General features: G+C 30.3%; 56 protein-coding genes (1 of these 56 only partly in view). 20 read left to right on the top strand and 36 right to left on the bottom strand.

Annotation, left to right across the window (positions count from 1 at the left end; all coding sequences use genetic code 11):
* Positions 1-36: 36 nt before the first annotated feature.
* Entirely contained in the window at positions 37-447 is a 411-nt protein-coding gene (locus tag ACTS9J_RS01365; protein ID WP_038336154.1) for a BrxA/BrxB family bacilliredoxin, read from the bottom strand.
* 112 nt (positions 448-559) lie between these two features.
* On the opposite strand from ACTS9J_RS01365, the gene rnpA reads away from it, so the two are divergent.
* Complete coding sequence (gene rnpA / locus ACTS9J_RS01360; RefSeq protein WP_125350577.1) at positions 560-940, top strand: ribonuclease P protein component; 381 nt, start codon at positions 560-562, stop codon at positions 938-940.
* Positions 941-984: 44 nt separating this feature from the next.
* On the opposite strand, the gene ACTS9J_RS01355 is transcribed toward rnpA, so the two are convergent.
* From ACTS9J_RS01355 to ACTS9J_RS01295, 13 genes are all read right to left on the bottom strand, one after another.
* Positions 985-1,185, bottom strand: a complete 201-nt coding sequence (locus ACTS9J_RS01355) for a hypothetical protein (protein ID WP_125350576.1) — start codon at positions 1,183-1,185, stop codon at positions 985-987.
* 14 nt (positions 1,186-1,199) lie between these two features.
* A complete protein-coding gene (locus ACTS9J_RS01350; RefSeq protein WP_125350575.1) occupies positions 1,200-1,814 on the bottom strand; it encodes a MarC family protein in 615 nt (204 codons plus the stop codon).
* An 84-nt stretch (positions 1,815-1,898) separates the two neighbouring features.
* Positions 1,899-2,651: a LytR/AlgR family response regulator transcription factor gene (locus ACTS9J_RS01345; RefSeq protein WP_219034073.1), complete on the bottom strand. Its 753-nt coding sequence runs from the start codon at positions 2,649-2,651 to the stop codon at positions 1,899-1,901.
* 8 nt (positions 2,652-2,659) lie between these two features.
* The gene (locus ACTS9J_RS01340; RefSeq protein ID WP_260509601.1) at positions 2,660-3,382 is read right to left on the bottom strand and encodes a CPBP family intramembrane glutamic endopeptidase; all 723 of its coding nucleotides are present in this window, start codon (positions 3,380-3,382) and stop codon (positions 2,660-2,662) included.
* Positions 3,383-4,915, bottom strand: coding sequence for a histidine kinase (locus tag ACTS9J_RS01335; RefSeq protein ID WP_448352742.1), 1,533 nt, complete (start codon positions 4,913-4,915; stop codon positions 3,383-3,385). It abuts the gene before it with no gap.
* A 66-nt stretch (positions 4,916-4,981) separates the two neighbouring features.
* Positions 4,982-5,608 carry a hypothetical protein gene (locus tag ACTS9J_RS01330; protein WP_286495653.1) on the bottom strand — a complete coding sequence of 209 codons (627 nt, stop codon included), beginning with the start codon at positions 5,606-5,608 and terminating at the stop codon, positions 4,982-4,984.
* A 165-nt stretch (positions 5,609-5,773) separates the two neighbouring features.
* Positions 5,774-7,567: a BatD family protein gene (locus tag ACTS9J_RS01325; RefSeq protein ID WP_291047418.1), complete on the bottom strand. Its 1,794-nt coding sequence runs from the start codon at positions 7,565-7,567 to the stop codon at positions 5,774-5,776.
* Positions 7,567-8,430 (bottom strand): tetratricopeptide repeat protein, encoded by an 864-nt coding sequence (locus ACTS9J_RS01320; protein WP_114998633.1) that lies wholly within the window; start codon positions 8,428-8,430, stop codon positions 7,567-7,569. The genes ACTS9J_RS01325 and ACTS9J_RS01320 overlap by 1 nt, the downstream gene beginning before the upstream one ends.
* Positions 8,431-8,447: 17 nt before the next feature.
* On the bottom strand, positions 8,448-9,458 hold the full coding sequence (locus tag ACTS9J_RS01315) for a vWA domain-containing protein (RefSeq protein WP_125350569.1): 1,011 nt from the start codon (positions 9,456-9,458) through the stop codon (positions 8,448-8,450).
* A complete protein-coding gene (locus ACTS9J_RS01310) occupies positions 9,458-10,474 on the bottom strand; it encodes a vWA domain-containing protein (protein WP_291047415.1) in 1,017 nt (338 codons plus the stop codon). Before ACTS9J_RS01310 ends, ACTS9J_RS01315 begins: the two co-directional genes overlap by 1 nt.
* A 2-nt stretch (positions 10,475-10,476) precedes the next feature.
* A complete protein-coding gene (locus ACTS9J_RS01305; RefSeq protein WP_448352741.1) occupies positions 10,477-11,442 on the bottom strand; it encodes a BatD family protein in 966 nt (321 codons plus the stop codon).
* Entirely contained in the window at positions 11,442-12,314 is an 873-nt protein-coding gene (locus ACTS9J_RS01300; protein ID WP_286478586.1) for a DUF58 domain-containing protein, read from the bottom strand. The genes ACTS9J_RS01305 and ACTS9J_RS01300 overlap by 1 nt, the downstream gene beginning before the upstream one ends.
* A gap of 25 nt (positions 12,315-12,339) precedes the next feature.
* A complete protein-coding gene (locus ACTS9J_RS01295; RefSeq protein WP_407932366.1) occupies positions 12,340-13,341 on the bottom strand; it encodes an AAA family ATPase in 1,002 nt (333 codons plus the stop codon).
* Between the two features lie 261 nt (positions 13,342-13,602).
* Between ACTS9J_RS01295 and ACTS9J_RS01290 the strand changes: the two genes are divergently transcribed.
* Together ACTS9J_RS01290 and ACTS9J_RS01285 are read left to right on the top strand one after the other, a co-directional pair.
* On the top strand, positions 13,603-14,208 hold the full coding sequence (locus ACTS9J_RS01290) for a hypothetical protein (RefSeq protein WP_038336180.1): 606 nt from the start codon (positions 13,603-13,605) through the stop codon (positions 14,206-14,208).
* 225 nt (positions 14,209-14,433) lie between these two features.
* Positions 14,434-14,874 carry a hypothetical protein gene (locus ACTS9J_RS01285; protein WP_291091787.1) on the top strand — a complete coding sequence of 147 codons (441 nt, stop codon included), beginning with the start codon at positions 14,434-14,436 and terminating at the stop codon, positions 14,872-14,874.
* Between the two features lie 222 nt (positions 14,875-15,096).
* Here the strand turns inward: ACTS9J_RS01285 and ACTS9J_RS01280 are convergent, their stop codons facing one another.
* The 3 genes from ACTS9J_RS01280 to ACTS9J_RS01270 form a co-directional block, all read right to left on the bottom strand.
* Entirely contained in the window at positions 15,097-16,842 is a 1,746-nt protein-coding gene (locus ACTS9J_RS01280) for a hypothetical protein (RefSeq protein ID WP_448352740.1), read from the bottom strand.
* Positions 16,843-16,854: 12 nt separating this feature from the next.
* The gene (locus ACTS9J_RS01275; RefSeq protein WP_219034082.1) at positions 16,855-18,006 is read right to left on the bottom strand and encodes an ABC transporter ATP-binding protein; all 1,152 of its coding nucleotides are present in this window, start codon (positions 18,004-18,006) and stop codon (positions 16,855-16,857) included.
* Between the two features lie 562 nt (positions 18,007-18,568).
* Positions 18,569-19,759: a phosphoglycerate kinase gene (locus tag ACTS9J_RS01270; protein ID WP_448352739.1), complete on the bottom strand. Its 1,191-nt coding sequence runs from the start codon at positions 19,757-19,759 to the stop codon at positions 18,569-18,571.
* A gap of 542 nt (positions 19,760-20,301) precedes the next feature.
* Here ACTS9J_RS01270 and rpiB point away from each other — a divergent pair.
* Both rpiB and asnA read left to right on the top strand, forming a co-directional pair.
* The gene (gene rpiB / locus ACTS9J_RS01265) at positions 20,302-20,742 is read left to right on the top strand and encodes a ribose 5-phosphate isomerase B (RefSeq protein WP_286495664.1); all 441 of its coding nucleotides are present in this window, start codon (positions 20,302-20,304) and stop codon (positions 20,740-20,742) included.
* Between the two features lie 233 nt (positions 20,743-20,975).
* Positions 20,976-21,980 carry an aspartate--ammonia ligase gene (gene asnA, locus ACTS9J_RS01260; RefSeq protein ID WP_038336194.1) on the top strand — a complete coding sequence of 335 codons (1,005 nt, stop codon included), beginning with the start codon at positions 20,976-20,978 and terminating at the stop codon, positions 21,978-21,980.
* Positions 21,981-22,113: 133 nt separating this feature from the next.
* Here the strand turns inward: asnA and ACTS9J_RS01255 are convergent, their stop codons facing one another.
* A complete protein-coding gene (locus ACTS9J_RS01255; RefSeq protein ID WP_286495666.1) occupies positions 22,114-22,911 on the bottom strand; it encodes a glycosyltransferase family 25 protein in 798 nt (265 codons plus the stop codon).
* 278 nt (positions 22,912-23,189) lie between these two features.
* Between ACTS9J_RS01255 and rnr the strand changes: the two genes are divergently transcribed.
* Positions 23,190-25,349 (top strand): ribonuclease R, encoded by a 2,160-nt coding sequence (rnr, locus tag ACTS9J_RS01250; RefSeq protein WP_448352738.1) that lies wholly within the window; start codon positions 23,190-23,192, stop codon positions 25,347-25,349.
* Between the two features lie 41 nt (positions 25,350-25,390).
* On the top strand, positions 25,391-26,074 hold the full coding sequence (locus ACTS9J_RS01245; RefSeq protein ID WP_448352737.1) for a LysE family translocator: 684 nt from the start codon (positions 25,391-25,393) through the stop codon (positions 26,072-26,074).
* A gap of 153 nt (positions 26,075-26,227) precedes the next feature.
* Here the strand turns inward: ACTS9J_RS01245 and ACTS9J_RS01240 are convergent, their stop codons facing one another.
* The 5 genes from ACTS9J_RS01240 to ACTS9J_RS01220 form a co-directional block, all read right to left on the bottom strand.
* Positions 26,228-26,527 carry a hypothetical protein gene (locus tag ACTS9J_RS01240; RefSeq protein ID WP_219034088.1) on the bottom strand — a complete coding sequence of 100 codons (300 nt, stop codon included), beginning with the start codon at positions 26,525-26,527 and terminating at the stop codon, positions 26,228-26,230.
* A gap of 123 nt (positions 26,528-26,650) precedes the next feature.
* Positions 26,651-27,703, bottom strand: coding sequence for an alkaline phosphatase family protein (locus tag ACTS9J_RS01235; protein WP_219034089.1), 1,053 nt, complete (start codon positions 27,701-27,703; stop codon positions 26,651-26,653).
* 57 nt (positions 27,704-27,760) lie between these two features.
* Positions 27,761-28,765: a glycosyltransferase family 9 protein gene (locus ACTS9J_RS01230; RefSeq protein WP_219034136.1), complete on the bottom strand. Its 1,005-nt coding sequence runs from the start codon at positions 28,763-28,765 to the stop codon at positions 27,761-27,763.
* A complete protein-coding gene (locus ACTS9J_RS01225) occupies positions 28,746-30,596 on the bottom strand; it encodes a monovalent cation:proton antiporter-2 (CPA2) family protein (RefSeq protein ID WP_219034090.1) in 1,851 nt (616 codons plus the stop codon). The genes ACTS9J_RS01230 and ACTS9J_RS01225 overlap by 20 nt, the downstream gene beginning before the upstream one ends.
* Before the next feature lie 29 nt (positions 30,597-30,625).
* A complete protein-coding gene (locus tag ACTS9J_RS01220; protein WP_219034091.1) occupies positions 30,626-31,054 on the bottom strand; it encodes a SufE family protein in 429 nt (142 codons plus the stop codon).
* Positions 31,055-31,165: 111 nt separating this feature from the next.
* On the opposite strand from ACTS9J_RS01220, the gene ACTS9J_RS01215 reads away from it, so the two are divergent.
* The 4 genes from ACTS9J_RS01215 (at position 31,166) to ACTS9J_RS01200 (ending at position 35,445) form a co-directional block, all read left to right on the top strand.
* Positions 31,166-32,038 (top strand): diacylglycerol/lipid kinase family protein, encoded by an 873-nt coding sequence (locus ACTS9J_RS01215; RefSeq protein WP_286495672.1) that lies wholly within the window; start codon positions 31,166-31,168, stop codon positions 32,036-32,038.
* A gap of 155 nt (positions 32,039-32,193) precedes the next feature.
* Entirely contained in the window at positions 32,194-33,147 is a 954-nt protein-coding gene (locus ACTS9J_RS01210) for a 2-hydroxyacid dehydrogenase (protein ID WP_286495673.1), read from the top strand.
* A 338-nt stretch (positions 33,148-33,485) separates the two neighbouring features.
* Positions 33,486-34,199, top strand: a complete 714-nt coding sequence (locus ACTS9J_RS01205; protein ID WP_114998600.1) for a pirin family protein — start codon at positions 33,486-33,488, stop codon at positions 34,197-34,199.
* Positions 34,200-34,353: 154 nt separating this feature from the next.
* Positions 34,354-35,445: a hypothetical protein gene (locus ACTS9J_RS01200; protein WP_221854014.1), complete on the top strand. Its 1,092-nt coding sequence runs from the start codon at positions 34,354-34,356 to the stop codon at positions 35,443-35,445.
* A 70-nt stretch (positions 35,446-35,515) separates the two neighbouring features.
* Here the strand turns inward: ACTS9J_RS01200 and ACTS9J_RS01195 are convergent, their stop codons facing one another.
* The 9 genes from ACTS9J_RS01195 to ACTS9J_RS01155 all read right to left on the bottom strand — a co-directional run bounded on the left by ACTS9J_RS01195 (position 35,516) and on the right by ACTS9J_RS01155 (position 45,788).
* Positions 35,516-36,217: an OmpA family protein gene (locus ACTS9J_RS01195; protein WP_221854015.1), complete on the bottom strand. Its 702-nt coding sequence runs from the start codon at positions 36,215-36,217 to the stop codon at positions 35,516-35,518.
* A gap of 26 nt (positions 36,218-36,243) precedes the next feature.
* On the bottom strand, positions 36,244-36,759 hold the full coding sequence (locus ACTS9J_RS01190; protein WP_286495675.1) for a lipocalin family protein: 516 nt from the start codon (positions 36,757-36,759) through the stop codon (positions 36,244-36,246).
* Between the two features lie 126 nt (positions 36,760-36,885).
* Entirely contained in the window at positions 36,886-37,779 is an 894-nt protein-coding gene (locus tag ACTS9J_RS01185; protein WP_125349119.1) for a class I SAM-dependent methyltransferase, read from the bottom strand.
* A gap of 1 nt (position 37,780) precedes the next feature.
* Positions 37,781-39,652 carry a tRNA uridine-5-carboxymethylaminomethyl(34) synthesis enzyme MnmG gene (gene mnmG / locus ACTS9J_RS01180; protein WP_286495677.1) on the bottom strand — a complete coding sequence of 624 codons (1,872 nt, stop codon included), beginning with the start codon at positions 39,650-39,652 and terminating at the stop codon, positions 37,781-37,783.
* Positions 39,653-39,706: 54 nt separating this feature from the next.
* Positions 39,707-40,132 (bottom strand): rRNA maturation RNase YbeY, encoded by a 426-nt coding sequence (gene ybeY, locus ACTS9J_RS01175; RefSeq protein ID WP_219034096.1) that lies wholly within the window; start codon positions 40,130-40,132, stop codon positions 39,707-39,709.
* Positions 40,133-40,136: 4 nt separating this feature from the next.
* Positions 40,137-42,341: a patatin-like phospholipase family protein gene (locus ACTS9J_RS01170; RefSeq protein ID WP_291096738.1), complete on the bottom strand. Its 2,205-nt coding sequence runs from the start codon at positions 42,339-42,341 to the stop codon at positions 40,137-40,139.
* A 62-nt stretch (positions 42,342-42,403) separates the two neighbouring features.
* Positions 42,404-42,682 (bottom strand): DUF7683 domain-containing protein, encoded by a 279-nt coding sequence (locus ACTS9J_RS01165; RefSeq protein WP_448352736.1) that lies wholly within the window; start codon positions 42,680-42,682, stop codon positions 42,404-42,406.
* Between the two features lie 57 nt (positions 42,683-42,739).
* Positions 42,740-45,205: a bifunctional UDP-N-acetylmuramoyl-tripeptide:D-alanyl-D-alanine ligase/alanine racemase gene (locus tag ACTS9J_RS01160; protein ID WP_313304699.1), complete on the bottom strand. Its 2,466-nt coding sequence runs from the start codon at positions 45,203-45,205 to the stop codon at positions 42,740-42,742.
* Positions 45,192-45,788 carry a thymidine kinase gene (locus ACTS9J_RS01155; protein ID WP_219034099.1) on the bottom strand — a complete coding sequence of 199 codons (597 nt, stop codon included), beginning with the start codon at positions 45,786-45,788 and terminating at the stop codon, positions 45,192-45,194. The genes ACTS9J_RS01160 and ACTS9J_RS01155 overlap by 14 nt, the downstream gene beginning before the upstream one ends.
* Before the next feature lie 202 nt (positions 45,789-45,990).
* On the opposite strand from ACTS9J_RS01155, the gene ACTS9J_RS01150 reads away from it, so the two are divergent.
* Genes ACTS9J_RS01150 through ACTS9J_RS01125 form a run of 6 tightly spaced genes read left to right on the top strand, consistent with a single transcriptional unit; the run spans position 45,991 to position 52,019 of the window.
* Positions 45,991-46,917, top strand: coding sequence for a hypothetical protein (locus ACTS9J_RS01150; protein ID WP_286502022.1), 927 nt, complete (start codon positions 45,991-45,993; stop codon positions 46,915-46,917).
* Positions 46,898-48,217 (top strand): oligosaccharide flippase family protein, encoded by a 1,320-nt coding sequence (locus tag ACTS9J_RS01145; RefSeq protein WP_291066149.1) that lies wholly within the window; start codon positions 46,898-46,900, stop codon positions 48,215-48,217. Before ACTS9J_RS01150 ends, ACTS9J_RS01145 begins: the two co-directional genes overlap by 20 nt.
* A complete protein-coding gene (locus ACTS9J_RS01140) occupies positions 48,214-48,951 on the top strand; it encodes a glycosyltransferase family 32 protein (RefSeq protein WP_291066151.1) in 738 nt (245 codons plus the stop codon). Before ACTS9J_RS01145 ends, ACTS9J_RS01140 begins: the two co-directional genes overlap by 4 nt.
* The gene (locus ACTS9J_RS01135; protein WP_291066153.1) at positions 48,944-49,993 is read left to right on the top strand and encodes a hypothetical protein; all 1,050 of its coding nucleotides are present in this window, start codon (positions 48,944-48,946) and stop codon (positions 49,991-49,993) included. Before ACTS9J_RS01140 ends, ACTS9J_RS01135 begins: the two co-directional genes overlap by 8 nt.
* The gene (locus ACTS9J_RS01130; protein ID WP_448352735.1) at positions 49,968-51,257 is read left to right on the top strand and encodes an O-antigen ligase family protein; all 1,290 of its coding nucleotides are present in this window, start codon (positions 49,968-49,970) and stop codon (positions 51,255-51,257) included. The genes ACTS9J_RS01135 and ACTS9J_RS01130 overlap by 26 nt, the downstream gene beginning before the upstream one ends.
* A 27-nt stretch (positions 51,258-51,284) precedes the next feature.
* Entirely contained in the window at positions 51,285-52,019 is a 735-nt protein-coding gene (locus tag ACTS9J_RS01125) for a class I SAM-dependent methyltransferase (RefSeq protein WP_313304693.1), read from the top strand.
* A gap of 17 nt (positions 52,020-52,036) precedes the next feature.
* Here the strand turns inward: ACTS9J_RS01125 and ACTS9J_RS01120 are convergent, their stop codons facing one another.
* Positions 52,037-53,113, bottom strand: coding sequence for a glycosyltransferase (locus ACTS9J_RS01120; RefSeq protein ID WP_313304692.1), 1,077 nt, complete (start codon positions 53,111-53,113; stop codon positions 52,037-52,039).
* A gap of 154 nt (positions 53,114-53,267) precedes the next feature.
* Between ACTS9J_RS01120 and ACTS9J_RS01115 the strand changes: the two genes are divergently transcribed.
* A complete protein-coding gene (locus ACTS9J_RS01115) occupies positions 53,268-54,656 on the top strand; it encodes an exopolysaccharide biosynthesis polyprenyl glycosylphosphotransferase (protein WP_313304691.1) in 1,389 nt (462 codons plus the stop codon).
* 81 nt (positions 54,657-54,737) lie between these two features.
* Here the strand turns inward: ACTS9J_RS01115 and ACTS9J_RS01110 are convergent, their stop codons facing one another.
* Entirely contained in the window at positions 54,738-54,926 is a 189-nt protein-coding gene (locus ACTS9J_RS01110; protein ID WP_125349128.1) for a hypothetical protein, read from the bottom strand.
* A 39-nt stretch (positions 54,927-54,965) separates the two neighbouring features.
* Between ACTS9J_RS01110 and ACTS9J_RS01105 the strand changes: the two genes are divergently transcribed.
* Positions 54,966-55,910 (top strand): DUF6427 family protein, encoded by a 945-nt coding sequence (locus ACTS9J_RS01105; protein ID WP_448352734.1) that lies wholly within the window; start codon positions 54,966-54,968, stop codon positions 55,908-55,910.
* Here the strand turns inward: ACTS9J_RS01105 and ACTS9J_RS01100 are convergent.
* Both ACTS9J_RS01100 and queD read right to left on the bottom strand, forming a co-directional pair.
* The gene (locus ACTS9J_RS01100; RefSeq protein WP_448352733.1) at positions 55,845-56,672 is read right to left on the bottom strand and encodes a UDP-2,3-diacylglucosamine diphosphatase; all 828 of its coding nucleotides are present in this window, start codon (positions 56,670-56,672) and stop codon (positions 55,845-55,847) included. The two genes, ACTS9J_RS01105 and ACTS9J_RS01100, sit on opposite strands and share 66 nt — an antisense overlap.
* On the bottom strand, positions 56,648-57,100 hold the full coding sequence (gene queD / locus ACTS9J_RS01095; protein WP_312149231.1) for a 6-carboxytetrahydropterin synthase QueD: 453 nt from the start codon (positions 57,098-57,100) through the stop codon (positions 56,648-56,650). The genes ACTS9J_RS01100 and queD overlap by 25 nt, the downstream gene beginning before the upstream one ends.
* A gap of 34 nt (positions 57,101-57,134) precedes the next feature.
* On the opposite strand from queD, the gene ACTS9J_RS01090 reads away from it, so the two are divergent.
* A protein-coding gene (locus ACTS9J_RS01090) for a ComF family protein (RefSeq protein WP_280035031.1) crosses the window boundary here: on the top strand, positions 57,135-57,671 show its 5' portion. It continues 129 nt past the right edge of the window; only the first 537 of its 666 coding nucleotides appear in the window; it begins with the start codon at positions 57,135-57,137; its stop codon lies beyond the right edge, outside the window.

The raw sequence follows: 57,671 nt of genomic DNA, 5'->3' as shown, positions 1-57,671 counted from the left end.
TTTAAAATATTTTTGAAATAACCTTCAAATTTAGTCTTAAGCAAACTCGTTGTAAGCTGCTTTTAAATTTTCTGCGATAGCTGCTGCAGAGTGTCCTTCGATGTGGTGACGCTCTAACATATGTACTAATTCACCATCTTTGAATAAAGCAACAGCTGGAGAACTTGGAGGAAATGGAGCAAAAAACTCACGTGCTTTTGCTACAGCATCTTTATCAAATCCTGCGAAAACTGTTGTTAAATGTGTAGGAACTTTATCATTATCTAATGACATTACAACTCCTGGTCTTGCAGCACCTGCAGCACAACCACAAACACTATTTACCATTACCAAAGTTGTTCCTTCTTGTTTGATTGCTGCTTCTACTTGTTCTGGAGTAGTTAAATCTTCAAAACCATTAGAAGTCAACTGAGCCTTCATCGGCATTACTATTTCTGCTGGATACATATTGTTCTTTTTTTGTTTTAAATAAAAATAAATTATTTTCAAAGTTACATAATTCTAAAACTTTTTAGAATACTTACTTTTGCAGTTACAAATTTACGTAGAATTTAGCAATATGAAATTGACTTTTGGTAAGAATGAGAAACTTAAAAGCAGAAAAGCATTCGATGAATTGTTTTCTGATGGAAAAACATTTGTTTCTCATCCGATTAGATTTGTCTACAAAATCAAACCGAAAGCGGATTACAATATAAGAGTAGGAGTAAGTGTTGGAAAGAAAAAATTCAAACACGCGGTTGATCGAAATTTATTGAAACGTCGTGCTAAAGAAGCTTACAGATTGAATAAATTGTTACTTGAACCTAATGAAAATTATTCGGTTGATTTGGTGATGATTTATACTTCTACAAAACATCAACCTTTTGAGGTGATAGAACAATCTGTCAAAACTTTATTAGAAAAATTAAACGAAGCGATACAAACAAAAAAAGATTAATCCTAGGATTAATCTTTTTCATTTATTATAAGTTGTAAAACTGTTTATTTCTTAAGATTTGCTTGCAATCTGAAAAAACTAAAGTATACAGATACTAAAATTAATCCACAAACTGATGCTCCAATTCCTAAAACGCTACGAAAGTTTTCTTCAGCCATAAAACCAGCTTTATAATCCATCTCATATAGGTTGTAACCTAAACCTATCAACAAAACGATTGTCGCGATATAAATATATGTTTTCATTAGATAATGAATTTTTAAATTTTAATTTCATTCATAAACAATGCACCGATATTTGACGTAAATAATTTGATTGCGATTGACAATAAAATTACTCCAAATACTTTTTTCAGTACCGATAAAACGCCAGGTCCCATCCATTTTTCGAGTTTTCCTGCGAATTTCAGCACCAAATATACGATTAACATATTTAATATAATCGCTATCACAATGTTAATATCTGCAAACTGCGAACGAAGCGAAAGTACAGTTGTCAACGATCCCGCACCCGCAACTAACGGAAACGCAATAGGAACGATGGATGCAGAGTTAGATTCGACTCCTTTCTGGATCTCAATTCCTAAAATCATTTCAATAGCGATGATAAAAATCACAAATGCACCAGCCACAGCAAATGACTGAACATCAACACCAACTAATTTCAAAATTTTTGTTCCGAAAAACAAAAACGAAATCATCATAATTCCTGCTGCAATCGAGGCTTTTTCGGACTGAATATGTCCAACTTTGCTCCGAATTCCTACAATAATTGGAATACTTCCTAAAATATCGATAACTGCAAAAAGTACGGCGAAAGTTGTTCCGATTTGATTGAAAGAGAATTTCTGAAAAAATGATATTATATTTTCCATTCGTATTTAGTTATAATTAATTGGTTGATGCAAAAATAGAAGTTTTTATGAACAATTTTTCATAAAAAAGCAATAAATCAATTCTTAATCCAACCAATTCTTAAAATCTGCCACTTTTTCGCGACTCACAATCATATCTTGTTCATTGTAAGTATTCAAAATTATTTTTAATCTTGAATTAGAATACATTGTAATTTCTTTAATCGAATCGATTTGGATGATTTGACTACGATTAATTCTAAAAAACTTTTTCGGGTCGATTTGTTCTTCCACTTTATCCAACGAAAAATCTACCAAATAATTTCGGTTTTCTTTTGTATGAATATACGTTGCTTTGTTTTCGCTAAAAAAACATTCGATATTATCGATTTCTATAATTTTGATTGATGTTCCTATTTTAATCGAAAAACGTTCTTTAAATTTTTCTGTTTGATTATTCGAAAAAAGACTTTTCAATTCATTTAGATTGAAACTTGAAGATGCTTGCTGAAATTGTCTTTCAAATTTTTCAATAGCAAACTTCAATTCCTCTTCATCAACAGGTTTCAACAAATAATCAACCGAGTTTAGTTTAAACGCTTTCAATACATATTCGTCATAAGCAGTCGTAAAAATAATCGCAGACGAAACATCTACTTGATTAAAAATCTCAAATGATAACCCATCTGATAACTGAATATCCAGAAAAATTAAATCAGGATTTGGATTCGTTTTCAACCACGCTACACTTTCTTCTACAGAGTGCAACATTTCGTGTATTTGATAACCCAATTTTTCTACACGTCGCTTTAATAAACGCGCTGCAGGCTTTTCATCTTCTATAATTAGTATTTTCATAGTTTTTTTTAAGTTAATTCACGAATCGGTTTTCTTTCAAAAATTTTGTTCCAAACAAATAATAAAGCAAGTATAATGACAAAAATGATCAATGTTGCAAGATTTGTCTTAGCCATTAAAGCGTGAATTGTAGCTGGAACGATAATCGATTTTGTTCGAATTGTTGAAAAAGTTAATACAAAAGAAAAAACAATGCACAATAACATAAAAATTCCAAAACCTCCAAACTGATCGAAATCTTTAAAAATAAATAAGTGCCAAACTGCCCAAAATATTCCCGTTATAATGCTTTTTATTATCCAAAATATATTGCCTAAAGCATCATTCAAATAACCTCGCCACGTATATTCTTCCATAATATCATAAAGCAACGTAACAGAAATAAAAATCGCTGCCCACAAATGTTTATTAATTCCGTAATCGTTATTTATCCCATAAATTGAATAACCAACGAGTAATATAAATGGAAAAATCAATGTTTTGAAACCTTCTTTTCCTAGAAGAGAGACTTCTTTTTTAACTTTAGAGAATTTATAGAAAAGTAAACTAATTAGAAAAATAATCAACCCATGATTCATATTCCAAGGCAGTTGAAAATCGACTAAACCTCCAAAAATCAATTGTAAAAAATTAGGACATTTACGAATCAGAAAAGTTCCGATTAATATCAATCCATAAAAAATAATTATTCTAACCCAATTTGTTTGCTTTATTTGATTTATAAAATTCATTTATTGCCACTTTTTATTTTGCTCTTTTTCCAAGATTTCTTTGGCTTTATTCTCTTCCCAACCAGAACCATACGCAAAAACTTTTACAGCATTTAGTGCAACGCCCAATCCCCAACCTAAAACTGGCCAATAAAACCACCAATGTCCATTATTTGTAACTAAATTCAGAATAAAAAAGAATAAACTCATTACAACATAAGTTCCTAAATGCGCATAAAACTTTTTCAATTCTTTTGCACGCTCTATTGCACGTAAATAAGCTTGTTGTTCGTCAAAATTTTGTGTATTCATAGTTGTATTTTTTTGTGTTAATATGGGAAGTTCTACACGAAATAGTTGTTCATTTTTTTCGATGTTCACTTCTCGGCTAGAAATTAATTGATAACGATTAATAATATTTTTCAGCCCAATTCCTGTCGAATCTTTAATGGTTTCTTTTGGTTGGAAAGAATTTTCAATTATCAAATAATTATCTTTTTTATAAATTTTAATTTTCAAAGGTTTTTGATCAGATACAATATTGTGTTTGATTGTATTTTCTAATAAAATCTGCAAAGAAAGTGGCACAATAAATTCGGTTTCAGAGAAAGTTATTTGTTCAATTTCGAAATCGATGCTATTTTCAAATCTTAATTTTAGAAGGTTGACATAGGTTTTTGCAAAATTTATTTCTTCTTGAATCGACACAACTTCTTTGTCTTTTTGTTCTAAAACATATCGATAAATCTTAGAAAGCGATGTTGTAAAATCTATCGCATTATCTGGATTTTCTTCAATCAAACCAGTTAAAACATTCAAACTATTGAATAAAAAATGTGGGTCTAATTGACTTTTTAAGGTTTCGAATTGTGCAGTTGCTGTTTCTGCTTTTGTTGATTCGATAACAATTTTACGTTCTAATTTATTTTTCTTTCGATCGATAATAAAGAATAAAAACAAAAAGAAAACCGTGATAACTGCAACTAAAAGATAATTGATCGATTGATCGTAAAAAATATATTTCTGCAAAAGGAGATTCGCAAACTCCACGAATACATAATACAATACCAACGTATAAATAATAGAACGTAAAAAATACTTTCTTAAAACTTTTTCTGGTTTAGGCGAATCTGGTACATCTATTCTATATTCATTAAAAATGCTTGTATTCACAAAAGATGCTGCAACACTGAACGAAAAATATCCGATAAAATATTTGATAGCTTCTGGATGAAAAAATTGATTGAATGATACATTTGGAGATGTAAAAAATATCACGCTATAAATCAAAACATTGATTACAAATAGAATCAAAATATTACGAACAATTAACTTTTTGTCAGAAACAATAATTCCTTCTAAGAATTTTAAAAAGACCAACCCTAAAGCAACAAATTTTAGAAAGTTTCCTGTTAACAAGCCTACTTCTACACCTAAATCAAAATTTGAATTATTTTGAAAATTAATTGTACTAAAATCAAATACATATACTAAAATTGCAAATGAAAATACAAATGAAAATAATCTCAAATATCCTTTATAATACTTATCCATATCAAGCAATCAAATTAATTAACCAAAAAATAATTTCGTGAATAAATTGTGCAACTAAAGCTATCATTATAGTACGTTTTTACATTCGTTATTCAACAAGGCTTCGGCACGATTTTTTCCCCATATCGGTTCATTATTTTTTGGCTTTTCAGCATTAAATAAAGCTAAAGATTTTTTTACATTTTTACAATCTTGTGTAATATCCATTCCTCTATATTTTGCAGCATTGATATTAAACTCAGCCAAACCTAAAACAGAACGCGGATTAGTTGGATTTAACATCAACGATTTTTGATAGATTTGTACTACTTCTGGATAATAAATTGCTCCATTTTGCATTGGATTCTGCACAATTTCTGCTGTTAAATACAAGGCTTTCAAATTGAGAATTTCTACATTTAATGGATTATTTCTGACTAAATCATCGATTTGAGTTTTTACATTCAAAAGAATTTTTTCATTTTTAGTAATATCTTTTGATTCGAACGTTTTCAAAACTTCAGAAAAAGTCAAGTAATATTTTGGTAACCATTCATTTGGATAATCATTTATTAATTGCTTAAAATTAGCTTCAGAAGAATGATTTCCTTTGTTCCATTCCGTTAAAGTTTTATTCATATCTGATTCAAAATTCTTTTGTGCAAAAGTTGATACAGTGAATAAAATTGCGATTGTTAAGAAAATTGTTTTCATCATTTGTGTTTTTTTATTTGTTGAGTCAAAGTTCTTACAAACACTTTTCGTTTGAAATTATATGTTACCGAATTGTCAATTTTTGAGGATGAGTTGTAAGAGCAAAAATAAAAGGGACAACTCAAAACTGAGATTGTCCCTTTTACTATTTAAAAAACTTGAAATTTATTTTCGTAATAATTCTTCGGAAATATTTTGCGTAGCTTCGAAAACTTCTTCTAAATTTTGATGCAAACCACCAAAGGCATATTTAGCTTGTCGTGCGTTGTTCAGCAACAATTTCCATTGTTCTACGGCTAATTCACTCACACCATTTTCAATCAATTTATTTGCAATCACCTCGTCAGAAAAATGAGCTAAATCTGTATTCGTTTTTAATAGCGCGGCATTACACAAAATATTTTCTTGTAATTGATAAAAATCTTTTTGGTCTTCAACGTTTATTTTTTGCTTCAATTCATCTAATTCAGCAGAAATTTGACTCGAATTTATCGTTGGTTTTTCAACCAAAGTAAACTTTTGGGTTTCTGTTTTTGGTTGGTATGATTCAAAATTATTTTGCTCGTTAAGAGGTTTTATTTTTGGTTCAATTTTTTGTTTTTGTGTCGGGTTATTTTTCTTTCTCATCAAAAATAAACTTCCAGCACTCAATGCAATTACACCACCAGTTAACCACAACCAACCGCTTTTTCCTTCTTTCACATCGTTCGTCATTTCTTCTATTTTATCAGAAATTGTCGAATCTGGTGAATTAGAAGCCACAGCCGTTGCAGAAGAAGTTTTAGAACCTGAAACAGACAAATTAATCGAATCTGATTTCAAGGTTACATATTTCTCTTTAACAGGATCGAAATAACAAAATTCTACAGGCGAAATCGTATATTCTCCTCCAAAATTTGGGACAAGAACTGTTTGCTCAGCAACTTTTCCTTTCATTCCTGTATCATAGGTTTTATATGCATCGCGTTTTTTCGGTGCGAATTTTTCTAAATTTTTTGGCGTCGTAATTTCAGGTAAATTAATCGTATTAAAGTTTCCTGTTCCAATAATTTCAACATCAAAATTTACACTTTCATTGGTTGCAACTTCTTTTTTATCAACCGAAGCGTTCATTTTAAATTGACCAACTGCACCGCTAAAATTCTTTGGCTTTCCTTCTTCTGGAAGTGCTTTTGCATTAATCACAACTGGATTACTACGCACTTCTACAGGCTCCGCTCCATACGTTGTTGGCAACACCACATCTACCGAAAACGGATCGATTTCTATCTTTCCTGGTTTTTGAGGAAAAACATAATAACGTGCAATTTCTTCGGAGAAATATTGTTTTCCTCCAACAATTTCTTGCTTGATATTTTCGGGAGAGCTTTTTACAATTTTTGGGCTTAATCCGTCTAAATTTCCTTGACGAAAGTTTTGTTTACGATTAAGATAAGATAAATCTTTTACGTATAATTTTACTGATAAACCAACTTGTTCGTTCACATAAGGATTCGTTTTCGAAACTTTACTTTGTAGAAAAACAGGCTGCGAAGTATTACTTCTAAAATTGTTGTGCGTCAACCCCGTTCCTTTCACTACAACATCGACAGGTTTCGATGTATAGGTTTTTCCATTAATCACAATTTTAGCAGCTCCAATTCGATATTTACCTTCTTTTTCAGCAACAAAAGCAAGGATAATTCCTTCTTCTATCACTCCTTTTCCATTCACATAAGAAACATTTTGCGAGCGTTGTTCACCTACAATTTGTAATCCATTATGTGGAGGATATTTCATTGGTTGATCAATCGAATAACTATCTGTATTAGATTCGATAAAAAAGCCCACGCTAAATGCTTCTCCTAAACTGACCTGTGTTTTATCTGCATCAGATTTAAAAGAAATTTGTTGTGCTAACGCTGTGATAGACGTTAAGGCAAACACTAAAAAGCTATTTAAAACGCTTGTCGTTGTCATTACCAATCCTTAGATGTTGTTGTTCGTTGTTTTTCTGCTTTTTGTTGAATAATTTTTCGTTGGGTTTTGGCTTCCTGATTTTGCAATGCTTTTAGCAAACCGTCTCCCAAATTATTCTTTGCATTATCTTGTTCTTTTCCGTCTCCATTATTTCCTTGTTTGATTTCTGGAGATTGATTATTTCCTTGTCCTTTATTGTTTCCATTTTCACCACCAGCTTTCGGGTTTCCTCCTTGATTTTGCTGTTTCTGCTGATCAGATTGTTGTTGTTGAGATTGATTCTGATTCTGATTTTGCTTTTGGTTATTTTGGTTTTGTTGATTCTGTTTATTTTGCTGCTGTTGTTGTTTTTGCTGATTATTTTGATCTTGTTTGTTTTGATCTTTATTATCCTTATTATTTTGATCTTTTTGTTTCTCACGTTCTTTTTCTAACATTTTTTTTGCTAATGCATAGTTGTAACGTGTTGCATCATCTTTTGGATCATTTCGTAAGGCTTGTTTGTAATTATCAACAGCATTTTGATAATCTTTTTCCTGCATAAAAGCATTTCCTAAATTGTGATAAGCCAAATGTTTATCATTATTCGTTTTAGATACTTCAGCAGAACGTTTGTAATGCGCTATACTTTCTTTGTAACGTTTTTGTTGAAATAAAGCATTTCCTAAATTGTAATTTGCTTTGACAGAAGTTGGATCTTCCATGGTAGCTTTCTTGTAGGCAACTTCTGCATTATCAAATTTTCCTTTTTGATAATACTCGTTTCCTTCAATAATGTAGCTTTTCGCTTTCGATTGACTATAACCAAAAACGGATAAAAGCATTATTCCTAAAAATCCTATTTGTTTTAAAAAGTACATCATTTTACCATACAAACTTACTATTTCTTTTTGTTAAAAATCTTATATTCAGATGTTAATAATTCCACAAAAAGTAAACAAACCGCAACCGCTAAAAACCACTGATAAATATGATTCATATCTCTTGTTGTAGAGTTAGCAATTTCGTTTTTATCTAATCGGGCTTTATACATTGATAATGCGGATAATGCATCTTGCGTATTATCCAAATGAATGTAAGTTCCGTTTGTATCTTGTGCCAATTTGCGAAGATTTTTATCTTCTAATTTTGTAATAACTATAGAACCTGTTTCGTCCTTTTTATAGTCTTCGGCGTAGCCATTGTAATACATCGGAATTGGAGCTCCTTTATCTGTTCCAACACCAACTGATACAATATGAATTCCGTTATCTTTTGCTATTTTAGAAGCTTGATTAACTGTATTTTCGTTGTCTTCTCCATCCGAAATTAGTACAATTAATTTACTTGTATTCGCCGATCCTTTGAATGTTTTTGCAGCTTCCTGAATCGCATTTAAGTAATTTGTCCCTTGGCTCGAAATTAACTCAGTATTAACATTTTGCAAATAACTTTCGATTGCAGCATAATCATTTGTCAATGGAGAAATCGTGTAAGCATTCGCTGCAAACGCAACCAAAGAAGCTCTATCTCCTCCTAATTGATGTAATGTTTCTGTAATTAATTTTGTTGCTTTTTCTAATCGCGAAGGAGCAACATCTTGTGCATTCATCGAACTTGATAAATCTAACAAGAAAACCATATCAATTCCTTCGCGCTTTACTTGCACATCTCGTTCACCATAAAGTGGATCCATCAATGCAATTACCATTAAAAATAAAGCCACACAAAATGCAATGATTTTGAAACCATAACGCTTTGAAGAAGTGATTGGAAAAACAAATGGAAACAGTTCTTTATCTGCAAATGTTTTCTTTACACGTTCGCGCCATTGAAATACTGTTATCGATAGAAAAATAACGACAAACAATAAAATCATCAACCAAATATTATGTAATTCTCCCCACTGCATTAGATTAATTCTTTAAAAACGGTTCTTCGTAAAATGGCTTCTAATACCAAAATAATGAATGCAGGCAATAAGAATCGTGCAAACAATTCGGTATAATTATAATATTTGACTTCGTTAATCTCTGTTTTTTCAAGTTTATCAATTTCGTTATAAATGTTTTTCAAACTTTCATTGTTTGTTGCACGGAAATATAAACCTCCAGTTTTATCTGCAACTTCTTCTAACAGTTTTTCGTCAATTTGTACAGGACGCATCTCAAAAACGTAATCACCTAACATATCGTAACCAACAGGCATAGGCGCCATTCCGTTTGTTCCAATACCAATTGTATATACTTTTATCCCTTTCTCTGCTGCAATATCAGCGGCTTGTCTCGGTGAAACATACATCAAATCTCCAGAAGGATTTACACTTTCAACACCATCTGTAATCAAAATAACTACTTTAGATTTTGCTTTACTATTTTTAAGATGATTAACAGCTGTTGCCAAACCAACTCCAATTGCTGTTCCATCAGCTAAACTACCAGAATGTAACATTTCGATTTCTTGTATCAAAACATCACGATCTGTTGTTAATGGAACACGTGTCAAAGCTTCTCCAGAATATTCGACCAAACCAACTCTGTCCGTTTTTCTTCCAAGTGAAAAGTCTTTTGCAACTTCTTTTAACGCTGTTAAACGATCTGGTTTCAAATCGCGCGCTAACATACTCAATGACGTATCTACAGTCAATAAAATATCAACTCCTTCGTCCGATTTTACTTTTGTCGTAACATCTACATAACGTGGACGAGCTAAAGCAACAATGCACAAAACCATTGCGATAATTCGCATCAAAAATAAAAGTGGTTTGTACGTCGCTAACGAACTTTTTGCACCTCCAAATGCTTTGAGCGAAGGTAATTTTAAGGATGCTTTTTTCTGGCTCGTTTTGCGAATTTCTCTGAAAATAAAGAAAGGCAAAGCAAGCAATAAGAGTAAGATCCAAGGATTTTGAAACTCAAAATTTAGCATTCCTAATTGTTATTAAACTGTTTATATTTTTCTCCCGTCACTTGATCTTTTTTCAAATCTTCGTTCTCCGGAATTTCTAATGGTTTTACACGATCTACAAATTCATCTACCCAATTTCGGTGCGAAGTATTTGTCGGTTCATCAAACTCTTGTTTTGCGAATTTTACCAAATCAGCATCGAACAAAAATTGTTTAAATTTCTGTACATCTTCTGATAAAACATCTGGTTTTGTCGCAACATATTTTACCAAATCATCCGACAAAATTTCTAATGCCGAAAAGTTGTAAATACGTCCTAAATATCGTCTTACAATAAATGATAATTGCGTATAATATTCTTTTTGTTCACCACGTTTCAAATATTTCTTAGCATCCAAGGCTTTCAAACTTGCTTTCGCTTCGTCATATGGTGTTTTGTATGAATCTTTACCAGATAATTTCGATTTTGCGCGAACATATAATACAACCAAAACAATTCCAATGATAAATAAAATCAAGGCAATAATGCCGTACAACCAATATTTATTCCAATAATCTCCAATAGAATATTCTTCTTCCATTACAGGTTTTATCGGGAAAATTGCATTTTTCGTTGTATCAACTGCAATATCTTGAATATCAATTTCGAGTTGTTTTGTTGTTAAATCTTTTCCATTTTTCTGAATAATAAATGACGGAATATTAAATTTACCTGCATCATATCCAGTCAATTCTAAATGTTGAACAATTTCAGATTTTCCATCCGTTTTTACAGTGTCAATTTTTTGACCTAAAACTTCGATGTGATGATTAATTGAATCTGAAATCGTAGGAAAAACAATTTTATCTCCTTCTTTGTAATCAACTTTTACTTCATATTGGATTGGCTCGCCAATTTTGATTGTCGTGCGATCTAATTTTGGCGTAATGTCTTGCGCAAACGAAAATTGAAGGATAAAAAAACTTACTAAAAGCAATAAATTCTTCATTAGGCTTTATGACTTTTAAAGTAGTTTAACAATGGGCGAACATAATCTTCGTCGGTACGAATACTGATTGCGCCTGAATGATTTTTCTTGAAAATAGATTGATAACGTTGATCTAAATCGCGGTAATATTGTGCATATTGTTGACGCAATTTCTTCGATGAAGTATCTATCAAGCGGATTTCGCCTGTTTCGTTATCTTGCACATGAACCAAACCTACATCTGGAAAAGATTGTTCTTTTTCATCATAAACTCTAATTCCAGTCACATCATGTTTTTTTGCCACAATTCGCAATGCTTTTTCGTAATCAGAAGAATCAATAAAATCTGAAAGAATAAAAACATTTGATTTTCGGCGAACCAAATTCATAAATGTTTCTAACGTTGCTGCTAAATCAGTTTTCTTACTTTTTGGCTCATACGAAACAATTTCTCTCACCAAACGCAACACATGTTGTTTTCCTTTTTTGGGTGGAATAAATTTCTCCACTTGATCCGAATATAATATCAAACCAACTTTATCATTATAGGTAATTGCCGAAAAAGCCAATGTAGCGCTCAATTCAGCAATCGTTTCCATTTTAATTTGTTTTCGTGTTCCAAAGTTTTCAGAATTCGAAACATCAACCAATAAAAACATGGTTAATTCTCGTTCTTCTTCAAAAACTTTTACATAAGGTTCGCTATATCGAGCCGTTTTATTCCAATCGATATTACGAACGTCATCACCGTATTGATAAGGACGAATTTCACTAAAAATCATACCTCTTCCTTTGAATGAACTGTGATATTCACCCATAAAAAGGTTGCTCGCTTTACGCTTGCTTTTTAGCTCAATACGTTTTACACGTTTGATGATTTCTTTTGCATCCAAAGTTTAAATGATTTTGAATAGTGGTTTAAGGAACTGGAACAACATTAAGAATATTGTCTATAATTTCTTCTGGCGTAACATTTTCTGCTTCTGCTTCGTAGCTAATTCCGATACGGTGACGCAACACATCTTTTGCCATTGCACGTACATCGTCTGGAATAACATAAGCGCGTTTGCGTAAAAATGCATACACTTTTGAAGCTTGTGCCAAATTGATCGATCCACGAGGCGAAGAACCAAACGAAATCATTGGAACCAATTTTTCTAATCCAACTTTTTCTGGAAAACGAGTCGCGAAAATAATATCCAAAATATATTTTTCAATTTTTTCGTCCATATAAACTTGTTTCACCATTTCGCGCGCATCCAACAATTCTTGAATAGAGATTACTTTCTCAATTTTTGGAAAAGATTGATTAATCGAATTTCTTAAAATCAAACGTTCTGCTTCAAATTCTGGATAAGTAATGACCGTTTTCAACATAAAACGGTCAACTTGTGCTTCTGGCAAAGGATAAGTTCCTTCTTGTTCCACCGGATTTTGAGTCGCCAAAACCAAGAAAGGTTTTTGTAACAGATACGTTTCGTCACCAATTGTTACTTGACGCTCTTGCATTGCTTCTAACAAGGCAGATTGTACTTTTGCAGGCGAACGGTTAATCTCATCAGCTAAAACAAAATTGGCGAATATTGGTCCTTTTTTGATTCTAAAATCGTTTTCTTTTACATTATAAATAAGTGTCCCCACAACATCGGCAGGTAACAAATCTGGTGTAAATTGTATACGAGAAAAAGATCCATCAACAGCATCAGATAATGTTTTAATAGCTAATGTTTTTGCTAATCCAGGAACACCTTCTAATAAAACGTGTCCATTTCCAAGTAATCCGATTAATAGACTTTCAATCATTTTTTCTTGTCCAATAATCGCTTTATTTATTTCCGATGTCAACCTTGCAATGCTTTCGCTTTTTGCTTCTATTTGTTGGTTTAGTTGTTGTATATCCAAAATTTCGTTGAAATTAATGTTTATATTATTGATTCAAATTTCCTCTAAAATTAACAAATACAATTGATTTAGAAATTAAAACTTTCATACAATATTGTTAAACTTTGTTAAGACAAAAGTAGTGTACCAAACGTTTTGATTATTATTTTCAGTAAAATTTTTCCAAGACTTACAAACTATTTATAAACAATAAACGTTTCTAAATAATATTTCTTTAAATGATTATACAATAACTATTTAAAGAATATTTATATTTTGCTGAAATTTATTAAAACTATTATGAAAAACTATTTATTATTAATCATTATTGTACTCGGTTCAAACATTTATGCTCAAAAAGAGAAAGTAAAATCTGGTACTGTCGATTTCTTAAAAGGACAATCTAAAATGAAAGTTATTTTTGACTATTCAAATCTAAAAATTAATGCAGATAGCATTACAGAAGCAGAATATGTTCAAAAAAAGATTGTTGATCTAAATGGCAAAAATGCTGGAAATGGAGATATTTGGAATGATAAATGGACTGGTGCAAAAGAGTCTATCTGGGAACCAAAATTTATGGAGTTATTAACTAAATATGGTGCAAAATCTACTGGAATTTCATTCTCTGAAAACGCTACAGATGCTCCTTACACAATGATTGTTAAAGTTGATTGGATTTATCCAGGTTGGGATGCATTTGTAATGAAACAAGCTGCAAAAGTATCTACAACTATTACTATTGTTGATTCTAATAATTTTGAAGATAAAAAATTTGTTGTCAATTATAAAGAAGCTCCAGGAACTCAATTCGGTAATAATTATAGTGATGAATCGAGAATTGGAGAAGGGTTTGCAAAAACTGCTAAAACTTTTTCTAAAATGTTAGAGAAAAAAATAAAATAATCTTTCAAAAAAAATACATCAAAATCCATTCTTTATCGAATGGATTTTTTTATTCAATAAATTTGACAACTTTGTTAAAAAATTTAATAAATCCTTGATTTCACCGATACTTAACACTCGTTTACCTCAATATTTTTGACGTCTTTTTTTTGTGTTGCAACTTTGTTTCAAGAAAAATGAAAAGAATATAATTCTAACATTTAGTTGTAAACAAAAACATAGATTATGAAAAAAGCATTTTTATTAGCAAGTATAATGATGGTTATGGCAGTTTCTGCTCAACAAAGACCACAACAAGGTGAACGATCTGGAAATAGAAAAGAGCAAAGAGAACGCCCAACTGTAGATCAACAATTAAAAAAATTTGATCAATATAATTTGAGTTCTACTCAAAAGAAAAAAGTAAAATCGTTGTTAGAAAGTAGAGATTCTGACATGAAAAAAGAATTTGCGAACAGAGACAAAAATTCTACTCAAAAAGGAGAAAGAGGTTCTCGACCAGAAAAAGGTACAAACGATTTTGATATTAAATTAGAGAAAATTTTAGACAAAAATCAGTTCAATCAATACAAACAAGATCGTGAAAAACGTATGAAATCTGATAAATTTAGTATGCACAAAAAACGTGATGCAAAAGGAAATAGACATTCGTCTAAATGTGCATAAAATCATAAAAAATAGGGTTAACCTATAAATTTTGATGGTTAACCTCTATTAATTTAAATTTTGAAAGAATATTTTAAAATTTGTATGAGTTTTAAAATTATTATTGAATAGCACAATGTGTTATTTTATTTCATAAGTAAGTTTTTTTAAAGTAGTTTTTAAAATTCATTTTCATTCAATTATCAAGTGAAAAGCGAGCTAAATCGGCTCGCTTTTCTTTTTTTATTCTTCTGGCATTGCTTGCCATTTTTTATAAAGATTAATGATGAAATAAAAACTTATTAAATATAAAATTGGATTGATGTAAAGAAAAATTTTTGCAAATTCTTGTAACATCAATAATTCTTTATTTGTTTGTCTAAACTCATAAATATTCATATGTTTATTTGCTTCATATAACATTTCTTCACGCAAATCTGTGTAAAAACTAAGCATCACAATTCCAATAAAAATATTGGTCGCAACAAACCAATTAAGATTAACACCTGTCAAAACTTTATATTTTTTGGAACGTAAGCCAATTAGTGTAATCACTATAAATGCAATGTAAAAAACAAATAAAATAATATAAGGTGTGAATTGTGTATAACCAATACTCGCATCGATAGAAATTCCGAAAACGCTTCCTAAAATTGCCAAAATTCCTGCGCCAATTAATGAAATTAACCAAACTTTGAACGAACTAAATCTGAATGTAATGATAAGAACGGTAATAACTAAAGCGATTAGTAAATAATACTGAATATGTTCTAACCAAGTGGAACTATATTTCGAAAACTCAATATTTTCATACACTTTGTTTAAACTTGATTGGTTGATATAATCATTCAGTTTTTTATCTACAGTTTGATAAGGATCAATATAATTCAATTTATGATCAATGAAATAATATGGATATTGAGGCAAATAATCAATCCAATTTTTATGTTTGAACTGATAACCAATTTCTTGCTTTTTTAATAAATCGGTATAATTATTCAATAAATTTTCAATTACTTTTCGATCATTTTTTTGCAACAAAGCAATCCATTGTTCATCATAAAATTGATGATTTAAAGTAGAATCTTTCGGATTGTTAAAAACCAAAAAACTATAATTATACAAACTTGCTAAGTTGTAATAAACATCTGGTTTTCCAGCAGAATTTAATGATACTGCAGCAGAATCGACAACAGCATAAGTTGAATCTACAGCTGCTGTAGTAGGATAGTCCATTTCTTCTTGAAATGAATCTGTAGATGAATTATTCTTTTTTAGAGGTTGATACGTTTGATTAAAATTAATTTTAGAATAACTAAATCGCTCCGGAAAATAATCTCTTAATAAGGTTTCAAATTCAGGATTTCTGAAATACGGATCCAAAAAAGCATCATATGAGTATGTTGGATTTTTTCTTAAATATTCTCTCTTATTTTTTTCATATAATTCTCTTGTTTCTTTTTCCAAAACCAACGAATCAAAAGCTGGAACAGACAAATTTTTCGAATAATTATCGTATCCAAAATTTGGTTGCAACGTAAAACCTTGCGTTCTATTTATAATATCGATATCTTTCAAATATTGTTCTTCGCTCATATAATTTGAAACACGAAATTTAAGACCAGTTTTGAACGAATTTGGTACATAAAACATCAAAAATATAATGAAGAAAACGGCCAAAAATTCTTTGAATAAATAATTTCTTGAGGTTGGATAATTTGATTTGAAACGATTATTTTTTATATAGAAATACAACCAAATAACGCCGATAATGACACCAATTAATAGGTAATAAATTGCAATTCCTGAGTTGAAAAACACTTCATAAAGTCCAGTTTCTTGCAGTTGAGATTTTTTAGTAAAAAACAAAAAACCATTGATAAATGCAATCAAGTTGAAAACTAAAACCGTCAACAAAATCCAAATAAATTTCAGATTCCAAATCAATGGATATTTGGTAATTAAAGTTTGATTTATTTTTTTGAACATAGTTGGTTGGTTTTAATTGACAAAAAAGCGACGACTTGATTTCGAAATATCTCGAATATATTTTACTTTCAATAATGATTTTCCGATTTCAGACAAAATCATATTCATTGAAATTTCATCATCAAAATATGCGATATATGATCCTCCATTGAATTTTATCTGTTTAATTTCGATGTTAGATAAAGCTGTTAATAACTCTTCTTTGGTATTTTCAACATCAATTTCAACAATCGTAAAATCACCTTCCAAATCATTTGTATCTCCTTGTATTTTAAGCTTTCCTTGCTCTAAAAAGAGAACTTCTGTCGATACTTTTTCAACTTCGTACAATTGTTGAGAACTCAAAATAACACCAAAAGGATTTCGGATTGATTGTGATAAAAATTTCAAATCTTCAAGAATAATTTGTTGTGCCAAAATATCTAAATTAGCCAAAGGCTCATCTAACAACAATACTTTTGGACGACGCAATAACGTTCGCGCGAGCTCGAATCGCATTTTATAACCAGACGACAATTGTCGCCATTGCAAATCCTTGTAAGGCCAAAGCCCCAAACGCGCCAACATAACATTCGCTAATAACCTATTTTCTTCGTTGTAAATATCATAACATGTCAAGGTAAATTGCAGATTTTCCATCAACGAACCATATAAAACTTCGATTCGTTGCGGCACATAAACTAATTTTGTTTTCAGCTCAAAACTAAACGGTTTTGCTTTAGAAAAATGATAAATTATTTCGCCAGAAGTTGGTTTCAATTCACCACAAATTAAACGTAATAAAGTCGTTTTTCCATTTCCATTCTCTCCAACTAATCCAACAACTTCTCGTGATTTCAAATCAAAAGTAATGGGATGGAGTTTAAAATTTCGACGATGATAAGCTTTTTCAACATTGTTGGTTGATATCAATGTTTCTTCTTTCTGAAAGGGAGGAGGAGAAGCTTGTTTTAACTTTTCCACCAATTGTAAAGCCTGCGTTATTTTATTTTCGTTCGTAGAATTTTCGGTGTAATAAAGATCCGAATAGGAGATAATCTCTTTGTAAAAAGATTTCTCACCCAAATCCAACACGCAATCAATTAATCGGCGATAGCCCAAATCAAGATCATTGTGCTGCAAATGATTTTCTACTTCGTTTAGTCGTTGGTTAAATTCATTCATAGATTGATTATTAAATCATTACGAATATAACAATCCTTTTCTATAAATAAAATGGCTAATTGTAGGGAGATTTCAGTTTCAACAATTTTTGATAAACTTTCTTAATTACTTTTTAATTCATTATTTATCAAGTTTTTATAATTAACAATTTTAACTTTATTAAATCAATTTAGTTCTAAAATCATCATTATTCACAAGTTTTAATAAAGTCTATTCATAACTTTTTAATTCATTTATATTGAATAGTTTACTATTAACAATTTGAGTAATTAATCAAGCTATAAACATTCTTTTTATAACTCAGTTGAAAAGTAGTTAATTTATTAAATAACAAGTGATTACTATTAACAATTTTAGAATCATTGAGATTCCTCCTAACGTTGGAATGGCAGAAAATTTGATGCTAAAAAAAAATGTCATTCTGAACGAAACGACAGCAAAGTGAAGAACCTAATCATTAAGATGAGAAGTTGAAATAAATTCAGCTTAACAATTAAGACAAAAAAAGTCGAGCAAATGCTCGACTTAATTTTTTACTATTTTAAGTATTTTTTTCCTTTTCTTATTTTAAAATCGCAGCAACTCCTGGTAATTCTTTACCTTCCAACGATTCTAACATTGCGCCACCTCCTGTAGAAACGTAGCTTACTTTGTCGTCGTAACCAAATTGTTTTACGAAAGCAACAGAATCTCCACCACCAACAAGCGAGAAAGCGCCGTTTGCCGTAGCTTCAGCAATTGCATTACCTAAAGCAATAGTTCCTTTTGCAAAATTTGACATTTCAAAAACACCTAAAGGACCATTCCAAAGAATTGTTTTCGAATTGTTAATTACATCTGCAAAAACTTTTGACGATTCTTCACCAACATCCATTCCCATCCATCCATCAGGAATTTGATCCGAAGGAACTGTTTGTGTATTTGCATCATTACTGAAATTATCAGCAATTACATTGTCAACCGGTAAATAAACTTTTACATTATGTTTTTCACATTCAGCCAAAATTTCTTTCGCTAAATCTAATTTATCATCTTCTACCAACGAATTTCCAATTTTTCCTCCATTTGCTTTCACAAATGTATACGTCATTCCACCACCAATAATCAAGTTATCAATAACTGGTAAAATATTGTTGATAATCGTAATTTTAGAAGATACTTTAGCTCCTCCAAGTACCGCTGTTACAGGTTTTTCTCCGTCTGATAACACTTTGTTAATAGCTGTTAATTCTTGTTCCATTAACAAACCAAAACATTTATTTCCCGGGAAAAATTCAGCAATAATTGCAGTCGAAGCATGTGCGCGGTGTGCTGTTCCGAAAGCGTCATTCACATAAATATCTCCAAATTGAGCCAATTCTTTTGCAAAGTCTTTATCTCCAGCTTCTTCCTCATTGTGGAAACGAACATTCTCTAATAATAAAACTTGGCCTGGTTTTAGATTACTTACTTTTTGTTTCGCATCATCGCCAATAACATCATTCGCAACGATCACATCAACGCCAAGAATTTCTGAAACTTTTGATGCAATATGTTTTAATGAATATTTATCATTGAATTCGCCTTTAGGACGTCCCAAATGACTCATTAATACAACAGCGCCACCATCTTTCAATATTTTGTCGATCGTTGGTTTTACAGCTCTAATACGTGTATCATCTGTCACATTTAAGTTTTCGTCTTGCGGAACATTGAAGTCAACACGAATCAATGCTTTCTTGTTTTCGAAATTGTAGTCGTTGATTGTTTTCATATTTTGATTTGAAATTTTGAACTACACAAAAGTAATCAAACTTTCATTTTGAGACTTAAAATCATTCAATACAATTTTCAACTATTAACAATTCATAATAATATATATAGTTTAATTAATTTTTAAATTTTAAAAAAAGAAAAATATGTTACTATTATTAGCACTGTTAATATGTGGATAACTATAGTGAGATAAGTTTTATTTAATAGCAATTAACAAGCTATTATTTGTAATTTTGTTTTGTAATGAAAGAGTTAGATATTCTATCAACAATTTATCATTTTGGTTGATAAACAACTTTTGTTAAAAAGAAGTTTTGTGAAAACTATTCATAACGGTGTGTAAATCTTTTATGCCAAAATGAAAACTTTTACTTGACTTGTATTGATTTATTTCTAATTGATTTTTTGAATCAGATTTCCAAATTTTTCTCTCGAAAAGTTATTAGTTTTATTCAATCATCTTTTAACAAGTTGTTACTTTTACTTAACATTTGATTTACAATTATTTAAACAAAAACAACAAAAACACCTGTTAATTAAATGAAAATTGCAATCGGAGCGGACCATGCTGGGTTCGATTATAAGGAGAAATTAGTACCCTTTTTAACAAGTCAAGGATTTGAGGTTGAGGATTTTGGTACGTTCTCAACAGCGAGTGTTGATTACCCTGATTTTGCACACCCAACGGCACAAGCTGTAGAAGATGGAAAAGCAGATTTCGGAATTTTGATTTGTGGTAGTGCGCAAGGCGTTACAATGACTGCAAATAAACACCAAGGAATTCGTGCTGCATTATGTTGGATGACGGATATTGCCAAGTTAGCTCGTCAACACAATAATGCAAATGTGTTAACTTTACCTGCACGCTTTATTGCGTATGACTATGCAGAAGAAATTGTGAATACATTTTTAGCAACAGAATTTGAAGGTGGTCGTCACCAAGGACGCGTAGATAAAATTGCTTGTTCATACAACGGATAATTTTATACATCTATTATAAGATATAAAATCGGTCAATTCGTTAGAGTTGACCGATTTTTATTTTAAAAATTAAATTTAAAACTATTATAAAGTTTAAATAGTTAAGTATAAATAATATTTTATATTTAAAATTAAATATTTTTAAACCAATTTAAGTCAATAGTATATTTATTGATTTTAGCTGTTCTACTTTTACATCAGTTAAAAAAACAAATCATTTAAAGATTAAAAAGATGAGCAGAGCATTATTACGTAGAGAACAAGCAATCTCTTTTGTAAAAGAAGAATTTTCGAAAGGATTACAAAAAGAATTAAACATTATTCCAGTTTCTGGACCATTGGTAGTTTTGGATGGAACAGGTATTAATGATGATTTGAATAGTATCGAAAGACCTGTAAAATTCCCTATAAAATCTTTGAATGATAAAAATGCGGTAGTTGTACATTCTTTGGCAAAATGGAAACGTATTCGTTTGAAAGAATTAGAAATTGAGCCAGGCGAAGGAATTATAACAGATATGCGCGCTTTGCGTCCAGACGAAGATTATTCGCCAATTCACTCTATTTATGTGGATCAATGGGATTGGGAAAAAGTAATTGTGCCGCAAGATCGCCAATTGGATTATCTTTTTTCGACAGTAAAATCGATTTATGAAGTTATTAAAAAAACGGAGCAAAATGTAGAAGCAAAATATCCACAATTGAAAGCTGTTTTACCAGAACAAATTACATTTATTTCGTCTGAAGATTTATTACAGAAATATCCAACTCTTACGCCGAAAGAAAGAGAAAATGCAATTTGTAAAGAATTTGGAGCTGTTTTTATTTACGGAATTGGAGGAGAATTGAGTAATGGAGAATTACACGATGCACGTGCTGCTGATTATGACGATTGGAGTACAGAAAACAGTGCTGGTTTTAGAGGTCTTAATGGTGATATTTTAGTTTGGAACCCTGTTTTAGAATCTGCTTTCGAGTTATCCTCGATGGGAATTCGTGTAGATAAAGAAGCTTTGACCAAACAATTAGAAATTAGAGATTTTTCGGATCGTAAAAATTTATTATTTCACTCGATGTTGTTAGATGATCAGTTAACAGAATCAATTGGAGGTGGAATTGGACAATCTCGTATGTGTATGTTTATGTTGAAATCTCGACATATTGGCGAAGTACAAGCGAGTATTTGGGACGGAAAAGTAAAAGAAAAATTAAAAGAAGAAAGCATCGAATTATTATAAATGAAAAAGCAGTTTCAAAGTCTTGAAACTGCTTTTTTTGTATTTTATATCGAAATTAACAATGTTTATAACTGTTGATAAAGGTTGTTAATTTATTTTAATTCAGTAACTTAATAAGTGTAATAATTGTTGATTAAGAAATTCTTTCATTTTTCTTCACAATAAAACTATCATAGAATTTTTTGAAACCATGATGATTAATCAAATAGAAATATTTAGGAAATAATCGATTCAATTCGTATTGAATTTGTTTTGGAAATTTAGACTTTCTTAAACTGCGATTAATCTGAATTTGCGTTTCTACTGGAGCTGGTTTAACAAGCGATGGAAGAAGGTTGTAAATTCTTAAATCAAATTCCCAAGCATGCTGCAAATCACAATCAATTGGACGTTGAATCATAGGTAGTGGCGTTTTAATTTTATTCAAAAATTTTTCTGCGGCCTTTCTTGTCCAAATGGCTGCAATTGTTGTGATTGGAATACTCGTTCCACAAGCACCAATAATGTATTTATTATTCACATCAGCAATTTTTATATGTTTTCTTTTTCCGTTAAATAGCTTCAAAACATCCCATTTATGCTTGTTAGAAAGTTCTTCATAATTAGAAAGAGCATGTTCTACAGCAGATTTAAAATCATCAACCAAAATTGCATCATCTTCTATAATCAAAGCAAAATCATTTTCAGAAGCCAAAAAAGTTTCTAGCGTTTTCACATGACTCAAATAACAACCAATTTCTCCAGGAACTAAATCGCGGTCATATTTATTTTTTATTTTATAGGTTGACGAATCCAAAGTTTTGGCATCTACAGCAGAAATTCTTTCGTAAGTAATCTCACATTTTTCGAATTCTTTTTGCATCAATTCAAGCCGATCCGTAGCTCTATCAAGGTTAATCAAGTAAGTTTGATATAATGGTTTAGTTTTCATTCAATTAATTATCAATGTAAAAATAGCTTTTTTGGCTCAATTTTCGCAATAAATCAAAACGTTACAAGTAATCTTATCCTTTCCGTAACATAGAATTGGCTGTAAAATGTTATTTTAGAAAAAGGATATATTACCTTTGCAGTGGTTATGTTGTTTATTAACATCTTATCAATAGTTATTAAAAATAATTTAATAATCAAATAATTAAGATGTTTATTTATTAACTATTTTAAAATAAATCTCGAAAAAAAAAGAAGAGATTTGACAGAAAACAAATTATGCCAAGAAGAAATTTTAAAAATACAAAGGCGAAAAAAGACAAAAACATAACAAAGTTTACGAAGTCTATCATCGAAGTTTTATTTCAAAATCCGAATAAACCTTTAAATTATAAACAAATTGCAGCAGCTTTAAACCTAACAAATCGAATTGATACAGAATTATTGATTAAGAATTTGAATGTTTTATTAGCTGACAAAAAGATTTCTGAAGTAGAAAGAGGAAAATACAAAATCAATGCAACCAATGATTATATGGTTGGGATTGCGGATTTGACTTCTTCGGGAAGCGCTTATATTATGATTGATGGTCTTGAACAAGATGTCTTTGTACAAAAAGGAAAAACGCGAAATGCCTTAATGGGCGATACGGTTCGCGTATATGTTTATCCAAAAAAACATGCCAATCAATCGAGAGCAGAAGGAGAAATTGTAGAAATTATCGAGCGTAATAAAACTGAATTTACAGGTATTTTCGAGTTAGGAAAGAACGGAAATTTTGGTTTTGTAACGATGCAAAATGGTAACCACGATTTCTTTATTCCGAAAGAGAAAATTAAAAATGCTCAACCAGGAGAAAAAGTTGTGGTTCGATTAACAAATTGGCCAGAAGGTTCTAATTCACCATTTGGTGAAATCACACAAGTTTTGGGTAGTCCAGACGATACGGATGTAGAAATTCATGCAATTTTGTTAGAATATGATTTGCCAGCTCAATTTCCAGAGGAAGTTGAAGAAGAAGCAAATCAGTTGGATACTTCGATAGATGAAGCCGAGGCAGCTCGTCGTAGAGATATGCGAAATATAACGACATTTACAATCGATCCGAAAGATGCAAAAGATTTTGATGATGCTTTATCAATACGAAAATTAGAGAACGGTAACTGGGAAATTGGTGTTCACATTGCTGATGTTACGCATTATGTTCGTCCAGGTTCGTTGATCGAGCAAGAAGCATACAAGCGTGCAACTTCTGTTTATTTGGTGGATAGAGTAGTGCCAATGTTGCCAGAAGTGTTGTCGAATGTTGCGTGTTCTTTGCGTCCAAACGAAGATAAATATACGTTTTCGGGAGTTTTTGAAATGGATGATAATGCGAAGATTGTAAAAACATGGTTTGGTCGGACAGTAACGCATTCGGACAGACGTTTTACTTATGAAGAAGCGCAAGAAATTATCGAAGGAAAAGATGGAGATTTTAAAGATGAAATTTTGACTTTAGATCGTTTAGCAAAAACAATGCGTCAAAAGCGTATGAAATATGGAGCGGTTAATTTTGATAAAGTTGAAGTAAAATTCGATTTAGATCAAACGCATAATCCGCAAGGAATTTTCTTCAAAATTTCGAAAGATTCGAATAAATTGATTGAAGAATTCATGTTATTATGTAACAAAAAAGTTTCTGAATTCATTAGTTTAGATAAACATGGAAAAGAGAATGCGAACACTTATATTTATCGTGTTCACGATGATCCAAATCCAGATAAATTATTAGACTTAAAGAATTTTATTCGCCAATTTGGGTATGAATTAGAGATTGGAGATCGTAAAACAACTATCAATTCTATGAATAAGTTGTTAGCAGAAGTGAAAGGAAAACCAGAAGAAAATATGGTTGAAACTTTGGCAATGCGAACAATGGCGAAAGCAAAATATACAACAGAGAATATAGGACATTACGGTTTAGCGTTCGATTATTACACGCATTTTACATCGCCGATTCGTCGTTATCCAGATATGATTGCGCACCGTTTGTTGCAAGATTATTTAGATGGTAAAAAATCTCCTGCAGCGGCTGTTTACGAAGATAAAGCAAAACATTGTTCATCTCGCGAAAAAATTGCCGCAGAAGCAGAACGTGAGTCAATCAAATACATGCAAGTAAAATACATGGAGCAATTTGTTGGCGAAACGTTTGATGCGTTTATTACAGGCGTACAAGATTATGGAATCTTTGTTGAAATTCCAGAAACGCGTTGCGAAGGTTTGATTCGTTCTCGTGCTATGAAAGGTGATCATTTTGTTTTTGACGAAAAAAATCATGCATTAGTTGGAAAAAGAACTGGCGTGAAGTATCAGCTAGGAAGTCCGGTTAGAATCAAAGTTTTAAATGCAGATTTAATCAAGAAGCAATTAGATTTTGAATTAGTTGATGCTTAATTTTCATATTTTAGACTTATCTTGCAGACCTTAATTATGTTATGGAAATAATATTTTCGGCCATACTAATAGGTTTTTTGTTAAGTACAATTCTTATTGGACCTGTATTTTTCTTACTTATTGAAACCAGTTTGCGTAGAAGTTGGAAAACCGCTGTAGTCCTAGATTTGGGAGTTATTGCAGCTGATATTTTGTGTATTGCAGCAGCCTATTACGGAAGTAAAGATTTTACAGATTATGTGACCAATCATCCAAAGTTTTACCGCATTTATATCATTGCAGGTTTCTTTGTATTGATTTACGGAATTTTTATGTATTTCTCTAAACCAAAGCTACATATAGAAGGCGAAGCGGGATTTGTAAGCAACAATTATTTGAGAACATTTATCAATGGATTCATCATGAATTTGTTGAATATCGGAGTCATTGTTTTTTGGTTTGTAATTGTCTCTTCAATTATGATCCAATATCCAAATCCAAGCAATTTTATGCTTTACATGGGCGTTGTTTTGACGACCTATTTTGTAATAGATTTGGGTAAAATATTTTTGGCAGGAAAACTTCAAAAACGTTTTACCGATCAAAAAGTATTTATGGTGCGAAAAGGAGTTGGTATTTGTCTTTTAGTCTTTGGATTAATCATTATCTTAAAAGGTTTCGGATTCTTTAAAGAAATTGATCAAAAGATAGAGAATCAGCTCATTAATCAAGAACAAACAAGTTAGAAATATAAACTCCCATCAAATTTTTTGATGGGAGTTTTTTTATTTCTACTTTATAAAAATAATCTAATTGATTATTGATATCATGAAAAATAAAATAAATAATTAAGTACAAAATAAGGTTGATAATGATGTAATAAAATATGTATTTTAGCATTAATTACAATTCATAAAACCTGTTTTTTTTATTTCTTCTATCAATTTATCAGGATTAGAAACTCTGAAAATTATTTTTGAATCATATTTAGGATTTTTATGAAGAATTTTAATTCCTTTTTCAAAAAAATCGTTAGATGGAATTATATCTATAATATCTTTTTTTAAAAGGATTATTTTAAAGAAAAACAAATAATTTATTATTAACTTATCTTCATAAATATTTATTTGAGCAAGTAAACTTGACATTCTAATAGAGCCTATTATAAGACCTCCCGATTTTGTATAAAGATTGTTCATATTTTTTTAGGTTAAATTATTGATATTGTGAGAGTGAAGTTTTGAATAAATAATTTTACAGTTAGGAATGCTCTGAAAGGCATATTTTATCGTTTTAAACTGCATATCCAAAGCAGACAAATCTTACTTCAATAACGACTTCCCAGAATCCTTATAATTCCATGTTTTTACTTTCATCAAATCAGCAATTGTAGAGGCAATTTGATTGAGATAAGTTTGTTTCTGTTTGAATTTTTTAGGATTAATCCCATTTCCAATCATCAAAATAAAACCTTCGTCTGATCCAGGAATTTCATCATAATGTTCTGGCCATTGTCTTCCATTTCCACGTCCGTGATCAGTTGTTACAATAATAGTTGTTTGATCTTTATAGAATGGATCGCTTTGTACATAATTCCATAATTCCTCAATCATTCTATCATTGCGATTTATTGAAGTAATATATTGATCGTAATCTTCATCATGTCCGTAATCATCAGCTTCTCCATAACCAATAAAAAGTAATTTTGGCTTTTGATTTTTCATCGCTTCTAACGCAAATTCGTGCGTAAAAATATCAAATCTAGTTGCCCACCATTGTTTTGGTGTTTCTAATTGAAAACGTTCGATAAGCAATTCTCGTTCAGATTTGTTTTGATTAAAACTATCTTGATATCCAGCATTTACAAACAATTTAGAACGTTCTTGATTGAAAATATTTGTATACATTCTCCAGCTTCCAAAAGCCATTACCTTATTGTTTAAATTCTTTTGTTGATTTGCAATTTCAAAAACTGAAACATTAGGATTCGGAATATCTTTGTTATTTTTAATTCGCTCATCATCAGCTTTTCCTGTAATAATTTCGTTGTATCCAGGATAAGACCATAATCTTTTGTTGGTCAAATTAACAAAGTTTTGTTCATCACGATTTCCTAAAATAACTCCTTTGTCTTTAATCGTTTTCCACGTAAATGGCATCAATAATTCGCGACGTTTTATAGAATCTTCTGTCCAATATTTTTCATTAGTTTGAACAATAAGTGAGTTGTATTTTTTATCATTTAAAATTGATTTTTCAACTCCTCGGAAAACTTCTTTCCAACGAACACCATCCAGCGTAACCAAAATAACTTTCGGTTCTTGAGCAAATAAAAAATTTGAGAATAAGGCAAGAATAAGAAATGTATACTTCATGTGATTATAATTTCTTATAAAAATAGGAAAAGCATCGATATGATGCTTTTAAAAGTATTATTTTTCTAATTTATCGACGATTTGTTCATAAATATCTTCGGCACTCAAATTTTGAAAATAATCATAATTTTGAAACTTTTTTGGATCTTTTCCAAAGATAGAAGTTGGACGAATTTTCATCGTTTCGTCTTGTATCACATCATTCATAGATTGACCATAACCTAAAAATCCAGCAAATGGATGCGTTCCACCCCAAATAGAAATTGTGCGTGTTCCCATCAACGAAGCTAAATGCATGTTTGCGCTATCCATAGAAATCATTACTTCTAATTTAGCAATTGCTTGTAATTCTTCTTCAAAAGAGATTGTTCCAGCTAAAGATTTGATGTTAGGATTAAAACTTTCCCACGTTTTTAATTCATCAATTTCAATTTTTCCACCGCCAAATAAATAAATTTTGTACCCATTTTCAGCTAATTTCTTCGCAACGATTTTCATCTTTTCGATGGGATACATTTTACTTGTAAAGGCTGCAAAAGGCGCAATTCCAATTGATTTAGATTCTTTAATCGATTTTGGTTCGATTTTATGCTTTAAATTGACGTTAAAACTAAATTGACGCAAAACATCAGCATAGCGCTCAGTTGTTAATTTTAATTGCTTAAAAACGCGATTTTTTTGATTGACTAAAGCTTTTTTCTCCTCACGACCTTTATCTAAAGTAGCCGTTTCTGTTCCGTTAAGTTTGAATAGAGTTGTAATGACTTTTGATCGGATTACGTTGTGAAAATCAGCTACATAATCAAAATTATATTGTTTTAATTCTTTGTATAATTTGAACAAGCTAAAAAAGCTTTTGTAGTCTTTGTTCAAATCAACCGAAATAAATTTGATTTGAGGAAATTGCTTGAAAATATTTCCCATAAAAGGGCGCGAAGCAACATAAACTTCGATGTTAGGATTTTGTTCAATAAACTCTTGTAAAACAGGAGCAATCATTGTAACATCCCCCAAAGCAGAAAAACGTAAAACTAATAGTTTTTTATGATTCGTTTTCTCCATTATTCCTATTGTTAATTTCTTTTGCAACCATTTTCATTTGCTTTTCAAATTCTTGCTTAGATGCTTCAAAATATTGATCAGAATTTTCGGCATGTTTTGCAATTTTACGCAACGATTTTCGGTCACTTTTTATGAAAATTTCTCCAATTTTAGACGCTTCTTCAGGTGAAAAACCATATTTTATAAGGATTTGTCTACCAACGTAAACAGATGAGAAAAAGTTTTCTCGATAAACTTCGTCTATACCATCTTTCAAATAATTATACGCATAACTACGATTTTTTGCACGAACAATAATTTCTAAATTCGGAAAGTTTTTACGAACAATATAAACTAATTTTTGATTAATTTCTGGCGGATCCAAAGCAGCTACAAAATATTTTGCATGTTCAGCACCAGCCGATTTTAGTAAGTTAACATTTGTTGCATCGCCATAAAAAACATTAAAACCCTGCTTGCGCATTTTCTCTACACGCTCACTATCATTATCCAAAACAATCGATTTTATTCCAGTGCTTTTCAAGACACGACTAATTGTGTTTCCAAAATCACCAAAACCAGCAATAATTATTTCACCTTCTGCTGAATGTGGATTTATTTTATCGTTTTCAATGATTGTTTTTACTTTTGTTTTTACACCAAAATATTTTAGAATTAATTTTTCATTTAAGACTAAAAGTAATGGTGTTATTACCATTGTTATCGCAGTTGTAGCTAACATCAAATCGTACCATTCTTTATTTAGAATATCTAAATTTCGAGTCAATGATAAGATAACGAAAGCAAATTCTCCGACTTGTGATAAAAGCAAAATGAACAACCATTTTTGATCAAAATCAAATTTATGTTTGATTCCAATAAACCATAAAACCAATGATTTTATTAACATTATTCCAAATGTTAATCCAAGAATCATAAAAGGTTTATCTGCAATTAATTTGAAGTTAATCGTTGATCCAACAGCAATAAAAAAGATTCCTAATAATAATGATTTGAATGGCTCAATGTCACTTTCTAATTGATGTTTATATTCGTTATTCGCCAAAACAACACCAGCAATAAATGCTCCCAAGGCAGGAGAAATTCCAACTTTTTGCATCAAAATTGAAACTCCAATGACTAAAAGTAGGGCAGAAGCGGTGTAAATTTCTCGAACTTGTAATTGTCCAACATACTTGAAATAAGGTGTAATAATGTATTTTGCAATCACATAAATAAATGTAATTGCACCAAGAATAACCAAGGTTTTCATGAACGCTGGTCCACCAACTAACAAACTTTTAGAATCATCTCCAATGGACTGAATCAAGGAATCTCCAACTAAAAGTGGAATAATTGCTAAGATTGGAATTACCATAATATCTTGAAACAACAAAACTGAAAAAGTTGATTTACCTATGTTTGTTTTGGTCAATCCTTTTTCGCTAAGTGTTTGCATAATAATGGCTGTTGAAGACATGGTTATTGCAAAAGCTATAGAAAGAGCCAAAGAAAAATCCATTTTCAAGGCAAATATTCCGACTAAAGTTGCAATAATTATTGTTCCCAAAACTTGCATTCCACCAAGGTTGATGATTTTATTTTTCATCTTCCAGAATTCCTTTGGATCAAGTTCTAATCCGACCAAAAAAAGCATCATAACTACACCAAATTCTGTGGCGTGCATAATGTCTGTACCGTCATTGCCAACAAATTTCAGCAGATAAGGTCCAATTAAAACTCCGGCAATTAAATATCCCAAAACCGAACCCATTCCTAATTTTTTGGAAATAGGAACGCAGATTACAGCGGAAAATAGAAAAATAAATGCTTGGCCTAAAAAGTCGTTCATTATTTTATAAGGTTGATTAGATGATGTGTCTAACTATTATTTTGTTTTGATTGAAATGCAATCGCATAAAATTTGAATTGTTTTATCATCGCTAATAATCCATTTGCACGAGTTGGTGATAAAAATTCTGATAAACCAATTTCGTTGATAAAATCTGTATCCGATTCTAAAATATCTTTTGGCGTTTGATGATTATACATTCTCACCAATAGTGCGGCAATTCCTTTTGGTAAAATAGCATTAGAATCAGCTTTAAATTCGATTGTATTACCATCCAATTCTGCATCTAACCAAACAGAAGATTGACAACCTTTTATGATTTTATCATCTGTTTTTGCTTCTTCTGGTAAATTATTTAAGCTTTTTCCTAACTCGATCAAATATTCGTAGCGTTGTTCCCAATCATCAAAAAATGAGAATTCGTCTACTATTTCGTTTTGAATTTCTTTAATTTTCATATGACAAAGTTAGAAAGTTTTTGATAGTTTTTCCTCAAAAAAAGACGTTAAATAGCTTGATTCTTTTAGATTTCTTATTTTTGTGTTTTGATAAATTTCAATTCCCAAAAAATGAAGTACACTTTCATTGTTAATCCTAATTCAGGAAACGCAAAACACGATATTTCGCTCGATTTTTTACAATCAAAATTTGATTCTTCAGACGAAATCGTTTTGAAAGAAACAGCTTATCAATTTCATGCAAAAGAATTGGTGAAGGAGGCGATTGCAGAAAATTCGGATGTTATTGTTGCATGCGGTGGTGATGGGACAATCAATGAAGTGGCGAGTGCTTTGGTGAAAAAAAATATTCCGTTAGGAATAATTTCTGCTGGATCTGGAAATGGTTTGGCAACAAATCTTAATATTCCGAAAGATGCTAACAAAGCGATTGAAATTATCAAATCAAATGCAGTTCATACGATTGATGTTGGCAGAGTAGAGGACAAGTATTTTTTTAGCAATTTAGGTTTTGGGATTGATGCAGAAGTTATAAAAACATATGAAGAAAATCAAAAGCGTACGATTACTGGATATTTTGATGCATCTGTGAAAACGTTGTTGAATTATAAATCGAAATTGTTTCGTCTTTATATAGATGATGTAATTATTGAGAAAAATTTTTATTATCTATTCTGCTCTAATTCTAACATTGCTGGTTATGGAATCTCTTTTACACCGAAAGCTGATTTGTCTGATGGTGAATTGGATTTATTGATGATAGAAGATTTGGATGTTTTCGAGCAATTTTATTTTTCTGTACTGGTTTTAGCCAAAAAGATTGATTTGTTGGACAAAGCAAAGTATCGAAAAGTGAAAAAGTTCAAGATTGAAAGTTTAGATAACAATCCTATTACGTATCAGCTTGATGGAGAGATTCATAATACCGATTCACTTCAAGTAAAAGTTAAGGTCATACCAAATGCTTTAAAAATCATTTTTTAAACTTCAATTATTATTTAATTAGCAATATAAATTATACATTTTCAATAAATTAAAATATTATTAACGTAGTTATAAACGATTTGTTTGTAACCAATTTTATCTTCAATTTTATAATAATACTTGCATTCGTTGTAACTTTGATTAAAATTTTTGCAATGAATACGCCTTATAAAATTTTAGCAATTGATTCTAATCACGAATGTCTAAATAATGGACTTCGTGAAGCAGGGTTTATTGTTGATGAAGATTACACTTCACCCAAAGAAATCATCGAACAAAAGATCAATGAATATGATGGAATGATTGTAAGGAGTAGATTTCCAATTGATAAAGATTTTTTAGCAAAAGCAACGAATTTAAAGTTTATTGGTAGAGTAGGGGCAGGCTTGGAGAATATTGACGAAGAGTTTGCAGCTGATCATAACATTGTTTTATTCAATTCTCCCGAAGGAAACCGAGATTCTGTTGGTGAACATGCGATTGGTATGTTGTTGATGTTGATGCATCATTTGCGCAGAGCTGATAACGAAGTTCGTAATGGAATTTGGAAACGTGAAGAAAATCGTGGTGATGAATTGAAGGGAAAAACGGTTGGAATTATTGGTTATGGAAATATGGGAAATGCTTTTGCGAGACGTTTGCAGGGTTTTGAAGTTAATGTGATTTGTTATGATATTTTGCCAAATAAAGGAAATGAATTTGCGAAGCAAGTTTCGTTAGAAGAAATTTTTGAACAAGCTGATGTTGTAAGTTTACATACGCCGCAAACACCAGAAACGATGCAAATGATTAATGCAGAATTTATTTCTAACTTTAAAAAAACATTTTATTTTGTGAATACAGCGCGTGGTAAATCTGTTGTGACAAAAGATTTGGTTGAAGCAATGAAAACAGGAAAAATTTTAGGAGTAGCTTTAGATGTTTTAGAATTTGAAAAATCGAGTTTTGAGAAATTAGTTGCATCTGATTTACCAGAAGAATTTCAGTATTTAATCCAAGCGGATAATGTTGTTTTGGCGCCACATATTGCAGGTTGGACGCATCAAAGTAAAGTGAAATTAGCAGAGTTTATTCGTGATAAAATAATTGATTGGAAGAATAATCAGTAATGATTAATTGATATAAACTAAAAAGGTTCCGAAACTTCGGAACCTTTTTTCATTTTGTAAGTTTTTTGTAAACTTTATACAAAATAACTGCTACTATAATAACAAGAACGATTTGGAGTAGAATCCAAAGTATAACATTAAATGTTGATTCGCCTGAAATTGATAGCATATATATGTCTCATGTGTTAACTGAATGCTAAAATATAAATTATTTTTAACATTTTGTTAATAATTTAAAAAAAGTTTTATTCATCTTCTAGGTGTGTTAATTGATAACTTATCACATGTCAATAGATAAGTTTTTTTTGCACCCTAAATTTGTATAAAAATAAATTACTATGAATTACCAAATATTTAAATCAGAATCAAGAGGTGGAGGAAATCATGGGTGGTTAGACTCTAAACATTCTTACAGTTTTGCAAATTATTACGATCCAGCTCGTATTCATTTTGGAGCTTTGCGTGTCGTAAATGATGATATAATTACCGGAGGAATGGGATTTGGAAAACATCCTCATGATAATATGGAGATTATTACAATTCCTACAAAAGGAGGAATTTCTCACGAAGATTCAATGGGAACTGGTTCTGTAATTGAGTCTGGGGATGTACAAGTAATGAGCGCTGGTACGGGAGTTTTTCATAGTGAAATGAATGCTTATGAAAACCAAGAAGGACATTTTTTTCAGATTTGGATTATTCCAAATAAAATGAATGTTGAGCCTCGTTATCAACAAATTTCTGTTCGTGAAGTAGCAAAAGAAAATGAATTATATCAAGTTCTTTCTCCAAATGCAGATGATCAAGGAGTTTGGATTCATCAAGATGCATGGATTTTTTTAGGAAATTATACAGAAGATAAACAAGAAACATACAAAGTACAAAAAGAAGGAAATGGTGTTTTCTTTATGGTTGTGGAAGGAGAAGTTGAATTTGATGGAAACAAATTAGGACGAAGAGATGTCATCGAGATTAAAGATACAAACGAGTTTTCGTTTAATGTAGCAAAAGATTCTCGCTTGATGTTAATCGAAGTTCCTATGGATATTTAGAATTTTTTTCAAGTTTTAGTTGTTTTATATATAGAGCAGATTTCAGAAATGGAATTTGCTTTTTTTTTGTTAAAAAAATACCATTATCAACACAAGTATTTAGTATATTTACTGCTTATAAAACTTTAACTCAAAACGTATTAATCTATACTATATGAAACGTTTATTCATCATTGCTTCTTTCGCTTTAATGATTATCAGTTGTAAAAATGATAACATTGAAATTGATTCTACATCTGCGCAAACTTTTAGTGAAACGGTAGACAAAATTTCGAAGGCTTTGCCTGTTATGCAACAAGATAAATTTAAGGAAGCTTTACAGATTATTTTCGAGTATAACACAAGTCAATCAATGGATAATGAATCGCGTTGGGGAATTGTGCGTACGTTGTTAGATGGAAAAACAGTAGATGAGGTTTTTGATATTGCTGAAAAAGTCGCGTTACAAAATAAATTTACATGGAATAGAAATCAAGTTCCTTTGGTGAATGGAATTCCAAAATCAGGTGCAATTGAAACTGTAGAAACGCCTGCTGAACCGACTTCTAATGTACAACGTTTCGATTTTAGTTTAAAACAAGATGATAGTGGAATCTCAATTTCTCCTTTTTTCTACAATGCGCAAGGAGAGGAAATTCAGTTGGATAAAGCTGTAACGGCAACGATAGAAGTGTTTAATTCAGGTAGTATTGTGTACACATTTCGTTCTACAATTGATCCAAATTCTATGGATGATTTGTACAGAAAAAATACAATTAATATTAAATATTCGTCATTAGATGCTTCTAAAATTAAGAGTGATCGATTAGATATTTTGGTTCGAATTCCGAATTCTGAACGATATTTAACGAATCGTAAAGCGGTAAAAGTTCCGTTGAATTTAGTTGGTGCTGCTGAGGTTGTAGATTCTCTTTTGGTTGAAAGTACGCCTGCACATGTAAGTAAAGAAGCTGGAATGGTAAAATCTCTTTCGAATCGTTTTATGACAAATTTATCAAAGAAAAATTATTCTGGTGCTTTTGCGTTGACAAGAAGTGGTGAATGGAATACTTTCCAAAAATTTTCTTCTGATGAATCAATTAAGAATTTAGAGCAAGCAACAATTAATGATGCAAAAGTGTTAGATGCAGACGAAAAAGTTGCATTAGTTGAAGTGAATGCAAATTTAAAAGACCAATCTTCTAAGACATATCAAGTGACTTTAGAAAAGATTAATAATAAATGGTTTGTGGTTAATTTTAAATAATCGTAAACGTATTAAACATAAAAAAAGCGTTCAAAATCTGAACGCTTTTCTTGTTTTATATTGAAATGAATTATTGTCCGTTTGCTTCTTTAGCAGCGTCCGCTTTCATTTTTGCGTTTGCAGTAATTGCAATCTCTACACGACGGTTTTGAGCACGTCCTTCTGCAGTTGTATTATCAGCAATTGGTTCCTCTAAACCTTTTCCTTTCGATGTTAAACGAGAAGAAGCAATACCTTTAGAAACTAAATAATCTTTTACAGACTGTGCGCGTTTTTGAGATAATGGTAAGTTATAATTTTGAGAACCTACGTTATCAGTATGGCCAACAATTAATAAATCTGTATCAGGATATTCGTTGAAAACTTCTACTAATTTATCTAAGTTAGATTTAGCAACAGCAGTTAAAGAAGCTTTGTTATAATCAAAAGTAACTTTAGAGTTTTCATCTAAAATTAAGTTAATCCCTTCTTCAGTTCTTACGACTTCTGCACCTGGTAAAACTTGCTCAATTTTTTGCGCTTGTTTATCCATATTGTTACCAATAACACCACCAGCAGCTCCACCTACAGCAGCTCCAATTACAGCACCTAAAGCAGTGTTACCACCTTTACCGATATTATTACCTAAGATTCCTCCAATAACACCACCAGCAACAGCACCAATACCAGCACCTTTTTGTGTATTGTTTGCATTTTGTACAGCTGTACAAGAAGACATAATAAATGATCCTCCTAATACAATTGCAGCTATTTTAGTATTTATTTTTTTCATAATTTCTAAGTTTTTTAAATTGTTGATTAACGTACGAAGTTATAAATCACTTGTGCAATTTTTCCATTTGCATTGATATCTTGTACCAATTTCATCGAATTTGCATCAACATAATCTACACGCATTTTATATCCTGCTGTATTTTGTTTCGCTTTGATTCCTGTAACATCTTTGAAGATAAAGTAAGTTGTAGAACCATCTTGTTGTAAATCCCAAATAATATTTGTTGTTCCTGAAGGGCAATCTCCGCCAGCGTTATTAAATGTATATGTTCCTTTTTTGTTGTTTTGAACTAAGTTCCATGTAGAACCTTCATAACATTCTGGGTTTGCTGTGTCAAAAACTTTCGCAACTGCATCAGTAACTTTTACATTACCTTGTACCTCGTTTGTTGTTAAACCTTGGTAGTCTACATTTGTCAAAGTCCATGCACCTCTCACTTCTTTACCTGTTTGTATTTCTTGTTTTGCAACGGTTGTAGATGCACAAGAAGTTAAAAATGCTGAAGCGCATATCCCAAATAATAAAATACTTTTTTTCATAGCTATTTATTTTATCTATTATTAATCTTAAAAAACGGCTTCTATAAATTAGATTTAATAAAGTTTTAGAAAAAAAACGACTTCTAATACATCTGATTAGATAATCATTCTTTAAAAACGCTTATTTTAATTTTCAGCTTTAATAATATAGATTAAAGAAGAATATTGACCTGTTTTTTTAGCTTGAGTATTAGACTTCAAACCAATTCTAAGTGCATTGATAAAACCTAACTTATTACCTTTATATTTTTCAGATAGTAGACTCACATAAAATGAATCTAATTTCATCGGGTGGATAGATTCAATTTTCATACCAAAGTTGCTAAATAACTTTCGCATGCTGGTTTCTGTGAAATGCCATAAATGACGAGGTACATCATAAGCTGCCCAATGTTCACCATAATATTTAGCATCATACGATTGGTGGTTTGGAACAGCTATTACTAAGATACCACTTTTTGTTAAATGTTTCTTTAGTTCTGTAATTATTTCTTTAAGATTAGGAATGTGTTCTAAAACATGCCACAAGGTAATCACATCATACTTTTCTGTATTCTGTTCTAATTCTGTAGAAGTAACTTTTTCTATTCCAACTTTTGATTGCGCAATTCGTCTTGCCGAATCATTTGGCTCCATTCCCAAAACATCGTAACCATTTTTTTGTAGATGCTCTAAAAAATCTCCAACGCCGCAACCATAATCTAGAATCTTTTTACCATTGCCAATTTTATTAATCAATTCTAATTTATTATTTAGATTGATTGATTTTGCCATTTGATAAAAACGTTCGAAAATAGATTTCTTTCCATCGGTATGGGAAATGTAATTTTTACTTTCGTAATACTTTCCCAAATTTTCGATAGGTTGGGGGAGAGTATACAAAACTTCAGTTTCTGAATCTTCGTAAATTTCGAACTTTTCTTTTGTTAAAAAATAATCTTTTAAATCTAATTTCTTAATACCAGAAAATCCTTCTTTTGAAGGATTTTCTTGAGATGTTTCACGTGGAACATTTTCCATATTATCTTCCCATGTAAATTAATAATACACTAATATCTGCTGGTGATACACCACTAATTCTTGATGCTTGTGCTACCGTTGCAGGTTTTATTTTTGTTAATTTTTGACGAGCTTCTATCGACATCGAACCAAAGACATGATAATCGATGTCAGCCGGAATTTTTAGATTTTCCAAACGATGCAATTTATCTGCATTCTGTTGTTCTTTCTTAATATAACCTTTGTATTTGATCTGAATTTCTGTTTGTTCTAATTCTTCTTGATCGTATTCATTTGTTTCAATAAATTCTTTTACACGATCTAATTTCGTAAAATCAGAAAGTTTTAACTCAGGACGAGAAATAACCGAAATCATTTTGTTTGGTTGTTTCAAAGGTGTTCCTTCGCGCTCTTCAATTACATCATTTATTTCTTGTGGCTTGATGGAATTTTCTTCGAAATAATTAACAAGTTTTTCAGCTTTGTCAAATTTTTCTTCCATTCTTCTCAAACGATCTTCTGAAGCTAAACCAAGTTCAAAACTTTTTCTTGTCAAACGTTCATCCGCATTATCTTGTCTCAATAAGATACGATATTCTGCACGAGACGTAAACATACGATAAGGTTCTTCTGTACCTTTTGTAATCAAATCGTCGATTAAAACTCCTATATAAGCTTCGTTACGATTTAAGATAAATGGATCTTTTCCTTGAATTTTTAACACAGCATTTATACCCGCCATCAAACCTTGAGAAGCAGCTTCTTCATAACCTGTTGTTCCGTTAATTTGACCAGCGCAATATAAGTTATCAATTAACTTAGTTTCTAGCGTATGTTTTAACTGTGTTGGTGGAAAATAATCGTATTCGATGGCGTAACCTGGACGTAAAATTTTTGCATTTTCAAAACCAGGAACAGAACGTAAAGCTCTTGCTTGAATATCATCTGGCAAAGATGTTGAGAATCCATTTATGTAGAATTCCATCGTGTGCCAACCTTCCGGTTCAGCAAAAATCTGATGACGATCTTTGTCTGCAAAACGATTAATTTTATCTTCGATAGATGGACAATATCTTGGTCCTGTCGATTTAATTGTTCCGTTAAACATTGGAGAACGATCAAAGCCTTCACGCAATAAATCATGAACTTCTTGATTGGTATAAGTAATCCAACAAGAACGTTGTTTCGTTAATTTTTGTGTATTTGTATATGAGAATTTTGAAGGATTTTCATCACCTGGTTGCTCAACCATTTTCGTATAATCGATAGAACGACCATCTACACGTGGAGGAGTTCCTGTTTTCATTCGTCCAGCTTCGAAACCTAAATCAACTAATTGTTCCGTAATTCCGAAAGCAGCAGATTCTCCCATGCGTCCACCTCCAAATTGTTTTTCTCCAATATGAATTAAACCATTCAAAAAAGTACCATTTGTAAGTACAACAGACTTAGAACGAATTTTCATTCCCATGGCTGTAATTACTCCGCAAACTTTACCATTTTCGATGATTAAATTTTTTACCATATCTTGAAAGAAGTCAACATTCTCTGTTCTCTCTAAAGATAAACGCCATTCTTCTGCAAAACGCATACGGTCTGATTGCGCACGTGGCGACCACATCGCTGGACCTTTTGATTGATTCAACATTTTGAATTGAATCGCAGTTTTGTCGGTAATAATACCTGAGTATCCGCCTAAAGCGTCAATCTCGCGAACAATTTGCCCTTTCGCAATTCCACCCATAGCAGGATTACAAGACATTTGTCCGATTGTTTGTAAGTTCATTGTAACAAGAAGCGTTTTTGCTCCTAAATTGGCTGCTGCCGCTGTTGCTTCTGCACCTGCGTGACCACCACCAACTACAATTACATCATATTCTGATTGAAATATCATTTGATTTGTAAACTTATTTTTCTTGTTAAAATAATAAATGTTCCACGTGGAACATTATTGATTTAGATAGCTACTAAACGTTTCTAAATATTGATTTTCTTTAGCAGTCATTAATTCTTTGTCATCTGGTTCTTTGTCCATATAACCAGCAAAATGTAATATCCCATGGATAACAACGCGAGCTAATTCGTTTTCAAAAGAAACATTATTTTGCTCAGCATTATCTTTGATTCGTTCGACGCTAATAAAAATATCACCCATCAATTTATCTTCAATAGAATTATCGAAACCAATAACATCTGTGTAATAATCGTGTTCTAAATATTGTCGATTAATTTGAAGTAAGTATTCATCATCACAGAAAATATAGTTTAAATCTTCTATTGTTTTCCTTTCATTCTTCATACTCTCTACGATCCAATCTATCCAAGTTTGAGCATCTTTTAGCTCAAAATCTGTTTCGTAAAATAATTCTATCATTGTTCTAAAACCAGTAACCTAAACTTAAATTAAATAATCCTTTTTTTGTGTAAGGCGAATAACTCCAAATAAAATTTAAAGGACCTAATGGACTATCGTAGCCATAGGTAATGCCGTACCCAAGATATTTGTAATCTGTTAAACTCAATTGTTCAAATCTATCTGTGATATTTGCTATATTCATAAATAGACTTGTGTAATGATTTTTCAAAATTCGAGCTTGAATATGAGAGCCAAAAAGCAATTGATTGTCGCCAATTGCAGAGCCAAAGGGAAGCCCATAAAACTTAGTGTAATTGAAAAAATCTTGTTCAACATAACCTCCGATATAAAACTTCTGAGGCATTGTTACATTATCGTTGAAAAAGGTTCCAAAGTTAGCAGTAAATCTGTAACTTAGGAAATTATTTAACGGAAAATTTGCCTCTAAACTTGATTCTAACAAATAGTTATTTTCAAACCCAGTTACATTAGAATCAAATAAATACTTGAAACTTCCATCAAATTTTAAACCACTACGCGCAAAATTTGCATTATTTCGATTATCTGCTTTGATATATCCATACGCTTTCCAATAATAACCTTCGGATTTTGCTGGAAATTCCTCATTAGAAGCAATAAAATTATTCGTGAAAACTTTTGTGTATTGATGCTCTAATCCAACGCCAATAGCAAATTTTTCTTTGATAGTCGATTGAATGTAGATTTGATTGATGTATTCTCTAAAGTTATAATTTACTTTTTTGTAGATATTATCCTGGCCAAAGAAGTTTCTTAGATCAATTTCTTTATCAAAATAATGTGAAAAAGAGTTGAAGCCGATACTTGGAAGATATCCATTATCAATGAAAAAATTGATGTTATATCGCGCATAATCACCAACCACAACATCAGCAGAAAGCACCGAGTTTTTGACAAATAAATTCTTTGAAGTGAAGTTTAAAAGTAATCCTGTTTTAAATAAATCATCGTAATGTAATCCAAATCGGATAGATTGTTTGGTCTTATTTTCTTGAACTTTTAACGTTAATAAATTTTCTTCATCGTTAATTTCTGAGATTTTATACGTGATATTATTGAAGTTTCCAGAAGCATATAGTTTTGAAATTCCAGCTTTTAAATCATCATATTTTATAATTTCAGGAGTACGAATTCTTAGCTTACCTTCGATATAATTTGTGTTGAAATTTTTCAATCCTTCAACCTCGATTTCTTTGACCAAAACATAATCATCAAGTTTGATTTCGTTTCGAGTTCTGTTCGAAGCATGCTGTTTTTTTGCAATTTCTTTGAGTTGATCATACACTTTTTCTGAAGCAATAAGTCCGCGATTATAAATAGAATCTACTTCATCAAAACTTGTAACTGCATATTCTTTTAGCTCCGGTTTAATCAATAAATCGACTAATTTTTTCTGTTCATCTGTTTTTTTAACGATACTCATCGTCATAATTTGACTCAAAATATCAATAGCAGAATTTAGATCATCACGTTTTTGTAAACCATCACCCAATTCTACACCGATAATAATATCAGCACCCATATCTTTCACTTCTTTCACAGGGAAATTGTTGACAACACCACCATCAACATATATTTTACCATCAATTGTGACAGGATCTAACATGGTTGGATAAGCGCCCGAAGCCAAAATAACGCGAGGTAAAAATCCTGAACGAAAGACTTTTTCTTCTCCAGTTTCGAGATCAGTTCCAATACAAACAAAAGGCGTTGGAAGTTTATTGAAATCATCAATATCATGAACTGGACGCAATAAATAGGTCAATAAATCAAGCGGACCTTGACCTTTTGAAATGGCATTTGGAATCGTTAATTTGAACTTATCAAAAGGTAATTCTAAGATGTATTTTTCTTTGTATGCTTTCTCGAAAAAAGGAATCTCTGCACGATCTTTATTTTGCGTAATCAATGAAGAAATATCCAATTGATGCATGATTTTCTCGAGTTCGTCAGGTGTATATCCAGCTGCATATAATCCACCGATAATCGCGCCCATACTTGTACCTCCGATGTAATCAATTTTGATTCCCGCTTCTTCAATCTTCTTCAAAGCGCCAACATGTGCATAGCCTTTTGCGCCACCACCACTCAATACAACACCCACTTTTAGACGCGTTGAATCGTTCTTCGCTTCTTGTGCAAAAGAAATGGTCGAAATAATGAAAATGAAAGTAAAAAGACTGCGCATAAATTGATCTAAATTGAAGAATAAAGATAGCAATTTTGAATCTAAGTTGTAGAATTGTTTAACTATTCTACATTATTTTCATAACAACTTAAATAATATGAAAATTTCGAAAAGTTGGAAGAAAAAGCTTTATTTAGTTTTAGAAAAGGTTTTAGTTTTTCTATTTGTGAAACAGAAAGTGGATATGAATCATAAATTTCTGTCGGATAATCATCCTTATTTAAGGTAAAATCATTTAAATAAAAAAGAATCTGTTCAGATGTTATTTCTAATTCGAATTCATTGTTAAGAGAATCGTCAGAATTATTATACTCTTCAATTAATCTAATTATTTTATCCATTTATTTTTTTTAAAATTACAAAAAAAGAGCTACTATTCAGTAACTCTTTTCAATAAATTATTCTTTGTAATAAACGCGTTTTATACGTTGGGAAACCGAAGTTAAGACTTCATAAGGAATTGTTCCTAACCATTCGGTAACGTTAGCTAAAGTTGGTGAGTTTCCAAAAATAGTCACTTCGTCACCTTCTTTACATGGAATATCGGTAACATCAACCATCATCATATCCATACAAATGGTTCCGGTAATTGTAGCCAAATGCCCGTTGATACCTACTTTTCCTTTTCCGTAACCAAGTGAACGACGAATTCCGTCTGCATAACCAACAGGCAAGGTTGCAATTTTGGTATGACGCTCCGCTGTAAAACGACGACCATAGCTTACAGTTTCGCCTTTTTCAATCTCTGAAATCTGAGAAATTACCGTTTTGAAACGCACAACAGGTTTCAAATATTTCTCCATAAAATCGGTATATTCAGAGTAGCCATACATTCCGATTCCTAAACGAACCATGTCATATTGATGTTCTCCATACGCTACAATTCCAGGAGAATTTAACGCATGTTTGATTGGTTTTATGTTTAAAGCAGTTGTAATTGCCGCATAACTATTATCAAAACGTTCTAATTGATATTTTGCATATTCTTCTTCCTCTGGCATATCGGCAGTTGCTAAGTGAGTGAAAATTGAGCGAACATAAACATGTGAATTATCTTTTAGAATTGCAATTAATTCTTCGAAATCATCTTCATGAAAACCAAGACGATTCATACCTGTTTCCATTTTCAGGTGAATTGGATAGGGTGAAGAAATCTGTTTTTCTTGTAGTTTCTGAATGAATAATTTCAAGACGCGTAAACTATAGATTTCTGGTTCCAATTGATAATCGATAACCGTAGAATAACTACTTTGTTCCGGGTTCATGACGATAATTGGAATGGTAATTCCAGCTTCGCGCAATTCTTTTCCTTCATCTGCAATCGCAACGCCTAAGAAATCGACACCGTTATTTTGTAAGGTATTTGCTACCTCAAAACTTCCTGTTCCATAACTATTCGCTTTTACCATGCACATCAATTTTGTGGTAGGTTTTAGCAATGAGCGGTACACATTTATATTCTCTATAAGGTTTTGCAAATTAATTTCAAGAACAGAATCGTTGGAACGTGTTTCTAATTCACTCGAAATTTTTTCTAATTTGAATGGACGAGCGCCTTTTAATAAAATAGCTTCGTTGTCGACATTTTGATGACGGAACTGCTCTAAGAATTCTTCAGTCGAATTGAATGAACGAACATAAGATTCAAATAAATGTTTGAACTGAGAAATTTTTTCTCCAATCAAAACTATCTCATCAAAATGATAAGGGTTGACTAAATTGGCTGCTTGTTGATATAAATCGTGGTCAGATAAGTTACTTTGTAAAATATCCGTCAATACCAACGATTTTTTGTCACGTGGTTGTTGATTTAGCACATTTAGACCAATTTTTAATGAATTTAGATCAGAATTGAAGGTATCATTAATTAAAATTGAATGATTAATCGCTTCTTTAATTTCCAAACGCATTTCGATTGGTAGAAGTTGATTAAATTCGTTTTTAAGTTGTTTATAATCAATGTTTAAACTAATCAAAGTTGTTAAGCAAATTAAACTATTTTTAATCGAAGCATCATCGATAAAAGGAATCGAATAGGTGAATTCTTCTTGATTATGTAAAATAGAAATTTGTGTATTAGTCTGATTACTTTGTATTTGCTTGATTTGTACAGTGGCAGAATTGGAGTAACCATAAGTGTATTTATCTATTTGTGCTAAATGAGCGTTTTCAAGAATAGCTTGATGTACTTTTTCATTCTCGATATTGAAAACTAATTTATCAACATGAGAAAATAGTTTCAGTTTTTCCTGAATTAATTCATCTTGATTTTTGAAATTCTCTAAATGCGCTTCTCCGATTTTTGTCAACACACCAATTGTAGGTTGAATAATTTCTTCGAGATTTTGCATTTCATTTGGCATCGAAATTCCAGCTTCGAAAATACCCAAATCGTTTTTCTCCTCCATTTGCAAAACAGAAAGTGCTGCTCCGAATTGAGAATTGTAACTTTTTGGACTACGAACAATCGAGAATTTTTTCCATAACAATTGATTCAACCATTCTTTGACAATCGTTTTTCCATTGGAACCAGTAATTCCGATGACAGTAAAATGAAATTTTTTGCGATGAATTTTTGCCCAATTTTGTAAAGCAAGTAGTGGATTTTCGACCTCGATAAAATTTGCATGAGGAAAATTTGTCAACGCTTTTTCCACGACAAAATTTCGAATTCCTCTTTGATAAGCATCTTGCAAATACAAATGCCCGTCTTTTTGGTTTCCGTGAAATGCAAAGAAAATTCCTTGAGTTGGATTGACAATCATTCGCGAATCAAAGAAAATTTGATCGATGATTTCGTCTCCATTTCCAATCAAAGTACCGTTGATGATACTTGCTATTTGATTTAGATTATAAGTTTTCAACTTTGTGTTTGTTATGTTCTTCCCAGAAAGCAACTCGGCTTAATGGTTCGTATTCTAGTACTTCGCCAAGCTCAACAAGGCGATCACTGTCAATTTTTCGGTGCGAATAATTGGCTAAATTTCCTGTACGAACGCAGATTGCATGCACTTTTGTTACATACTCGGCAGTCGCCATTAAATTGGGCATTGGACCAAAAGGACGACCTTTAAAATCCATATCCAAACCAGCAACAATAACGCGTTTACCTTCATTGGCCAATTGATTGGCCACGTCTACAATTCCGTCATCAAAAAATTGTGCTTCATCAATTCCTACCACATCGCAATCATCAGCCAATAATAAAATTGCTGAAGAATATTCAACAGGTGTTGATGTAATAGAATTTTGATTGTGCGAAACGACTTCACGGTCAGCATAACGCGTATCTACCGTAGGTTTGAAGATTTCGACACGTTGCTTGGCAAATTCGGCACGTTTTAGACGGCGTATAAGTTCTTCGGTTTTACCAGAAAACATTGAGCCACAGATGACTTCTATCCATCCACTTTTTTTGTTATGATTAAAGGTATTTTCGAGGAACATAGTTCAAATAATTTAGATTAAAATGTGAGAACAAATTTACGGAATAAATTAGATGAGAAAATTAAAAAATATAAATAAAGCATTTTGTATAAGAAATGTAGGAAATTTGCGTTTCAACTATAGTGTATATTAAAATATTAATGATTTTTAATTTATGAGTAATTCTCAAGAAAATAATTCCCAAGAAATTGATTTGGTTTATTTGGGAAGAAAACTAAATCAATTGTTTCAAAACATAGGGCTATTTTTCTTTAGACTATTAAAATTTTCTATCAAGAATATTGTAGTCATTTTATCTTTGTTAATCATAGGTTTGGTTTTAGGTTACGTAGTTGATAAATACTACAGAACAACCTATAAAACTGAGATTTTTGTTATTCCTAACTTCAATAGTATAGAGTATTTATACAACGAAATTGAAAATTTTAAATCTAATATTCCTAAGAATAAGGAACAAGAGAATTATCTAAAAAATATTGTAGACATCGAAATTAAACCTATTGTTGATGTAAAATCTTTTATTGATAATAATCAAAATAGAGAATTTTTGAAAGTCTTGTCAGATAATGGAGAAAAGTTTGAAACCATATTAAAAGATAAAGATATTCTTAAAATTAATAAAGTACATTATATCATTGTCACTACTAAATCAAAGGAAAACACGACTAAAATTGTTCAGTATTTATTTGATAATTTAAATAACTCAAAATATTTTCTTGAAAGGCAAAAGTCTGAAGTTTCAAACTTGCAAAATAGTAAAATTCAGCTTACAAAATCTATTGATCAAATCAATAATATTTTAGATAAATTAGGAAATAATGGGACTGAGACCTCTACTAAAGATTTTAATATTAATACTTATGATCAACTAAATAATGTAATCGATTTGAAGAAGTCTTATGTAGACGAAATTTCTAAAATTGATGTTAAACTTGTTGAAGCTCAAAAAATAATATATCCAATTAATGTTTCATATGATAATATGAGTAGTCCAAAAATATATTTAAAAGCTGCTATTTTATTACCTCTTTTTTTATTAGGACTATACTTTATGGGGTATTATCTAAAGAGTTTTTATAAGAAATATGATCGAATCTCTAAAGAAGAAAATGCTAAAAAAGTTAAATGAAATATTCAAAAGTAGAGATCTAAATCAAGTAATAATAACACTTATACTAAGAGTTATAGGTATATTGTTGTTATTTGGCTTCACATTGTTTTTAACGAATAATTATAAGCCTGAAGTTGTTGGAGATTATGAATTAATAAGAACTTTTTTATTAATAATAGGTAGTTTAACTGTTTTAGGAACTGAACAATCTATCTTATACTTCATAGGAAAACTTACTTCTAGCAATTCTTTGGAAATGAGTTTAAGTAAATTATATTTCAATATTCTTAAATTGATATTTATATCATCTTTATGTTTGGTTTTTATATTTATCATTTTACCAAAAGACTTAATATTAGATTTTTATAACCGAGATCATTTAATTTACAATTATATAAAAAAGTCTGTTTTTTTGTGTTTTTTTTATAGTGTTACAATCTTCAATACAGAAATGCTTAGAGCATTAAACTATATAAATTTGTCAGAAATATTTAGAAATATTCTTAAATATTCAATTGTAATTATAGGGAGTATGATTCTATTATATACAGGTGATTCTATTTGGCTTATTGATTTTTATATATATGGATTTATTATTTTGTCAATTATATCTACAATAGTTGTTTTAATTGATATTAATAAGAAAGATAGATTTAAAAATTATCACAAAATAGAATTTGATGATTCTTTAGTTTCGATAAAATCAATTATTATTAAATCGTATCCAATGGCTATAAGTGGATTATGTTTTTTTGTGATGCTATCAGTTGATATTATGCTATTAAAGAAATACTTTGGGAGTGAATCAGTTGCTTATTATTCTATTGCGATAAAATTATTAACTATTCTTTCAATGGTTATTATAGCCGTTAATATCAATATTGCTCCTAAAATATCTGAGTTTTATCATTCTAATAAAACTTATGAGCTAAAAGAAATATTAAATAAAAGTCGTAAAATTATTTGTTTTATGAATATTCCAATAGGTATTTTTCTTATTTTATTTGGAAAGAAAGTTCTATTATTCTTTGGACAAAATTATTTAGAAGTATATTATCCAATGATTATTTTATTAATAGGACAAATAATTGCTTCTTTCTTTGGATCTACAGCAATTACACTCAATATGATTGGTCAACAAAATAGGTTTCAATTTATATTATTGTTTGCTACGTTATTGAATATTATTTTTAATATAATTTTAACTCCAAAATATGGGATGATAGGAAGTGCCATATCTTTTGTGGTTAGTTTATTATTCTGGAATATTGTGTCTTTTATAACTTTTATTAAATCAAGTAAATTAAATACATTATGATTCCTAAAATTATTCATTATTGTTGGTTTGGAGGAAATATGATTCCAGAAGATGTAATCAATTATATTGAGACATGGAAAAAAATAATGCCAGATTATGAAATAATAAAATGGTCTGAAGATAATTTCGACGTCATGAAACATCATTATACAAGAGAAGCTTATAAAGCAAAGAAGTATGCATTTGTATCAGATTATTGTAGATTATTTGTATTAAGAGAGTTTGGAGGGATTTATTTGGATACTGATGTGGAAATTCTTAAGAGTCTTGATCTTTTTTTAAATCATAAGGTATTTATGGGGTTTGAAGGAAATCGATTGGTCGGTACTGCAGTTATAGGTTCTTGTAAAAATGCTGTATTTATTAATGAGATTATTGACTTATACGATACAATAAGGTTTAAATTATCTGATAATAAATATGATTTAACACCTAATGTTATTATAATTACTGATTATTTAAATAGTAAAAATATTATCACAAAAGAAGGGATTAATAATTATGATGATAAATTAACGATTTATCCTAGAGATTACTTTTCTCCTAAACACTTTGATACAAGAAAAATGACTGTAACAGATAATACTCATACTATTCATCACTATTCTCAATCTTGGACATCATTAAGTCATAAAATTATTCAAAAAATTAAATTTATTTTAATTTTTATTATGGGTTTTAAAAGAACAAGAAAAATGATTGATACGATTAATAAAATAACTAATAATGAATAAAATACAATTTATATTAATAGTAATAATTTGTGTTTTATTTGGTTTAATATTCCCTTTTGTTTTACCAGAAAGATTTTATGCGGATGCAAGACCTATTGTATTAGATCTATATAACGAAAAAGGACTTATAGGAAGTTATCCTTTTACAATGCTTTTTTATTGGATTACTGGTTTGGGAAAACTTCCATTTAGTATAGTTGCATTAATTCAGCTTCCAATATTATTTTTTTTGCTATGGCTGATAGGTATACCAAATCGTTTTGCACAAATTAATATTAAAAATTGTCTTATTTATTTATCATTTCTTATGGTTAGTGTTTTTATAGGACAGCCTTCTAAAGAATTTATTACCTTCATTTTTGCAGCAATTATTGTTTATCTTTTTCAATACAAGTATTTTTCATTTGGTGTTGCTATATTATTTTCATCTATATTATTTATCATCTTTGGAGGTTTCTTTCGCCCCTATTTTGCATTTATGCCTTTTATAGCACTTTCAGTCTACGCTATAACAAAGATAAAATTTACAAATAGGTGGATTATGTCCTTTTTTTTAGGTCTAAGTGTTTTAATTTTTTTCTCATTAATTTTTAAACTTGGAAAGGGAGAATATTTATCTGAGATGTCAAGAGAAAAATTAAATTTCTTACGACTTGAAAATGGTGATGAAAATGCTAATACAATGATTCTTTCTCCAATTCCTGTGACAAATATATTTACAGAAGCTTTTGCTACATTTTATGGATTTGTAACAGTTAATTTTCCTATAAATGCTCTTCGTTTCTTTTATAAGCCGCAAGTAATGGCTTTTGTTATTTGGCAGCTCCTATTTACATGGATAATCATTATACGTTTTGGGTTCTTATTAAAAAGTTTTCCTGAACGAAAAAAAGAATTATGGGTAATGTGTTTGCTACTGAGTTATTTATTTATTCAAGGAATTTTTGAACCAGATTTAGGTTCAGCTATACGCCATAAAATAGGAATTTTACCAATAATTTATTATCTATTTTATTATGATGATTTCAAAAGAAAAATTTAATCTAATAAACAATTATCTTTTAGTTGTTATTTTATGCACACTATTTTTTAGATCAGTGTCAACGCTACTTATTTTTGTTTTTGCAGGATTTAATTTATTTAACTATAAATATTTGAAATTTAATACTAAATACTTATTTATATTAGTCGTTTTAACACTTCCTTTTTTATTAGAAATATTGTTTCTATGGAATAATATAGGATCAGGTAAGTTGTTAAAACCGATAGAAAAAGTTATTTCTTTTTTTATCTTTCCTTTTTTTATTTTGATGAATCCAAAAGGTTACTCAATCTATAAAATATCAGATTTATATCGAAAGTTTATGACTCTTCTTATTATTATTCTGTTGATTCGATTTTTGATTATTGCGCCAGAATATGTTTCTAAATATGTGAGAGGAGTTCATCTTTGGGAAATGGGATATGTTATTAGTAATAGTTTTGGGAATCATGCACCTGTAGTGAATATGCATATTGCTTTTGTTGTTGTATTAAACTTATATTTTTTATTGAAAAATTATCCGCAAAAAGTATTGATGAATATATCATTTTTAATAATGAGTGTAATCGCTTTATTTATTATAAATACGCGCCTTGCCTTAGGTAGCTGTATTATATGCTGTTTTATTGTAGTATTTAGTTATGCTTATAAGAAGTACAATAAAAAAAGTATATATGCTATAATATCCTTTGTTGTGTTAACTGTAATAATATTGTTAACTGCTTTTGCTACAAATCCATACATGAAAGAAAAATACTCTGAAGTTACATTTGCTAATATGGATAAAGTAGGAAGATTGGACGAGGTTGAAAATCCTGATAATGTATTACATAATGCTTTAGTGACAAGAGTGAGTATTTGGAAATCAGCTACTGAATTAGGTTATAAAAGAGTTTTTACAGGTTATGGTTCTGCTAATTCAAAAGAAAAACTTGTTGAGTATTTTAAAGATACAAATCAACAATTTCTCACTAAATATAAATTTCCCGTACATAATCAATTCTTTGATTACTTTTTAAGGTTTGGGATTATTGGATTTGTAGGTTTACTATTTTATTTTTTTACAATGTTTAGAATAAGTTTTTTCTCAAAAAATTTAATAGGCTCGTGTTTTGTCTTAAACTTTTTATTTTCCAATTTGTTTGATGATTTTCTAATTCGATTTCAAGGTATTGTTTATAGTGCAATTTGGTTTAGTTTAATAGTTAGTACAGCAACACCTATATTATTTTTTAAAAGTATTAAAATACAAAAGAGTAAATAATAATTAATTAACAATGAATATCTAAAAATGAAAAAAAAAATCAGTGAAATTATACAAAAAGAAAAGTTTCATCCTGGATTTATAGGATTTTTTATTAATCATAATTTTTTAATAAGAAAATCTCTACGTAATGCAATCAAATCTAATGCTCATTTACTTGAAGGTTCTTTGTTAGATTTTGGATGTGGATCAAAACCTTATAAAAAGTTTTTCGTAGCCTGTAAAGAATATATAGGTGTGGATTATAAAATTGAAGGTAGGGAAGATAAACAGAAAGAAGTTGATGTTTTTTATGATGGTAAAAATATACCGTTTGAAAATAGTCATTTCGACTCTTTGTTGTGTACAGAAGTTTTAGAACATGTTTTTAATATTGATGAACTATTGCATGAATTTAATCGTGTACTAAAATTGAATGGTAAATTAATCATTACGACTCCGTTTATGTGGGAAGAACATGAAATGCCTTATGATTTTGCTCGATATACAACTCCCGCGCTCGAACATTTGTATAAGAAGAATGGTTTTATAATTATTGATAATTACAAAACAGGAAATTCAATTGAAGTGATTACTCAGTTTAAAATCAATTATATAAAAAATATTCTTCCAGAAAATAAAGCTGTTAAACATATTGTTTTATTACCTTTTATAGGATATTATAATTTGAAAGGTGGAATTATAAGCTTGATTTTTCCAAAGGATAGAAAAACATATTTTAATAATGTATTTTTATTAGAAAAAAAGAAGGATTTGATGTAATTGTTTATTCTTAGTTTTTAAGATGAATATAGTTTATATAATTCAAGCATATTAGTGCGGTTATCAAACTTTGATAAACATATTTTATAAGAATTTTCACCCATTTGTTTTCTTAATGTAGAATTTTCAAGTTGGTTGATGAATTTATTTAATTCATTTATATTTTGAAATAGATAACCATTTTTGCCATGTTCTACGATATCTTTATTTCCTATAATGTTCGTCGAAATAATAGGTTTACTAAAAGCTAAAGCTTCTAGTAAAGCAATTGGTAAACCTTCCCACAAAGAAGTTTGCAAAAATATATCAATTTTATTAAGATAGTTGTAAACTTCTTTAGAGGTATGAAACCAACCTGTAATTTTAATATTAGGAGAGGTGAGTAAATGTTGGAGTTCTCCATCTCCAATCCATAAAAACTGATATTGTGGAAACTTTAAAGCAATTTCATTAAATAATTGAGGATTTTTTTGAAAAGAAATTCGACCTACAATTCCTAAAGTCAATTTTTCTTGGAGATTATTTTTATAATGTTTAGATACTTCTTCAATATTTATCCCATTCCTAACTAATTTAGCTTTACCAAGTTTCTTAGCTATTTCAAATTCTGTATCTCCACAAGCAATAGTTGTTCCTCCGAAAATTGATTGGGTGTATTTTTCAATACATTTTAGTGCAAACTTCTTTTTATTTGAAATATCCTCTCTTAAAAATGAATAACCATGAGGAGTATAATATAATTTATGTTTTTTGAAAGAAAAAAAACTTGCCCAACGTCCTACTATACTTGCTTTAGAAGAATGTAAGTGAATGATATCTGGATTAATCTTTCGAATTGTTTTTATTAATTTTAAAGTGGATTTTAAATCTTTTATAGGATTGATATTTTTTTCCATATCTACCTTTATAAGATGAACTTTATTACCGAAATCTTCTTTTATTTTTTCTGGTAATATCTCATTGCGTTTATCATTGTAAATAATATAAGTATCGCAATTTGTGACTATATAATCTTGACTAAAAAAATCACTAAGTCCTTTAAAATAAGTATATACACCGCCGCCTAAGGCTTCTACAATATGTAATATTTTCAAAATTTAATGATATTTTAGTGAGTATGATTAAAACGATGATAAACGTAAATAATTATATTTTATTCAATTATTATGATTGAAATATACTAAAATAGTTTAAAAGTAGTTTATGATATAGAACAAAAATTGTAGATATTTTTTATCAATTTCTGATATGATAAGATCAAAATTTAAATATGTTAAAAATTTACTTATTGCATTAGATTTACTTGTATTAATTAGTTTATTTTATGGATTTTTAAAAGTTCAGTATAAATATTTTTACACTGTAAAACTTACAATATTACCTAGTTTAGAGGCATTACTCGACGCTCATTACAAAGCAATTTTACTATTATTACTCGCTTGGTTTGTTATTTCAGATTATGTAAAACTTTATTCTATAAAAAGAGTCAATTTTCTTAGAGAAATTCTTCGAAAAATAGTGTTGCAAACATTTTTCTTTTCTTTGATTATTTTTACAATTTCTGGAATAAAAAAAGAGGAACTATTAGCGAATCAGTTAATTGTTTCTTTTGTTGTCATTTTATTTGTTTATCTAATCTTTACACGATTACTTGTATTTTTTGTTAGTCGCTATAATTTTCAAAAGGGGAATGATGTAAAGAATGTTATTGTTTTGGGAGATAATAGTAATACACCACGTTTTAAATCGATTATAGAGAATAGAAAACATTATGGCTATAGAATTATCAAAACAAATAATATTATTGATAATGATTCACTAGAAGCAGTTTTATTATCAAATAAAGTTAAAGAAATATTTATATCTCAATTAGGATTACCTATATCATTACAGGAGCAAAGTATTGTTAACTTTTGCGAAGATCATCATGTAAAAGTGAGTTATATACCTTACTCGTTGAACACAGAATTAGTAAGTTTAGATGTTGTATACATTGATACTTTACCAATTTTTAGATTTAAAAAATTTCCTTTAGAAAAAACGGAAAATAAATTGATCAAATCATTATTTGATGTTATCATTTCTTTTTTTGTTTTAATTTTTATTATGAGTTGGTTGTTTCCGATAATTGCATTTTTAATTAGGTTAGATTCGAAAGGTCCTATTTTGTTTAAACAAAAAAGAAGAGGAATCAATGGAGTAGAGTTTGACTGTTATAAATTTAGAACAATGCATAATGATGGAACAAATTCCATTAAAGCTACTGTAGTTAACGATAATAGAATTACAAAAATAGGAAAGTATCTTCGTAAAGCAAGTTTAGATGAATTGCCACAATTTTTTAATGTGCTGAATGGGGATATGTCTCTTGTAGGTCCACGACCGCATATGATTTCTCAAGATATCTATTATAGAGAAATTATTAAGAAATATAATCTTCGTAATTATGTAAAACCAGGTATTACTGGTTTAGCACAAGTAAAAGGTTATCGTGGAGCTATAGATTGTGATAAAGATATGGAAGACCGTATACGAACAGATATTTTTTACGTACGTAATTGGTCACTTCTTTTAGATTTACAGATTATTTATCAAACAGTTGTTTTGATTTTCAAAGGAGACAAAAACGCAATATAACTCACAAAAAAACCTCTTATAAAATTTATAAGAGGTTTCTCGAATTAATTCGAAAATATATTTTATACAATATAAGATAAATTATCTTTCGTATCTTTTTTCATTTTCGGTTCCAAAGCTAGCGATTTTATATAACCACCATCCCATCAATGCGCATCCGATGAATGTAAATAACCATCCAAAGATAACACCAATTGGAGATAATAAGTTTTCAAAAGTCCATTTGAAAATATCACCAATCGCAAAAAATAAATCAGTTATAACTCCCATATTCTAGTTTATTGCTTAATTTGCATCAAAGTTAATAAAATGTTGGTTAATCTACTTGACAAAAGGAATTTTTTTATACAGATTTTTATCATTGTGTTGTTTACATTGCTTGGAGTTACTAATTTTAACAGTATTGATCTGAGTAATTTAGAAAAATTAGGCGTAGTCCTGACAATTTTGACGATTGCTTTTGTAGGGTATATCGACAATACGAATGATTTAATTTCGACTTCTTCGTATCCAACGTTTACTTATATTTTGTGGATAATGCCTTTTATTGCAGGTTTATCAGATTATAGAATTGCTGGAAGTTTGTTGCTTGTGACTTATGTAACAGTGCAATTACTCTATTTTGAGTCCGAAAAAAACGATACGTACAACGCTTTTGACATAGGCGTTTTCATGAGCTTTGCAATTTTATTAAGTCCGCCACTTATTTTCTTAGGAATTGTAGTTTTTACTTATTTCTTGACTTTAAGAGTTGTAGAACCAAAAATTCCTATTCTTGGTTTTCTAGGATTTATTCTTCCAATATTAATCGTTGCTCAAGTTAGTTTTCTGCTCGATTATTACTTTATGTTCGATTTTTATAAAGAACAATTGATGTTTACAATGGTACATTTCGAATGGAAACAATTGTTTTTAGTTCCAATTGCAATTATTCTAATTTATTCAATTATCAATCATTTCAAGAATGTGAATAAATTGACAGCACAAAAGAAACGTATCTTTTTGTTGATGCATTTTATGTTTGGAACAATGCTGATTACGTATATTCTTTACGGAGGAAATAACGATGCTTATCTTGCTTTTTTAGGTTTTAGCATTATGTTGATGTTGACAAGATACTTTAGCGAAAGCAAACCCAAAATAGAATGGCTAAAAGAGGCATTTCTTTGGGTTTTTATGATTTGCTTGCTAATTTATAATTTTTATGATAGAATCCCGAGATTCTTCTCCTTGATTACGGAGGTAAGTTTTTAATTCGAATTCTTTTCCATCAAAAACACCATAAGTAAAGTAGTTAATCCAATCGCCAAGATTGATGTGACGTGCTTTGCCTATAGCAATTTCCATTGGTAAATGTCGATGTCCGTAAACTAGATAATCGTAGTATTTTCGATGCAATTGCTTGCGGCTATACATGATTAACCATTCGTTGTCAACGCCTAAGAAATTAACATCTTCGTCACCCGAAATCATTTTATTTTTTCGCGAAGCTGTAATTCCTAACCACATTGCCAAATCGGGATGAAGTAGATAAAAAAGAAATTGACAAATTTTGTTCGTAAAGACCTTTTTCATGCGTTTGTAGCCTTTATCACCAGGTCCTTTTCCGTCGCCATGAACGATAAAAAATTCTTTTCCATTGATGATAAAATCTTGTTTGTCTCGAAAAACAATTGCATTGATTTGTTCTTCCAAATAATCTTTCATCCATAAATCATGATTGCCAACAAAGAAATAAATTGGAATTCCACGATCAGAAATTTCGGCTAATTTTCCTAAAACACGCACAAATCCTTTTGGAACAACGTGTTTATATTCAAACCAAAAATCGAACAAATCGCCAATCAAAAATAAAACACCACAATCATCTTTTATTTCGTCAAGCCATTTTACAAACAATTTTTCGCGCACCAAACTATCTTTTTCATTCGGAGCACCAAAATGATGATCCGAAGAAAAATAGGCTTTTTTACCAGCTTCTAACTGAATGTTTATTGGTTGTCCTCCGCTAACCATTCTGCATAAGAATTTTCAGTTTCGTGTAATTTCAAAGCAACCAAATCGATATTCGTTGGTAAAAGAGGTTTGATTTTATCCACAATCCATAAAATCATGTTTTCTGCAGATGGTTGATAATCAGTGAAAACAACATTATGTCCTTCTGTTAATAATTTCTCTCCCAATGTTTTGTGAGGCGAATTTTCGTTCAATAAAATTGCGTGATCAAAAAGATTAACAATTTCTTTGTTCACAATTTTTTTCAAATCCCCAAAATCCATCACCATTCCAAGTTTCACATCGTTTGTGTCCTCAGAAGGTGTTCCTTTCACAGTTACAAATAATTTGTATGAATGTCCATGTATATTTTTACACTTTCCGTCATAACCATGCAAAGCATGTGCAGTTTCGAACGTAAAAGCTTTTGTAAGTCGAATGATTTTCATTAAATTTAGTACTAAACTTTAATTTGCAAAGGTAATGGAAATCAAAACAATCGTAAATTCTTTGGTTGATTTATTTTTTCCGATGCGTTGTTTGGATTGTCAAGACGTCATTCAACCTTCGCAATTTCTGTGTGTTTCGTGCTCAACCAAACTTGTTTTTACGCATTTTAATTTTGATCAAAATAATCGAGCTTATGATAAATTGAGAAATTTTTGCGAGGTCGAAAACGCTTTTTCTTTGTTAGAATTTAAACATCATAATACAACGCAAGCCATTTTACACGAAATGAAATATAGGAATCGTCCAGAAATTGGAATTGATTTAGCGCAATTGATTAAGTTTGATTTGAGTGATTATGACGGAATTATTCCGATTCCATTGCATTCAAAACGATTGAAAACAAGAGGCTACAATCAAGTAGAAAATTTTGCACTAACGTTGGCTGAAATCAACCAGATAAATTATTTTTCGGATGGATTAATCCGAACTAAATACAATTCATCTCAAGTAAATGAAGACAAAAAACACCGATTGGAAAATTTGAAAGATGCGTTTGAAATCAATCCAAAT

The organism is Empedobacter sp. ULE_I140, assembly GCF_053482575.1.
This window is presented reverse-complemented; position numbering and strand designations above follow the sequence as displayed.

Excerpts from the sequence above, each read along its gene's own strand:
- ACTS9J_RS01165 (WP_448352736.1), bottom strand. The coding sequence starts at position 42,682 with ATGGATAAAATAATTAGATTAATTGAAGAGTATAATAATTCTGACGAT.
- ACTS9J_RS01215 (WP_286495672.1), top strand. The coding sequence starts at position 31,166 with ATGAAGTACACTTTCATTGTTAATCCTAATTCAGGAAACGCAAAACAC.
- ACTS9J_RS01280 (WP_448352740.1), bottom strand. The coding sequence starts at position 16,842 with ATGTTCAAAAAAATAAATCAAACTTTAATTACCAAATATCCATTGATT.
- rnpA (WP_125350577.1), top strand. The coding sequence starts at position 560 with ATGAAATTGACTTTTGGTAAGAATGAGAAACTTAAAAGCAGAAAAGCA.
- ACTS9J_RS01205 (WP_114998600.1), top strand. The coding sequence starts at position 33,486 with ATGAATTACCAAATATTTAAATCAGAATCAAGAGGTGGAGGAAATCAT.
- ACTS9J_RS01305 (WP_448352741.1), bottom strand. The coding sequence starts at position 11,442 with ATGAAGAATTTATTGCTTTTAGTAAGTTTTTTTATCCTTCAATTTTCG.
- rnr (WP_448352738.1), top strand. The coding sequence starts at position 23,190 with ATGCCAAGAAGAAATTTTAAAAATACAAAGGCGAAAAAAGACAAAAAC.
- ACTS9J_RS01235 (WP_219034089.1), bottom strand. The coding sequence starts at position 27,703 with ATGAAGTATACATTTCTTATTCTTGCCTTATTCTCAAATTTTTTATTT.
- ACTS9J_RS01315 (WP_125350569.1), bottom strand. The coding sequence starts at position 9,458 with ATGCAGTGGGGAGAATTACATAATATTTGGTTGATGATTTTATTGTTT.
- ACTS9J_RS01325 (WP_291047418.1), bottom strand. The coding sequence starts at position 7,567 with ATGACAACGACAAGCGTTTTAAATAGCTTTTTAGTGTTTGCCTTAACG.
- ACTS9J_RS01345 (WP_219034073.1), bottom strand. The coding sequence starts at position 2,651 with ATGAAAATACTAATTATAGAAGATGAAAAGCCTGCAGCGCGTTTATTA.
- ACTS9J_RS01135 (WP_291066153.1), top strand. The coding sequence starts at position 48,944 with ATGAATAAAATACAATTTATATTAATAGTAATAATTTGTGTTTTATTT.
- ybeY (WP_219034096.1), bottom strand. The coding sequence starts at position 40,132 with ATGATAGAATTATTTTACGAAACAGATTTTGAGCTAAAAGATGCTCAA.
- ACTS9J_RS01145 (WP_291066149.1), top strand. The coding sequence starts at position 46,898 with ATGCTAAAAAAGTTAAATGAAATATTCAAAAGTAGAGATCTAAATCAA.
- ACTS9J_RS01355 (WP_125350576.1), bottom strand. The coding sequence starts at position 1,185 with ATGAAAACATATATTTATATCGCGACAATCGTTTTGTTGATAGGTTTA.
- rpiB (WP_286495664.1), top strand. The coding sequence starts at position 20,302 with ATGAAAATTGCAATCGGAGCGGACCATGCTGGGTTCGATTATAAGGAG.
- ACTS9J_RS01200 (WP_221854014.1), top strand. The coding sequence starts at position 34,354 with ATGAAACGTTTATTCATCATTGCTTCTTTCGCTTTAATGATTATCAGT.
- ACTS9J_RS01270 (WP_448352739.1), bottom strand. The coding sequence starts at position 19,759 with ATGAAAACAATCAACGACTACAATTTCGAAAACAAGAAAGCATTGATT.
- ACTS9J_RS01275 (WP_219034082.1), bottom strand. The coding sequence starts at position 18,006 with ATGAATGAATTTAACCAACGACTAAACGAAGTAGAAAATCATTTGCAG.
- ACTS9J_RS01220 (WP_219034091.1), bottom strand. The coding sequence starts at position 31,054 with ATGAAAATTAAAGAAATTCAAAACGAAATAGTAGACGAATTCTCATTT.
- ACTS9J_RS01185 (WP_125349119.1), bottom strand. The coding sequence starts at position 37,779 with ATGGAAAATGTTCCACGTGAAACATCTCAAGAAAATCCTTCAAAAGAA.
- ACTS9J_RS01155 (WP_219034099.1), bottom strand. The coding sequence starts at position 45,788 with ATGTTCCTCGAAAATACCTTTAATCATAACAAAAAAAGTGGATGGATA.
- ACTS9J_RS01335 (WP_448352742.1), bottom strand. The coding sequence starts at position 4,915 with ATGGATAAGTATTATAAAGGATATTTGAGATTATTTTCATTTGTATTT.
- ACTS9J_RS01210 (WP_286495673.1), top strand. The coding sequence starts at position 32,194 with ATGAATACGCCTTATAAAATTTTAGCAATTGATTCTAATCACGAATGT.
- ACTS9J_RS01105 (WP_448352734.1), top strand. The coding sequence starts at position 54,966 with ATGTTGGTTAATCTACTTGACAAAAGGAATTTTTTTATACAGATTTTT.
- ACTS9J_RS01195 (WP_221854015.1), bottom strand. The coding sequence starts at position 36,217 with ATGAAAAAAATAAATACTAAAATAGCTGCAATTGTATTAGGAGGATCA.
- ACTS9J_RS01245 (WP_448352737.1), top strand. The coding sequence starts at position 25,391 with ATGGAAATAATATTTTCGGCCATACTAATAGGTTTTTTGTTAAGTACA.
- ACTS9J_RS01125 (WP_313304693.1), top strand. The coding sequence starts at position 51,285 with ATGAAAAAAAAAATCAGTGAAATTATACAAAAAGAAAAGTTTCATCCT.
- ACTS9J_RS01330 (WP_286495653.1), bottom strand. The coding sequence starts at position 5,608 with ATGAAAACAATTTTCTTAACAATCGCAATTTTATTCACTGTATCAACT.
- ACTS9J_RS01350 (WP_125350575.1), bottom strand. The coding sequence starts at position 1,814 with ATGGAAAATATAATATCATTTTTTCAGAAATTCTCTTTCAATCAAATC.
- ACTS9J_RS01365 (WP_038336154.1), bottom strand. The coding sequence starts at position 447 with ATGTATCCAGCAGAAATAGTAATGCCGATGAAGGCTCAGTTGACTTCT.
- ACTS9J_RS01240 (WP_219034088.1), bottom strand. The coding sequence starts at position 26,527 with ATGAACAATCTTTATACAAAATCGGGAGGTCTTATAATAGGCTCTATT.
- ACTS9J_RS01100 (WP_448352733.1), bottom strand. The coding sequence starts at position 56,672 with ATGGTTAGCGGAGGACAACCAATAAACATTCAGTTAGAAGCTGGTAAA.
- ACTS9J_RS01130 (WP_448352735.1), top strand. The coding sequence starts at position 49,968 with ATGATGATTTCAAAAGAAAAATTTAATCTAATAAACAATTATCTTTTA.
- ACTS9J_RS01230 (WP_219034136.1), bottom strand. The coding sequence starts at position 28,765 with ATGGAGAAAACGAATCATAAAAAACTATTAGTTTTACGTTTTTCTGCT.
- ACTS9J_RS01170 (WP_291096738.1), bottom strand. The coding sequence starts at position 42,341 with ATGCGCAGTCTTTTTACTTTCATTTTCATTATTTCGACCATTTCTTTT.
- ACTS9J_RS01190 (WP_286495675.1), bottom strand. The coding sequence starts at position 36,759 with ATGAAAAAAAGTATTTTATTATTTGGGATATGCGCTTCAGCATTTTTA.
- queD (WP_312149231.1), bottom strand. The coding sequence starts at position 57,100 with ATGAAAATCATTCGACTTACAAAAGCTTTTACGTTCGAAACTGCACAT.
- ACTS9J_RS01285 (WP_291091787.1), top strand. The coding sequence starts at position 14,434 with ATGAAAAAAGCATTTTTATTAGCAAGTATAATGATGGTTATGGCAGTT.
- ACTS9J_RS01225 (WP_219034090.1), bottom strand. The coding sequence starts at position 30,596 with ATGAACGACTTTTTAGGCCAAGCATTTATTTTTCTATTTTCCGCTGTA.
- ACTS9J_RS01255 (WP_286495666.1), bottom strand. The coding sequence starts at position 22,911 with ATGAAAACTAAACCATTATATCAAACTTACTTGATTAACCTTGATAGA.
- ACTS9J_RS01320 (WP_114998633.1), bottom strand. The coding sequence starts at position 8,430 with ATGATGTACTTTTTAAAACAAATAGGATTTTTAGGAATAATGCTTTTA.
- ACTS9J_RS01290 (WP_038336180.1), top strand. The coding sequence starts at position 13,603 with ATGAAAAACTATTTATTATTAATCATTATTGTACTCGGTTCAAACATT.
- ACTS9J_RS01140 (WP_291066151.1), top strand. The coding sequence starts at position 48,214 with ATGATTCCTAAAATTATTCATTATTGTTGGTTTGGAGGAAATATGATT.
- ACTS9J_RS01115 (WP_313304691.1), top strand. The coding sequence starts at position 53,268 with ATGATAAGATCAAAATTTAAATATGTTAAAAATTTACTTATTGCATTA.
- ACTS9J_RS01340 (WP_260509601.1), bottom strand. The coding sequence starts at position 3,382 with ATGAATTTTATAAATCAAATAAAGCAAACAAATTGGGTTAGAATAATT.
- ACTS9J_RS01310 (WP_291047415.1), bottom strand. The coding sequence starts at position 10,474 with ATGCTAAATTTTGAGTTTCAAAATCCTTGGATCTTACTCTTATTGCTT.
- mnmG (WP_286495677.1), bottom strand. The coding sequence starts at position 39,652 with ATGATATTTCAATCAGAATATGATGTAATTGTAGTTGGTGGTGGTCAC.
- asnA (WP_038336194.1), top strand. The coding sequence starts at position 20,976 with ATGAGCAGAGCATTATTACGTAGAGAACAAGCAATCTCTTTTGTAAAA.
- ACTS9J_RS01110 (WP_125349128.1), bottom strand. The coding sequence starts at position 54,926 with ATGGGAGTTATAACTGATTTATTTTTTGCGATTGGTGATATTTTCAAA.